The sequence below is a fragment of the Micromonospora sp. CB01531 genome, from assembly GCF_001905095.1.
Taxonomy (GTDB): Bacteria; Actinomycetota; Actinomycetes; order Mycobacteriales; family Micromonosporaceae; genus Micromonospora.
In genome coordinates this window covers 1-56379 of the sequence record NZ_LWLS01000057.1, presented here as the reverse complement: position 1 = coordinate 56379, position 56379 = coordinate 1, and the positions used below count along the sequence as shown (strand labels likewise).

The window sequence follows — 56379 nt, the reverse complement described above, 5'->3', positions numbered from 1 at the left end:
CTGACCCAGGAGTTCGCGCACGTCGTACCGGCCGGCCCGCTCACCGCCACGGTGGTGCTGAACGCCGACACGAACAAGGAGTCGCTGCCCTCGCAGGAGGGCTCCAGCTCTGTCCTCGCGGTGCCGTGGGCGCTGCTCGGCCTGCTGGTGCTGATCCTGGCCGTGGTCGCGTACCGGCTCTGGCTGCGCCGGGCCCGTCGGCTCCTGGCGGCGCCGGTGGACCCGGTCGCACCGGCCCGGGAACCCGAGCGGGCCGCGCGGTGAGCGGGCCCCGGAACGTGGCCCGCGGCGGCCCGGTCGGCGTGCGGCCGGCCGGCGTGGTGGTGACCGCCCTGCTCGCCGTGGCGTTCGCGGTGGCACTCTGGCCGGGGCGCCCGGCCGGGGCGGTCCCGGTCGCCGAGCCGACGCCTGGTGGTCAGGTGTCGATCCGGGTGGGCGTGTCGATCGGCCCGAAGCCCGGCGGCAGCCCGTCCCCGACCGGCAGCCCGTCCCCGACCGGCCAGCCGTCGCCCACCACCGAGCCGTCCCCGTCCGGGGTGACGACGACCACGCCGGCCAGCCCGCCGGCGGGCGGCGGGTCCCTGCCGCGTACCGGCGTGGCGCTGGGCGGGCTGCTCCTCGTCGGCGGTGCGCTGGTCGCCGGCGGTGTGGCGTTGCGCTGGTCGGCCCGGCGGCGGGCCACCGCCGAGGCCTGGTTGAGCCGGACGGGCGGCTGACCCCTCCCGGCCGGCCAGTCGTGGCCGCTCAGCGGGTTCGCGTACCCTCGTAGGGTCATGAGCGAGCAGCGGAGCGGTTTCCCCCGGCGGGACGCGGAGGGGCGCATTCTCACCCTGGGCGACCTGCTCGGGGTGAGCCTGGCCGGTCTGGTGATCGGGGTGCTGGCGCTGGTGCTCTTCGAATGGGCGTTCGCCACGATGGGCGCGGGCGGGTTCGGCCGGACCAACGGCTGGCTGGCGGTGATCCTGCCGGTCTGGCTCTTCTGGGACGACTTCCGGGCCTGGGAGTTCGGCGCGGCCCGGGTGATGGCGGCGCTGGGCGGCCTCGCCGTCGGGGTGGTCGCCGGGCTGCTCGCGGCCGGCCTGGCCACCGGGCTGCCGCCACTGCTCTCCGGCGCGCTGGCCGCGGCGGTGTTCACCGTGGTCTACGCGGTGATCTGGTTTCAGGGCGTGCACTGGTTGGCCCGGCGAACGGGTTGAGGCCGCCCCACCGGTGATGGAGAACGGAGTGCGAACGTGAGCGCGGCGGTCAAGTACACGCTGGGCCGGATCGGGCTGTTCGTCGGCGTGCTGGCGGCCCTCTGGTTCGTCGACATGAACCCGTTCCTGCGGCTGATGCTGGCGCTGGTCTTCTCGGCCGCGCTGTCGTTCTTCCTGCTCCGTGGCTGGCGGGACGAGATGGCCGGGGAGATGGCCGAGGCGTCGGACCGGCGCCGGGCCGAGAAGGAGCGGCTGCGCTCGGCGCTCGCCGGCGAGGACCAGCCCGCGCCGGCCGAGCCGCGCCGCGAGGAGTAGGCCGGCGGTCGTCCGCCCGCCGCGTCGGCGGCCGGGTCGCGACCGCCGCCCCGGTCACCGGCCGGGCCGTGCGGCGCGGGAAACGGGGCAGCAGGATGGCGGCGGCGCCGCTAAGGTCGGCCGCTGTGAGTTTGCTGAACACGATCAATGGGTGGCGGACCAAGGCCTTCGTCTGGATCGGTCTGCCGGTCATCGCCGCCATCGGACTGATGATGGGCGCCACCGACCTCGCCCCGACCTGGCAGGCGAAGAACGGTGGCGGAACGCCGGGCACGTTCACCGCGGTGAACGAGGAGTGCGGCCGGCGCAACTGCGAGTGGCGCGGAGACTTCGTCGCCACGGAGGGCGGCGCCCGGCGCAGCGACGTGATCCTCTACGACGCGCCGGACGGGCTGACCGCCGGCGCCACCGCCCCGGCCCGCGACACGGGCGCCCGCGCGGGCGTCTTCTCCACCACCGGCGGGTCGACCTACCTGCTGGTCACCGGGCTCACCCTGGGCGGCGTGATCGCCCTGGTGGTGTGGGTGGTGATCATCGTGCGGGCGATCCGTCGCCGCCGCGAGGCGGCCCGGCCGTCGGCCCCGCCCGCCTCGTTCGCGCCGTCCGCGTAGCGCCGGGCGCCCCCAGGACCGTACCGACGGGCCCGGCACCGTCCCGAGCGGGACGATGCCGGGCCCGTCCCGTCACCAGTTGGTCGAGCCCGGCACGACCGGCCAGGCCCGGTCCGTCGGCTTGATCAGGTAGGCGATGCCGCCCGAGCCGCCGGCCACCGTGCCGTTCGCCCGGTACCGCTTGGTGCGCAGCCAGATCTGCTCGAACTGCGTCCGCTTGTAGACGTTGCGCACCGCGTCGTTCGAGGACGACGCGGGGTCGTTGACGATCACGTCACCGTCGGCGGTGAAGCCGACGATCACGAACAGGTGCCCGGAGGTGCCGTAGTTCGATCCGTCCAGCTCGTCGCCGAGGAAGGACTGCGAGGTGATGACCGGGATGCCGGCCTTGATGAAGCGCTCCACCTCGTCCAGCGAGTGCAGCCGGGTGACCTTGGCGTCGATGCCCGGGAAGCTGGCTGCGTACGCGGTGTTGAACGGCCAGTTGCCCGCGCCCTCGTACTCGAAGTCCCAGGTCATGCGGGCGGCGTAGGCGACCTGCGGGTCGGTGTAGCCGGGGGTGATCCAGGACATGTCCGCAGCCGAGGGCCGCTTGCCGTAGTACTCCAGCACCATCGTGGTCGACGTCGGGCTGCACCAGACCTGGCCTCCGCCGCCCCACTCCGGGTAGTTGCCCCGGTGGATCATCTGGGAACGGGCGGGCACCGGCAGCTCGGTGCCCCAGGCGATCCCGCCCTTGCTCGGCGTGACGGTGAACCGGTCCGGCACGTTGGAGCTCATCGCGCCCAGCATCCAGACCCGCGGCGAGGCGGCCTGCCCCGGCGCCCGGTGGAGGGTCAGCCGGAGCTGGTACGACCGGAGCAGCACCCCCTTCTTGGCGTCGTCGATGGAGAAGGTGTCGGTCCAGATGGTCGACCAGGGGTCGCCCTGGCCGTCCAGCGTGGTCCGCTTGATGTCCTGGTCCCCGGAGGCCCAGCGGCCCATCACGTACCAGGGGGTCTGCTGGCCGGTGTTGTACGTGCCGTGCAGCTCGACCTGGATCCAGGTGCCGGCCGGGGTCTCCGCGTTCCACGATGCGACCAGCTCGGTGGCGTCGAAGCCGATCTGCCGCTCCGGTGAGGTCCAGGTGGCGTACTCCCAGGTGCTGGTGGCACCGGTGTGCTTGTCGGTGTACGGGCGGGTGCCGACCGGCTCGCCCATGGTGATCCCGGTCCGGTGGCCGGGGATGGCGTACGTGCCCTCGTGGGTGCCGGTGCGCCAGTCCGGGTACTTCGACCAGTCCTGGAAGGTGATCTGCTCGTCGTGGGCGACCACGGGAAGGTTGTTGTCCGCGTGGGCGGGCACGGCGGTGCCGAGGAGGCCGAGCGCGGCGACGCCGGCGAGGGCGACCGCCGCGCGTAGGGCGGGTCTGATCATGTCATCTCCATGGGTGGGTAGGGGAAATCACCAGTTGGTGGAACCGGCCACCGAGGGCCAGGCCACGGTGGTCGGCTTGATCAGGTAGACGATGCCGCCCGAGCCGGTGCCGGTGCCGCCGTTGGCGGTGGTCCGCTTGGTCCGGAGCCAGATCTGCTCGAACTGGTCCCGCCGGTAGATGTGGCGGACGGCGTCGTCGCTGGGCGAGGCCGGGTCGTTGGCGATGACGTCGCCGGTGGCGGTGAAGCCGATCACCACCATGAGGTGCCCGGCGGTGCCGTAGCCCGCCCCGTCCAGCTCGCCGGCGAGGAAGGACTGGCTGGTCACCACGGGGATGCCGGCGGCGATGAAGTGCTCGATCTCGTCGAGCGAGTGCAGCCGGGTCACCTTCGCCTCCAGCCCGGGGAAGGTGGCCGCGTACGCGGTGTTGAACGGCCAGTTGCCGGTGCCGCCGTACTGGGCGTCGTAGGTCATCCGGGCGGCGTGGTCGACGGTGGGGTCGGCGTAGCTCGGGTCCACCCAGGACGTGTCGGCCGGGGACGGCCGGCGTCCCCAGTACTCGACCACCATCTCCATGGAGGTGGGCGAGCACCAGGCTTCACCGCCGCCGCCGTACTGCGGGTACTGGCCGGCGTGGATGTTCTGCGAGTAGCGCGGCACGGCCAGTTCGGTGCCCCACGCGATGTGGCCGGGGCTCGGGGCGACCGTGAACCGGTCCGGCACGGTCGAGCTCATCGCGCCCACCGACCGGACCACGGGTGAGGCGGTCCCGGCCGGGTCCCGGTAGAGCGTCAGCCGGAGCTGGTAAGCCCGCAGCAGCACCCCGGCGCCGGGGTTGTTGATGGCGAAGGTGTCCGTCCAGATGCTGGAGGTCCGATCGCCCTGCCGGTCGACGCTGGTCCGCGTCATGTCGGCGTCGCCCGAGGCCCAGCGACTCATGACGTACCAGGGGGTGCGGACGCCGGTGGTGTAGGTGCCCTGGAGTTCGACCTGGAGCCAGGTGCCGGCGGGGGTGTCCGCGTTCCAGGAGGCGACCAGCTCGGTGGCCCCGAAGCCGACCTCGGTCAGCGGCGACGTCCAGGTCCCGTACGCCCAGCTGCGCCGGACGCTGCGGTGCGGGTCCTTGTACTGGACGGTGCCGATCGGGGTGCCCAGGGTGAGGCCGGCGGCGGTGACCGCGGTGCCGGCGGCGGCGCCGGCCGACCAGGCCGCGCCCGACCAGCCCTGCCAGGTGATCTGTTCGTCGTGGGCGGACGTGGTGGTCCCGGTGGCCGGCTTCGCGGCCCCGGCGGGGCTGGTGGTGCCGAGGATGGCGAGCGCGGTGACACCGGCGACGGCGGCCGCGCGCAGCGGTCTCATGGCCATGGCAGCTCCACAGGGAAAGGGCATCGTTGCCGTTCACTGTCGCGCCTGGAGGGAACTTTCGCCAGAGGTCAAAGGATGGAAAATCATTGCCGGAGTGAGGATCCGGTCGGGATGGGGCTGATGCAACGACGAATATTGATATGACCATGTAACTCCTGCTGCAGTGTGCGGACGCGGGATCTCCGTACCCCGAGGAGGTTGTCCATGGCGTTCCGCACGCCCCTGTTCCGCCGCCGGCTGGCTCTCGCCGCCGCCGTCGGCCTGGCCCTCGTCACCGTCACCGTCACCACCGGTCCGGCCGCCGCCCGGCCCACCCCGGACCGGTCCAGCGAGCCGGCTGCCGTCGGCTACCGCGTGCTCGGTCCGCGTACGCTCGCCGACCGGAACGCCGTCGCGCGCACCGGCGCGGCGATCGACTACTCCGAACACGGCGTCCTGCACGTCACCGCGACCAGCGCGGAAGCCGCCGCGATCACCCGGCTCGGCTTCCGGCTCGACAAGGACGTCGTCCCGGCCCCGGCGGGCGACATCGGCATCTACGGCTTCCCGTCCGCCGATTCCAACTACCACGACTACGCCGAGTTGACCGCTGTGGTGAACAAGGTGGTCGCCGACCATCCGGCCATCGCCCGCAAGCTCAGCATCGGCACCTCGTATCAGGGCCGGGACCTGATGGCGGTGAAGATCTCCGACAACGTCGGCACGGACGAGAACGAGCCGGAGATCCTCTTCAACGCCCAGCAGCACGCCCGCGAGCACCTGACCGTCGAGATGGCGATCTACCTGCTCGACCTCTTCACCGACAACTACGGCACCGATTCCCGGATCACCAACATCGTCAACTCCCGGGAGATCTGGATCGTCCCGACGCTGAACCCCGATGGCAGTGAGTACGACATCGCCACCGGCTCGTACCGGTCCTGGCGGAAGAACCGGCAGCCCAACAGCGGCTCGTCGTACGTTGGCACCGACCTGAACCGGAACTGGTCGTACCAGTGGGGATGCTGCGGCGGCTCCTCCGGCTCCACCTCGTCGGAGACCTACCGCGGCCCGTCCGCCTTCTCCGCACCGGAGACGCAGGCGCTGCGCAACTTCGTCAACAGCCGGGTGGTCGGCGGGGTGCAGCAGCTCAAAGCCAACATCGACTTCCACACCTACTCGCAGTTGGTGCTCTGGCCCTTCGGCTACACCACCGCGAACACCCCCAGCGGGATGACCGCCGACCAGTACAACACCTTCGCCACCATCGGCCGGCAGCTGGCCTCCAGCAACGGCTACACGCCGGAGCAGTCCAGCGATCTGTACATCGCCGACGGCACCAGCATCGACTGGATGTGGGGTGCGCACCGAATCTGGGCGTACACCTTCGAGATGTATCCGGGATCGGCCTCCGGCGGCGGCTTCTACCCGCCGGACGAGGTGATCCCCGCGCAGACCTCCCGTAACCGGGAGGCCGTGCTGCTGCTCTCCGAGTACGCCGACTGCCCGTACCGGGCGATCGGCAAGCAGACCCAGTACTGCTGACGTGACTCGCGGGTGGGGGCTCCGAGGCACCCCCGGCGGAGCCCCCACCCACCCCTCCCGTCCGGACGATCTCCGCTGGTCATGCGCTACCGTGGCACCGACCAACCCGCAGCGAAGCCGGTGCGAAACCGGCGCTGTCCCGCAACTGTGATGCCCCGCACGCGGCGTCGGCCACCGGCCGGCGCTGACGACTGCGGGGACGAGCCAGGTCGCCTGCGGCACGGTCGCGACACGCGCTCTCGAGGAAGGGCGCCTCGCGGACGGGCGAGCCCAGGCGGTCCTGTCGGCGAAGCACCAGCTCCTCGACCGACAGGAGGACCGATGTCCAGACGTACCCCCCGGCTCTTCGCCACCGCCCTCGCGGTCGGCGCGCTCCTCCTCGGCGGCTGCGCCGAGAAGACCTCGACCGACACCCCGGCCGCCGGCGGCAGCTCCGCGGCTGCCGCGTTCCCGGCCACCGTCGGCAAGCTGACTCTGGAGAAGCGCCCGGAGAAGATCGTCTCGCTCTCGCCGAGCGCGACCGAGATGCTCTTCGCCATCGGGGCCGGCAAGCAGGTCGTCGCCGTCGACGACCAGTCGAACTACCCGCCGGAGGCGCCGAAGAGCGACCTGTCCGGCTTCCAGCCGAACGCCGAGGCGATCGCCGGCAAGAACCCCGACCTGGTGGTGCTCTCCAACGACATCAACAAGATCGTCGACCAGCTCACCACGCTGAAGGTCCCGGTGCTGCTCACCCCGGCCGCCGCCACGCTCGACGACACGTACCAGCAGATCACCGACCTGGGTACGCTGACCGGCCACGCCTCCGAGGCGGCGGACGTCACCAAGAAGATGAAGGACGACATCGCCGCGCTCACCAAGGACCTGCCGCAGCGGGCAGAGAAGCTCACCTACTACCACGAACTGGGCCCGGAGCTGTACACCGCGACCAGCAAGACCTTCATCGGCTCGATCTACGCCCTCGCCGGCCTGGAGAACATCGCCGACCCGTCGGACGCCGACGGCGCCAAGGGCGGCTACCCGCAGCTGTCCCAGGAGGTCATCGTCAAGGCGAACCCCGACTTCGTCTTCCTGTCCGACACCAAGTGCTGCCAGCAGTCCCCGGAGACCGTCAAGGCCCGCAGCGGCTGGGCCGGGGTGACCGCGGTGAAGAACAACCAGATCGTCGCCCTTGACGACGACATCGCCTCGCGCTGGGGCCCGCGCGTGGTCGACCTGGTCCGGGCGATCGTCGACGCCACCGCCAAGGTTCCGGCGTGACCCACCGGTGACCGTGCGACCAGCGGATTCCGCCGGCCCGACGGCCGGGACGCCCGACGCGTCCCGGCCGTCCGGCGGGCCCCCGACCGACTCAGCGACCGCGCCGGCCACCCGCACTGGCCCCGGGCGGGCCGGCGGGGCGCTGCCCGGTCGTCGGCGCGCCGCAGCCGGGCCGGGTGCCCCGGTCCGGCCGGCCGGGCTGCGGAAACGCTGGCTGTTCGCTGGCCTCGGGGCGGTGCTGGTCGCGCTGGTGGCCGGGGTGTCGCTGGGCCCGGTCAGCCTGCCGCCCGGCAGCGTCGCCGCCGAACTGCTCAACCTGCTGCCCGGGGTGCACCTGGACAGCGGGCTCACCGAGCGGGAGATCGCCATCGTCACCGAGCTGCGGCTGCCGCGGGCCGTGCTCGGCCTGCTGGTCGGCGCGCTGCTGGCCCTGGCCGGCGGCTGCTACCAGGGCGTCTTCCGCAACCCGCTGGCCGACCCGTACCTGCTGGGCGTCGCGGCCGGCGCCGGGCTCGCGGTGACCACGGTGATCGCGCTCGGCGTCGGGGCGGGCGGGGCGCTGAGCGGCATGCCGCTGACCATCCCGCTCGCCGCGTTCGTCGGCTCGCTCGGCGCGGTGGCCATGACGTACCTGCTCGGCGCGGCCGGCGGGCGCGACCGGTCGCCCGCCACGCTGATCCTGGCCGGGGTGGCGGTGTCCGCGTTCCTCGCCGCCGGGCAGACCTACCTGCTGCAACGCCACGCCGAGAGCATCCAGCAGGTCTACTCGTGGCTGCTCGGACGGCTGGCCACCGCCGGCTGGCAGGACGTCCGACTGGTGCTGCCGTACTTCGTGCTCACCGCGGTGGTGGTGCTGCTGCACCGGCGGGAGCTGGACGTGCTCTCCGTCGGCGACGACGAGGCCACCAGCCTGGGGCTGCACCCGCAGCGCTCGCGCTACCTGCTGATCGCCGCCGCGTCGCTGGGCACCGCCGCCGCGGTCTCCGCCTCCGGGCTGATCGGCTTCGTCGGCATCATCGTGCCGCACACCGTACGTCTGCTGGCCGGGTCCAGCTACCGGGTGATCCTGCCGCTGTCGATGCTCTTCGGCGGGGCCTTCCTGGCGCTGACCGACGTGGCCGCCCGGACCGTCGCCGCCCCCGCCGAGCTGCCGATCGGCGTGGTCACCGCGCTGCTCGGCGGCCCGTTCTTCGTCCTGGTCCTGCGCACCTCCCGCCGGGTGTTCACATGAGCGCGCGGAGCGCCACGACGACCAGCGCCGTCGAGGTGCGCGACCTGCACGTCGACCTGGGCGGGACGTCGATTCTGACGGGCGTGGACCTGACCGTCGCGGCGGGCGAGTGGGTCACCGTCATCGGCCCGAACGGCGCCGGCAAGTCGACCCTGCTGCGCGCCGTCGGCGGCCTGCTGCCCGCGCCGGGCACGGTCTCCCTGTTCGGTACGCCGATCCAGTCCCTCCGCCGCCGGGACCGGGCCCGGGTCGTCGCCACGGTGGCGCAGTCCCCGGTGGTGCCGGCCGGCATGTCGGTGTTCGACTACGTGCTGCTCGGGCGAACCCCGTACATCCCGCCGCTGGGCCGGGAGTCGACCGCCGACCTGGCCGCCGTGCACGAGGTGCTGGACGGGCTCGACCTCGGCGCGTTCGGGCACCGGGAGCTGGCCACCCTCTCCGGCGGCGAGCGGCAGCGGGTCTTCCTGGCCCGCGCCCTGGCGCAGGGCGCCACCCTGCTGCTGCTGGACGAGCCGACCAGCGCGCTGGACATCGGCCACCAGCAGGAGGTGCTCGAGCTGGTCGACCAGCTCCGCCGCGAGCACGGCCTGACCGTGCTCGCCACCATGCACGACCTCTCCGTGGCCGGCGAGTACGCCGACCGGCTGGTCCTGCTCGCCGACGGCCGGGTGGCCGCGGCCGGCCCACCTCGGGAGGTGCTCACCGAGGACCTGCTCGCCACCCACTACCGCGCCCACGTCCGCGTCATCCAGGGCGACCACGGCCCGCTCGTCGTCCCGGTCCGTCCCCGCCCCCTGCCAGGTTGATCAGAAGTTGTTGCCGCAGCCCGCCGGGGTCGCGCACGACATGATCAACCAGTGCGGCCCGGACGCAGGGTGAGGACGGAGAAGAGGGCGCCCTCGGGGTCGCGGAGGGCGGCGAGGCGGCCCCGCGGGGTGTCCCGGGGCGGGACCAGGACCGTGCCGCCCAGCTCGGCGGCACGGGCGGCGGTGGCCTCGGCGTCCGCCACCGCGAACCACACCGACCAGTACGCGGGCAGGTCGGCCGGCAGCTCCTCCAGCGGTGGCGTCATGCCCGCGACGATCCGGGCACCACACCGCCAGCCCGTGTAGGGGGCGGGCTGCGTCGGCTGCTCCTCCGCGTGCCAGCCGAAGACCAGCGCGTAGAAGTCCCGCGCACCCTCCGGGTCGGGGGTGACCAGCTCGTTCCAGCACATCGCCCCAGGGGCGTTGAACAGCTCCGCGCCGCGCATCGCCATCGGCTGCCAGACGCTGAACACCGCACCCGCCGGGTCGGAGAGGACCGCCATCCGGCCCTGGTCGAAGACGTCGAACGGGGCGACCACCACCTGGCCGCCGGCCGCCTCCACCCTGGTGGCCACGAGATCGGCGTCGTCGGTCGCCACGTACGTCGACCAGATCGGCACCTGGTCCGGGGCGGCCGGCGGGCCCGCCGCGGCGACCGCCCGCCCATCCTTGAGGAAGACCGTGTAGCCGCCGGCCGCCGGCTCCGGGGAGACGCGGCCGGTCCAGCCGAACAGCTCCGGGTAGAACCGCTTCGCGTCCTCCAGCCCAGGCGTGGCCAGGTCGGTCCAGCAGGGCGTGCCGGGCTCGACGCCGCTCACGCTGACCCCTCTCGCCGGGGGCGGCCCCGCTGGCACGCCCTGCCGGCATCGTGGCACCGTCCCGTCGCCCGCCGGGCCGGAATCGGACAAGAGGTCAGGTGAAGCGCCGTCCCTCGTCCCGCCGGTACGCCCATCCGGCGACCCCGGCCAGCAGCACGATCCAGACGCCGAGCATGGCCAGGGAGACCAGGTTCGGCCGCCAGTCGGTGACCGCCGCCCACATCAGCTCCACCGCGCCCCGGGTGGGCAGGTAGGGGGCGATCGCCTTGATGAAGCTGGGTGCGTCGTCCGGGCCGGAGAGCAGGCCGCCGCCGAAGGCGAGGGGGAAGAAGATGAGCTGGGCGACCACGATCGCCGCCTTGCTCGGCAGCGAGTAGCCGATGGCCAGTCCGAGCAGGGTGAACGGCACCGAGATCACCGCGACCCCGGCGGCACCGAGCAGGAACTGCGCCGGGGTGACCCGGGCCGCGGTGGCCGCCGCCGCGATCACCACCACCGGGAGCATGGACAGGAAGGTGAGCGCCAGGCCGGCCAGGATCCGGCCGGCGAGGCGTGGCCCCGGACCGGCCGGCAGCGTCCGGGTGTACGGGTTCCACGGCTGGTCGCGGTCCTCGGCGACGCCGATCCCGTACTGGAAGATGTTGGCGCTCATCACCGCGAAGGTGACCATGGCACAGGTGGCGTAGGTGGCCCCGGTCGGGTCGTCACCGGCGAACGGCACCACGAAGAAGAGCATCGCGGCAGCCGGGAAGAACGCGCTGCCGAAGATGGCGACCGGGATCCGGACGGTCTCGAGAAGCTGGTAACGGGCGTGGACCAGGGCTAGCGGCACGAGATCTTCTCCTCAGACGGGCGCGGGCGCGGGCCGGTCGCCGGTGGTGATGGCGAGGAACGCCTCCTCCAAGGAGGTGGGCCGCACCTCCAGGTCGCGGAACGCCACCCCGGCGGCGACCAGGTCGCGGACGAGCTGGTCGGCGTCCGTGGTGAGCAGGTGGGTACGCCCGTCGGTGTGCTCGGTGGCGACCACCCCGGGCAGCGGCGGCAGCTCGTCGGCGACCAGGCTGACCCGGCGTACGCCGACGATGCCCCGGATCGCCTCGACCGTGTCGTCCGCGAGCACCCGGCCCTGGCCGATCACCACCACCCGCTGGGCGAGGGCCTCCACCTCCTCCAGGTAGTGGCTGCTGAGCAGCACGGTGCCGCCGTCGGCGTGGAAGCCGCGGATCGCCTCCCAGAGCGTGTGCCGCGCCTCGACGTCCAGCCCGGTGGTCGGCTCGTCGAGGACGACCAGCCGGGGGCGGCCGACGAACGCGAGGGCCACGGCGAGCCGGCGGCGCTGCCCGCCGGAGAGTCCGCCGGTCTGCCGTTTCACCTGGTCGGCGAGGCCGAACCGGTCGAGCAGTTCGCCCCGGGGGATCGGGTCGGGGAAGTGCGCGGAGACGAAGTCGACCACCTCGCCGACCCGCAACGTGCCGGGCAGGCCGGTCTCCTGCGGGGTCACCCCGAGCTGCCGCCGGCTCGCCGGGTCGCGCGGGTCGCCGCCGAACAGCTCCACCCGGCCGGACGTGGGCCGGCGCAGCCCCACCAGCAGGTTGATCAGGGTGCTCTTGCCGGCGCCGTTCGGGCCGAGCAGGCCGACCAGCTCACCGGCGTGGACGGTCAGGTCGACCCGGTCCAGGGCCAGCACCTCGCCGTATCGGCGGCTGACCTGGTCGGCGCGGGCCAGGATCATCGAGAACTCCTCGGGGTGCGGGCGACAGTTGTGCCGCCCCATGTGTAGCGTGCCGGCGCCAGTCCCCGCCGCCGTGGGACGGGGCGACGACGGATCCGGCCCATCGCCTACTGTGGTAAACCCGTCGGCCGCTTCGCGCCACGGCGACGACGGACGCGTGCCGACTGGACACTGGGGAGAATCCGTGACGAGTCCGAGCAAGAACCTGGACGTCCAACCGGAGGCGCTGAAGGCCTTCGCCGCAGCCAGCCGGGGCCGGGCGACCCGGTTCAACGAGTTGGCCCGGGTCTTCCGCGACGGGCACGTGCCCCGGCACGCCTTCGGGATCATGCCGGCGTCCTTCAGCCTCGCGGCCGCGTACGCCGAGCAGTTCGAGGCGTGCCTGCAGGGGTTGGAGGAGGGCGCGGAGACGATGGCCGACATCGCCGAGGGGATGAGCGACACGGCCGACGCGTACACCGGCACCGATGTGGCGACCAACGACATGTTCGTGCCGGGCGCCTGAGGGGGACGCATGAGCGAGCGTAGCGAGCGAATCATCAGGCGCAGTGCCGTGGAGCCTCATGCGGTCGTCGAGCGGAGCGAGGTGGGCGCATGAGCACCGAGGCGTTGCAGCGCAACAAGACCTACTTCGAGCAGATCGTGTCGGGCACGCCCGACCCGTTCAAGCCGCTCTCCCAGGCCGTGCTCTGGCCGTTCGAGCAGCTGCTGGAACTGGTCGCCGGTGAGCCGGACGACCTGATGCAGGCGGCCCAGCTCGCCCTGACCACCGGCGAGGCGGTGCGCCAGATCGCCGGTGACCAGATCGCCGACCGGGCCCGGCTGCGCGGCGCCTGGGACGGTGACGCGGCGGAGAAGTTCCACGCCTCGATGGAGTCCGTCGAGGCGGCGATCGAGGAGCTGGCCCAGGGGCTGGACGGCACGAAGGAGGTGCTGGTCGACGCGGCGAACGCGGCGGTCGAGGCGTTCAACCTCCTGGTCGAGCTGATCCTGGAGTTCCTGCTCTGGTTCCTGACCGAGGTCATCATCGCCGCGGTGGCCGCATTCCTCAGCGCCGGCGTGACGCTGGCCGCCACGGTGGTCCGGGTGCTGGCCCGGCTGGCCACCACGGTCGGCCGGATGTGCAAGATCATCGCGCGGTTCGCCGAGATCCTCACCAAGCTGGTGACCAAGCTGGAGAAGGTCGCCGAGCTGCTCACCCGGTACCGCAAGCTCGTGATGGAGCTGCGCAAGGCCAAGAAGGCGTACCGGGCGTGGAACAAGTCCGGATACACCAAGGAGGCGTTCGCGTTCAAGATGAAACGTGCCGCCATCCTGTTCCCCGGCAAGTTCGCCATCAACCAGGCGTCCCCGGTGAACATCCCCGGCATCGGCAGCACCCTGCTGGACACCGGTGTCGGCCTGCACGACGTCTCCGATGGGCACAAGGACCGCAACTACCTGGTGGACGGCACCTACAAGGAGGACCTGGGCCCGTACACCAAGGGCGTGCAGAACGTCTTCGACTCGATCGTCAACTGAGAGGCAGCCATGACCTTCCCCGCCCTGGACCGGATCGAGGCGCTGGCCCGCAACCTCGACGGCTGGCAGCGCCAGCTCGGCGCGCGGATGGCCGAGCTGGAGCAGAGCAACGCCGAGGGGGTGAGTGACTCCGGCCTGGTCACGGTCACCGCGGCCGCCGACGGCAAGATCCTCTCCACCGAGATCAACGCCCGGGCCATGCGGTTCGACTCCTACACCCTCGCCGAGGAGTTCACCGCCGCCGCGAACCGCGCCCAGGAGGCCGCCGCCGCCCGGGTCCGCGAGATCGTCGGCGATGTGATGGGCAACGCCCCGGCCGCGGAGCGTCCGGCCGCCGACGACTACGGCTACGACCGGTACTGAGCTGATGGAGGAGACCAGGTACCGCGACCGGATCGGTCAGCTCGCCGATCCGGGCGAGCGGGTGCTGGCGTCCGCGAAGGCCGAGGTCGCCAACGGCGCGACGCCACCGCCGCCGCCCGAACCGGCGGCACCCGAGACCGCTGGCCGGGCCACGGTCGGCTCGGTGCTGCTCAACGTGCTCGCCCCGTTGGCCACCTGGGACCGCGGCGACCGGCTGGTGGACGTGATCGCCTGGGGCATCGCCGGCCGCGGCGCCCCCGGCTCGGCCGCCTCCCGGCTGCACCGGGCGGTTAACCCGCTCCGGCCGGACGGGCGGCTCCGGCACACCCTGCTCGCCGTCACCGACCGGCGGCTGCTGGTCTGCCTCACCGGGCCGGTGAAGCTGCTGGCCAACCAGGCGGACGAGGAACGGTCCCTGGCCGAGACCGGGGTGGCCTGGTCGGCGTCCCGGGCCGACGTCGCTTCGGCCCGGGTGGGCTGGCACCGGCTCAACCCGAAGCGGCTACGCATCGACTTCACGGACGGCTCGTGGCTCGCCTTCACCGTGCCGATCGCCGAATCCGGCCGCCCGCTCCGCGCCCTCGCCGCCGCCCTCTCGGGCTGAGCCGCCGTCGCCGCCCCCAAGCTCGCGCTCCAACCTGGACAGGGTGGCCTACCGGGGTCCGGGAGGCCCCTACATCCCGGATACAGGTGCTCTTGCTTGCGGTCGGCGACGGTCCAGTCGCCGTCAGCCGGCCAGGGGAACGGGCAGCGGGTCCCGGTGCAGCACCGCCAGCCGGGAGACCGCCCGGGTCAGCACCACGTAGAGGCGGTGCAGGCCCCGCGGCTCGGCCGCCACGATCGCGGCCGGCTCGACCACCACGACGTGGTCGTACTCCAGTCCCTTGACCAGGGTCGCCGGGACCACGGTGACGCGCGCCGCGGTCTCCACGTCGTCGGCGGTCGCGGTCTCGACGCCCGCGCCGGACAGCGCCGCGCGGAGCCGGTCCACCGTGTCGTCGGCGGCGATCACGCCGACCGAGCCGTCGTGCGCGAGCGCCGCGTGCACCTCGGCCACCGTCGCCGCTGTCAGGTCCTCGACCGTACGCACGTCCAGCGTCCCGTCGCGGCGCAGCGACTCGGCTGCGGGTACGTCGACCGCGAGCGCCGGCAGCAGCCGGTTGGCGAACGCGACAACCGCCGCCGGCACCCGGAAGCCGACGCTGAGCGGCACCACGGTGGCGTCCGGCTTGCCCAGGTGGGTCAGGGACTCCCGCCAGTCGGTGGCGGCCCAGGGCGCGGTGCCCTGGGCCAGGTCGCCGAGCAGCGTGATCGAGCCGTGCTCGCTTCGGCGGGCGATGGCCCGGCACTGCATCGGGGACAGGTCCTGCGCCTCGTCGACCACCACGTGCCCGAAGCCGGCCGGCCGTTCGATCAGCCCGGCCGCCTCGTCGATCAGGACCGCGTCGGCGGCGGTCCACTTCGTCGCCTTCGGGGTACGGCCCAGCTTTGTCCCGGTGGCCGCCGACCCGCGCCGCCGGTCGGTGCCCGCGCGCTGCGGCCCGCCCGCACTGGCACCGCCTGTCTCGGCGTCCTCCGGGCCCGGTCGCCCGCCGGGGCCTGCGTGCCCGAGCAGCAGGGCCTGCTCCTCGGCGTCGAGCAGGCCGCCGGCCGCCGTGGCGAGGACGTCGGCGTCGGACCAGAGCCGGTGCAGCAGCCCGTCCGGGGTGAGCGCCGGCCAGACCGTGTCGAGGAAGGCGGTGACCGGCTTGGCCTTGCCCATCCGGCGCAGCCAGGCGTCGCTGGGCGACTCCGCCCGGCGGGCCTCGGCCTGGCGTTGCAGCAGCCCCACCACCCGGGCCCGGACGCGCTCCCGGCCGGTCGCGTACGGCAGCCCCTCCCGGCGGGTCTCGTCCACCACCCGGTGCAGCGGGTCGAGGCCGATCCGCCAGCGGAACGAGCCGTCCGACACCATGATCGGCTCGGCGGGCGTACCGATGTGGGCGTCGACCGCGCGGCGGAGCACCTCGGCCATCCGGGCGTCGTGCTTGACGGTGGCGACGGCGGGGTCGTCGACCGCGCGTACCGGCACCCGGGCGACCAGGTCCTCCACCGTGGCCTGCTCGACCTCGACCTCGCCGAGCGCCGGCAGCACCGCGGCGATGTACGACAGGAACGCCCGGTTGGGCCCGACGATCAGTATTCCGGACCGGCGTAGCCGCTCCCGGTGCAGGTAGAGCAGGTACGCGGCGCGGTGCAGCCCGACCGCCGTCTTTCCGGTGCCGGGCGCGCCCTGCACGCAGATCGAGTCGGCCAGGTCGGCCCGGACCAGCTCGTCCTGCTCGGGCTGGATGGTGGCGACGATGTCCCGCATCGGGCCGACGCGGGGACGCTCGATCTCGGCGGTCAGGATCCGGCTGGCCGTGCCCAGTTCCTCCCCCCGGTCCAGGTGCTCGTCCTCGAAGCTGGTCAGCAGGCCGGAGCTGAACCCGAAGCGGCGCCGGGTGGCGACGCCCTGCGGGTCACGGGCGCTGGCCCGGTAGAACGACCGGGAGACCGGGGCTCGCCAGTCCAGCACCAGCGGCTCGCCGAGGTCGTCGGTCACGTGCCGGCGCCCGACGTGATACACCCCGACGATGTCGTCGGGCTCGGCGTCGCCGCTGTGCCGGCTGTCGGCGGTTCCGCCGCTGTGCCGCCCGTCGGCGGTTCCGCCGAAGTCGAGCCGGCCGAAGAAGAGCGGCGTGGTGGGGTCGTCGGCCAGTTCCTTGACCCGCCGGGCCATGTGGCGGCCCAACTGCTCGGCGGTGTACGCGTCCCCGGCGACTTTGTCGCCGGTGGCGAAGAGGGCCTCGGCGCGCTCCCGCATCCGGCGTAGTGCCGCCCGGGAGGTCTCCAGGTGGGCGCGTTCGGCGGCGAGTTCGAGGTCCAGGGTCTGTTCGGGGGCGTGCAGGGTCATCCACGTACTCCTCGTCACGGGGAAAAACGCTGCCGCTCGCGTTTCCGACCACAGGTCGGCGCGGGGACGTCCGCTGCGGTGCTACTCACCTCGGCCGTCGGGCGGGACAGAGCAGCCTACCCCGACCGGGGTGGCGGGCAACCGAATTTCGTCCGGCCGTTCCCGGCGCGGGATCATGGGGGCATGACCGAGGAGCGCCCCGAACAGCGCCGGGTGACGATCAGCGACCCGCAGGTGATGCGGGCCCTCGCCCACCCCGCCCGTATGGCGATCATGGAACATCTCAGCACGGTGGAGGGCGGTGCGACCGCCACCGAGTGCGCCCAGATCGCCGGCCTCTCTCCGAGCGCGACCAGTTACCACCTGCGGGAGCTGGCGAAGTACGGACTGATCGAGGAGGCCCCCAGCCGTGGTGACGCCCGGGAGCGGGTCTGGCAGGCGTTCAGCCCTTCGTACTACATCGAGTCGGGCCCGGACGCCGACTCGGAGGCCCGCGCCGCCGAGGCGGCCCTGGTGGAGGCCCACATGGCCCGGGACAGCCAGCGCGTCCGGGACTGGATCCAGCGCGCCCCTGACGAGCCGCGGGAATGGTACGAGGCGGCCTGGTTCAGCGACAGCCTGCTGCTGCTCACCGCAGAGGAACTGACCGGACTCAACAAGGCGATCCAGGAGTTGATCGAGCCGTACCGGCGGCGGCTGCGGGCCAACCCGCCGGCCGGATCCCGAAGTGTCGCCGTGCAGTACCGGGCGTTGCCCCTCGACTGACATCGGGGGTTGCGTCGACCAGTTGTGAAGGATTATTTTCGAAGTATGTCCTTCGCATATGGCCGTTCGCGCTGGTCCGACGTCTGGCTGGTCACCGGCTCCCGCGCCGTCTCCACCTGCGGGGACTTCCTCGCCGCCACCGCCCTGACCCTGGCGCTCCAGTCCGCCGGCGCGGGCGGGCTCGCGGTGTCCGGGCTGATGCTCGCCGCCACCGCGCCGCTGGTGGCGCTCGCTCCGCTGACCGGCCGGCTCGCGGACCGGGTGGACAGCAGGCTGCTGCTGGTGGTCGCCGGGCTCGGCCAGGCCGCCGCCTGTCTCGCCCTCGCCTACGCCAGTCACCCGGCCCTGGTCATCGCGCTGGTGGCGCTGCTCGCGTCCGGCCTCGCGGTCACCCAGCCGGTGCTCTCCGCGCTGGTGCCGGCCATGGTCCGGGCCGAGGACCTGCCCCGGGCCGCCGCGCTGAACCAGACCGCCGGAACGCTCGGCGCGCTGGCCGGCCCGGCCCTGGCCGGAGTGCTGGTCGGCGGCTTCGGCACCCGGCTGCCGCTGCTCCTCGACGCCGCCAGCTACCTCGCGCTCGTGGCGGCCGCACTGCTCATCCGGACCCGCCGGGGTGGCAGCCGGCGACCGGCCCCGGCGACGGCACCCGGCACGTCCGCCGCGCCCGCGGTCGCCTGGCGGCTGCGCAGCGACCCGATGCTGGTCGCGATGATCGTCACCATCGCCGGCGTGATTGCCGCCGTCGGAGCGATCAACGTGGTCGAGGTCTTCTTCATCCGCGAGACCCTGCACAGCTCCACCACCATGTACGGCCTGGTCACCGGCTCGTGGACGCTCGGCATCCTGGTCGGGGCATGGCTCTTCGCCCGGCTGGCCCGGCGGTTGGTCGACGACCGCCGGCTGCTCGTCGGCTACCTCGTCCTGCTCGCCGGATGCTGCCTGATGATCCTGCTCTCCGCAGCGGTGCCCTCCGCACTGCTGCTGGTGCCGGTCTGGCTGCTCGGTGGCGTGGGCAACGGCGGGGCGAACGTCTTCGACAACGTGCTGCTGGCCCGGCGGGTGCCCGAGGCGAACCGCGGCCGGGCGTACGCCGCGCTCGGCGGGTCCGTCCAGGGTGCTTCCATGGTCGGCTTCCTGCTCGGCGGTCTCCTGCTCGAGGCGGCCGCGCCCCGATCCCTGGTCGCCGGCTGCGGTGTCGCCGGGCTGCTGGTGATCGCGCTGGTCGTGCCCTCGGTCACCCGGGCTGTCCGGGCCGCGCGGGCGCCGGTCCGCGTACCCGCGGCCGGGCCCGCCGAAGCACCGGCGCTCCGGCCCGGCAGCATGGCCGAAGGCGGACCGGTCGATCCGGCGGCGTCCGGGCCGCGGCAGGTGGCCGCCGGTGCGGAGTTGGCCACTCACCTGCCCTCCCCGTGAGCCGGCGAGGCGGCGCGGCGATAACGTCGGGTCATGGCCGACCGCATCGCCCGCCCCCGGGTGGGACACATCCAGTTCCTCAACTGCCTGCCGATCTACTGGGGGCTGATGCGGTCCGGCGCGCTGATCGACGTCGACCTGCACAAGGACTCGCCGGACCGGCTGAACGCCGCACTGGTCGCCGGTGACCTCGACATCGGGCCGATCTCGCACGTGGAGTACCTGCGGCACGCCGACGAGCTGCTGCTCCTGCCGGATCTGGCGGTCGGCAGCGACGGCCCGGTGCTCTCGGTCAACGTGGTCTCCACCAAGCCCCTCGCCGAGCTGGACGGTGCCCGCGTCGCGCTCGGCTCGACCTCCCGTACCGGGGTGCTCCTGGCCCAGCTGCTGCTCGCCGAGCGGTACGGCGTACGTCCGGAGTACTTCCGCTGCCCGCCGGAGCTGACCCAGATGCTCCTGGAGGCCGACGCCGGTGTGCTGATCGGCGACGTGGCGCTGCGCGCGCTCTACGAGGCGCCCCGCAAGGGCCTCCAGGTGACCGACCTCGGGCAGGCCTGGCGGGAGTGGACCGGGCTGCCGATGGTGTTCGCCGTCTGGGCGGTCCGCCGCGACTTCGCCGCCGCCCACCCCGGCGTGGTGAAGGAGGTGCACGAGGCGTTCCTGCGCTCGCGCGACCTCTGCCTGGCCGAGCTGGACCAGGTGGCCGAGGCGGCGGCCCGCTGGGAGCCGTTCGACGCGGCGACCCTGGCCACCTACTTCCGTACCCTCGATTTCTCGCTGGGCGAGCGGCAGGTGACCGGGCTGCGTGAGTTTGCCCGCCGGGCGGCCGCGATGGGTGAGGCCCCCGCCCTCCCGGCCGGCGGGCCCGAGTTCTTCCTGGGCTGACCCGGAAACGGCGATGTGGCGGTCTCCCGGGAGCCGGGACACCGCCACATCGGCGAGCTGGAGAACGGGCGGTTACGTGGCCGGGCGGAGCAACGCCTCGGTGATCTTCTGGCAGTTCTTCATGCCGTAGTCGTAGCCCATGCCGATCGGGTAGCGGACCATCACGCCCATCGTCCAGGTGTCGCCGATGGCCAGGCAGTTGATGTGCATCTCCTGCTCCTTGGTCCGGTCGATCCAGCCGTTCTTGATGGCGATGGTCTTCTGCACCTTGGCGGGGAAAGCCTTGCGGATGCCGAAGTCGCCGGCACCACGGACCAGCCGCATCTCGTTGAGCAGCCACTTGGTCCACTTCGGTCCGGCCGCCCGGCCGTCGTCGATGCACAGACCGAGCCGGGCGGTGTCCCGTGGGGACAGGTTGGTCCGGCTCCAGCCGCCGTCACTGGCGACCTTGCTGTCGGTCAGCCCGCACATCGAGATCAGGCGCTTGATCGAGGCGGACCGGCCGACACTGTTGTAGAACTGCTCGGCGCGGGTGTTGTCGCTGTCCCGGATGATCTTCGTGGCGTCGGCCAGCTTCGCGTCGCTCGGGGTTTGCCCGTTCTCGGCCGCCCGCCGCAGGTAGTCGGCCACGATCCAGGACTTGATCATCGACGCGGTGGTGCTGGTCTCGGCCATGTTCTCCGAACCGATGATCTTCCCGGTCCGCTTGTCCAGGACACTCCACGCGTACCAGCCCTTGATCCCGAGGTCGTCGAGGTCCTGCGCGGCGAACGGCAGCGGCTCGAGGGACGGGGAGGGCGAGGGAGACGGGGCGGGACGGGTGTTGCGGTCGGTCGGCGTACCCGCGGACCGGCCGCCCGCCGCGGCCGGCTGCGAGGCGACGGCGGGGCGCAGCGGCGAGCCGGGCACCAGCCGGAGCGCCACGAGCGACAGGCCGACCAGGATGGCGGCGACGGCGGCGAGGGCCAGTGGGCGGTGATTGCTGCCCGGGCGGCGCCGGGTGCCTGCCATCAGAGCTTCCCGAGCGGCTGCTGCGGCACCTTCAGGGCGGCGCCGGGCTGTGGGGTCACCAGCTGGGTGGCGACGCTGGCGCAGACCTTCGCGCCGTACTCCAGGCCGGCCTTCTGCGGGTAGCGCATCATCACGGTCAGGGTCCAGTCGTCGGTGATCGCGAGGCAGTTGACGTGCCACTGGACGTCGGCCCAGAGCATGGTGAAGCCGTTCTTGATGCTGACCGGCTGCTGGGACGTGATCGAGTCGGGTAGGCCGTCGATGATGCCCCACCGACCACCCTGAACGGTCGTGCTCTTCTGGTCCTCGACGCCACCGCGGACCTTCGTCATCTCGCTGAGGACGAACTTGGTCCACTTCTTTCCGGCGGCGGTGCCGTCACCGATACAGTCGCCCATCCGCACCGCGTCGCGCGGCGACATCTTGGTGTAGGCCCACTTCGCCCGGGTGGGCTCGATCGTCGTGTCGGTCAGCTTGCACATCTTGATCAGCCGCTCCAGCACCGGCCGCCGTCCTCCGGCGTTGTACAGCGCTTCGGCGGCCACGTCGTTGCTGTCCCGGATGGCGGTGACAACCTGTTGCTTCCGTTGCGCGGTGAGCGGCTTGCTGCCGAGCTGGCGCAGATAGTCCGAGACGATCCACGCCTTGATCATCGACTCGGTCGAATTCGTTTCGGTCATGTTCTTCGCGCCGCTGATCTCCCCGGTCTTGCGGTCCATCAGGGCCCAGGAGAAGAACTCGCCCGTGAAGTTCACCGAGACCGGCGCGGCGGCCAGGGTCGGCGGGGCTGGCGCGGTGGGCTCGGGCGCGGGGACCTTCTCGCCGCCACCGATGCCGCCGAGGCTGGCGATGGCGTCGCCGCCACTGAGGCGGGCGTACGCGGCGGGCACCAGCATGACGCCACCGAGGAGGACCGTCACGATGGCGAGCACCATGATCACGCGATGTCGCATGAGTGGGTGAACTCCAGATGTCTGGCCGGGGGGACCGGCTTTTCCGAATGTGTTCGGCTTGATCGCCGGGGCCGGGGGAGTGGCCTGGAGCCGGTGGCGATCGTCAGCAGCCGATCGGTGTGCCGGGGGAAGTCTACTTCCGGACAGGCCCGATGCCAGAACTCGCCTGGTGGCAACTCGCCGTGAAGGCGGGGTAATTCGCCGTTGTGCCGCGCTTGCGAGGATTCACCTTCTGGACGTGGTCGACATCACAGCATGGCGGCAGATCGGGGTCACTGACCGTAAGCGGTCATCGGGTGACGGAAGGTGTGTCCGGAAACCTGTTACACCCTCTGGTGTCATCGGTCGCGAGCTGTAACACTGGCCTCATGTATGGCAACGACTTCGCCCCGCCCGAGGAGGGTCCGGGCGGTGGCCTGCTCGGCGAGGTGGAGGCGGCGGAAGCAGCGCTGAGGGAGGCCGCGGCGCGGGCCCGACGCGGTGGTCCGGCGCCCGACGAGGACCTCGAGGCGTACTTCGCGGACGTGATCGACGCCGATCAGAAGATCGAGCCGCGGGACTGGATGCCGGAGGCGTACCGGAAGACGCTGATCCGGCAGATCGCCCAGCACGCGCACTCCGAGATCATCGGCATGCAGCCGGAGGGCAACTGGATCAGTCGCGCCCCCTCGCTCAAGCGCAAGGCGATCCTGCTGGCCAAGGTGCAGGACGAGGCCGGCCACGGCCTCTACCTCTATGCGGCGGCCGAGACGCTGGGCGTGAGCCGGGACGAGCTGGTGGAGCTGTTGATCGAGGGCCGGCAGAAGTACAGCTCGATCTTCAACTACCCGACCCTGACCTGGGCTGACGTGGGTGCGATCGGCTGGCTGGTGGACGGCGCGGCGATCGTCAACCAGGTGCCGCTGTGCCGCTGCTCCTACGGCCCGTACGCGCGAGCGATGATCCGGGTCTGCAAGGAGGAGTCGTTCCACCAGCGCCAGGGGTACGAGATCCTGCACACCCTGGCCCACGGCACGCCCGAGCAGAAGGCGATGGCCCAGGACGCGGTGGACCGCTGGTGGTACCCGTCCCTGGCGATGTTCGGCCCGCCGGACGGTGACTCGACACACAGCGCACAGTCGATGGCCTGGAAGATCAAGCGGTTCTCCAACGACGAGCTGCGCCAGCGCTTCGTCGACATGTGCGTGCAGCAGGCGGAGATCCTCGGGCTCACCATCCCCGATCCCGGCCTGCGGTGGAACGAGGAGCGGCAGGCGTACGACTACACCCAGCCCGACTACGACGAACTGACGCGGGTGATCAAGGGCGACGGGCCGTGCAACCGGCAGCGGATGGCGCACCGGCGCGGTGCCCACGAGGAGGGCGCCTGGGTACGCGAGGCCGCCGCGGCGCACGCCGCCAAGCGGGCGGAGAAGAATAAGGAGAAGGTGGCGGCGTGAGTAAGGAACAGACCCCGCTCTGGGAGGTGTTCGTGCGGGCCCGGCGCGGGCTGTCGCACACCCATGTGGGCAGCCTGCACGCCCCCGACGCGGAGCTGGCCCTGCGCAACGCGCGGGACCTCTACACCCGCCGGCAGGAGGGCGTCTCCATCTGGGTGGTGCCGGCGAGCGCGATCACCGCGTCCAGCCCGGACGAGAAGGACGCCTTCTTCGACCCGGCCGCCGACAAGGTCTACCGCCACCCGACCTTCTACGAGGTGCCGGACGGGGTGGCCCACCTGTGAGCGAGCGAACCATTCGGCTCAGCAGTGTGGTGCGAAGCGCCGCCGCCGGGCGAAGCGAGGTGGCGGCGTGAGTGCCCCGTTCGACTTCACTCTCGCCCTCGGCGACGACGCGCTGATCGCGGCGCAGCGGCTCGGCGAGTGGACCTCCCGCGCGCCGGAGATGGAGGAAGACGTCGCTCTGGCGAACATCGCCCTCGACCAGCTCGGTGCGGCCCGCCTCCTGCTCACGTACGCGGGCGAGCTGGAGGGCGCGGGGCGGGACGAGGACGCCCTGGCCTACCTTCGCGGCGACCGGGAGTTCCGCAACTGCCTCTTGGTCGAGCTGCCCAACGGCGACTTCGCGGTCACCATGGCGAAGCTGTTCTTCCTGGCCGCGTACCAGCTCCCGCTCTACAGCGCGCTGGCCGGGTGCGGCGACGAGCGGCTGGCCGCGATCGGCGCGAAGGCCCGCAAGGAGTCCGCGTACCACCTGGACCACGCCTCGCTCTGGGTGCGGCGGCTCGGCGACGGCACCGAGGAGTCGCACCGCCGGATGCAGGCCGCGGTCGACCAGGTGTGGCCGTACGTCCACGAGCTCTTCACGGCGGCCCCCGGGGCGCCGGTCGACCCGGCCACCCTGCGGGCCGACTTCGACGCCCACGTCTCCGCCGTGCTGGCCGAGGCGACGCTGACCCGCCCGGCGGACGGCTGGGCCCCGGGCGGTGGCCGGGACGGCGTCCACAACGAACACCTCTCGTACCTGCTGGCCGAGATGCAGGTGCTGCACCGCGCCCATCCCGGAGCGAAGTGGTGAGTGACCCCAGGGCGGCCGTGGCGGCGGTGGTGGACCCGGAGATCCGGGTCGTCACCATCGACGAGCTGGGCATCCTGCGGTCGGTCGACGAGGACCCGGCCACCGGCCGGCTCGTCGTCACCATCACCCCCACCTACACCGGCTGCCCGGCGATGGACGTGATCCGGGCGGACATCCGCCGGGCGCTCGCCGCCGCCGGCCATCCCGACGCCGAGATCCGCACCGTGTACTCCCCGGCGTGGAGCACCGACTGGATCTCGGCGAGGGGCCGCGAGAAGCTGGCCGCCGCCGGCATCGCCCCGCCCGCGCCAGCCCGCGCCGGCACCGTCGTGCCGCTGACCCTCGCCGTACGCTGCCCGCGCTGCGGCTCCCCGGAGACCGAGCAGGTCAGCCGCTTCGGTTCCACCGCGTGCAAGGCCCTCTGGCGCTGCCGCTCCTGCTCCGAACCCTTCGACCACCTGAAGGCGCTGTGACTGTCACGATCACCCGACCGGTCCGTCGCCGGCCGGTCTTCCACCCGCTGCCCGTCGCCGCCGTCGACCGGCTCACCGCCGACGCCGTGGCGATCGCCTTCGCCGTACCCGAGGAGCTGCGGGAGATCTTCGCGTTCTCCGCCGGGCAGCACCTCACCGTCCGGCTTCCCGCCGGCGGCGGGCTGACCGGCTCGGCCGTCGAGGGCGGGGACGACGTGCGGCGGTCGTACTCGATCTGCTCGACGCCGGATGAGTTGGCGCGGCACGGCCGGCTGCGGATCGGGGTGCGGGAGATTCCCGGCGGCGCCTTCTCCGCGTACGCCTGCGGCGCCCTGCGCGGCGGCGACACCGTCGAGGTGCTGCCCCCACTCGGGCACTTCACCACGGCGTTCGCGCCGGACCGGGTCCGCCGGTACGGCGCGGTGGTGGCCGGCTCCGGCATCACCCCGGTGCTCTCGCTGGTCGCGACCGCGCTGGCCGTCGAGCCGGCCAGCACCTTCACCCTGGTGTACGGCAACCGCACGGCGAACTCGGTGATGTTCGCCGAGGAGTTGGCCGACCTGAAGGATCGGTGGCCCACCCGACTGCACCTGGTGCACGTGCTCTCCCGGGAGCTGGGCGAGTCGCCGCTGCTGTCCGGGCGGATCGACGCCGACCGGCTCACTCGGCTGCTCGACACGATCGTCCCCGGCGACGCCATCGACGAGTGGTTCCTCTGCGGCCCGTACGGGATGGTGGTGGACGCCAAGGCGGTGCTGGCTGCCCGCGGCCTGCCGGATTCGGCGGTGCACACCGAGCTGTTCCACGTCGACGCCCCGCCGGAGCCGGTTCGCCGCCCGACCGACGAGCCCGGCGCCGGCGCCGAGGTGACGATCGTGCTGGACGGGCGCTCGTCGCGGTTCACCATGGGCCGGGACGAGCGGGTGCTGGACGCGGCGCTGAAGGTCCGCGGCGAGCTGCCGTACGCCTGCAAGGGCGGGGTCTGCTCGACATGCAAGGCCAAGGTGGTCGAGGGCGAGGTGACCATGGCCCGCAACTACGCGTTGGAGCCCGACGAGGTGGCGGCTGGCTACGTCCTTACCTGCCAGTCCAGCCCGGTGACCGACAAGCTCACCATCGACTACGACGCGTGACATGTAGAACGTCTCGTTCTACACTTGTCGGGTGGAGCAGATCGCGGTCCGGGAGCTGAATCAGCACACGAGCAGGGTGTTGGCGCGGGTCCGCGCCGGCGAGACGGTCGAGGTGACCGACCGGGGCGAGCCGATCGCTCGCCTGGTGCCGATCCTGGCTGGCGACGCGCTTCTCGGCCGGCTGGTGTCCGAGGGGCGGGCCACGGCCCCGACCTCGGCCGGACCCTTGCCGATTCCGCCGGTGCTCGGTGACCCCACGGTCGACGTCGCGGCCGTCCTCGCCGAATCCCGGGACGAGGAGCGCTGGTGATCTACCTCGACTCCGCGGCGGTCATCAAGCTTCTTCGCCGGGAGCAGGGGACCCCGGAGTTGGTCGGCTGGCTCAACGAGCGCGCCGGGACATCTCTGGTGTCCTCGGCTCTGGTCGAGGTGGAGGTGCCCCGGGCCCTCCGGCGTGCCGCACCGCAGGCGCTGGTCGGCGTTCCGTCGGTGCTGGGGCGGCTCTACCGCGTCGAGATCGACGCCGCTGTCCGGGCCGCCGCTGGCGCCTACGCCGAACCGCTGCTGCGCAGCCTGGACGCGGTCCACCTCGCGACCGCGGAGATCCTGGCCCGCCAGGCAGGCGCAGACTTCGCGGCGTTCGTCACCTACGACCAGCGGCTGCTGGACGCGGCGAAGACGGTGGGCCTCCCGGTGGCGAGCCCCGGGATGAGCTGATTCACCGTCCAGCGGGGACCCGTTCGACTACGACGCCGGAAGCCACGCCGCGTGCCGGTCCGTCCGTGATCCGGGACCGGCACGCAGCGGGCAGCGGCCAGGAATGAACTGTCACCCGTTCTGGCCGAGGCACAGCAGGAGCTTCCGCGAGTTCTGCTCTTCGGTGTAGCTCGCGACCGTGCCCGGGAACTGCTCGCACTTCGCATCGTCGGTGGTGTCCTCGACCTTGCCGAGGATGACGTACGCGGCTGCCGGGTCGCCGCAGTCGACGACGGTGACATCCGGGTTCGTGCTGGTGCCCTCGGCGCTGACGCACGCGCCGACTTCGGCGTAGGCCGGGTCACTGGAAATGGCCCAGCCGACAGCGAAGGCGATGGCCACGGGCGCGACGAGGCCGAACGCTGCGGCCCGCCGCAACACGGGCTTGCCTGGCACCGCGGGTATGCCCGGCGCGCCGGGCATCGGCTCGCCGAGGCGACCGAGCCGGACCCGGGTGATGAGGTTCCCGATCAGGATGAGCGGGGTGATGATCATGGAGAGGAAGCCCCACCAGCCTTGCCAGAGGGTCTTCGCGCTCATGTCGCGGCAGGTGGCGATGCCGCACTCCCGGCAGTACGGGCCGTGCTGGGTGAGCACGCGCATGAAGATGAGGAAGCCCTGGTGCCCGTGCAGCGTCGCCTTGATCGCCGGGATCGATCCACAGCAGCGGCAGGTGAGGGGGGTGGTGCCGGGCGCGGCCACCGGCTGCGGCGCGGGCGGGACCTGAGGCGGGTTCGGGAACGGTGCGGTCATGACTTTTCCTTGTCAGAGGCCGGAGAACCACCGCACGATAGGCGAAGATCACCTTCTTCGTTGTCCCGCTGAGCACGTCACATCGCGGAACACCCCGACGAGGCGTGGCCTCTGGCGGGCGTAGGCTCGGTGCTGTGACGGTGAGCCGGGAGATCGACGACATCCTGCAACGCGGCGCGGACGGCGGGCGGATCACGCCCGAGGAGGCCCTGCTGCTCTACACCGAGGCGCCCTTCCACGCGCTGGGCGAGGCGGCGGACGCGGTGCGCCGTCGGCGCTACCCGGACAACATCGTCACCTACCTGATCGACCGCAACATCAACTACACGAACGTCTGCGTGACGGCGTGCAAGTTCTGCGCGTTCTACCGGGCGCCGAAGCACAAGGAGGGGTGGACCCACCCCACCGAGGAGATCCTGCGCCGCTGCGGCGAGGCGGTCGAGCTGGGCGCCACCCAGGTCATGCTCCAGGGCGGCCACCACCCGGACTACGGCGTGGAGTACTACGAGGAGCTCTTCTCCGCGGTCAAGAAGGCGTACCCCCAGCTCGCCATCCACTCGATCGGCCCAAGCGAGATCCTGCACATGGCCAAGGTCTCCGGGGTGAGCCTGGACGAGGCCATCGCCCGGATCAAGACGGCCGGGCTGGACTCCATCGCGGGCGCCGGCGCCGAGATGCTGCCGGACCGGCCACGCAAGGCAATCGCCCCGCTGAAGGAGTCGGGCGCGCGCTGGCTGGAGGTCATGGAGCTGGCGCACCGGCAGGGCCTCGAGTCGACCGCGACCATGATGATGGGCACCGGCGAGACCAACGCCGAGCGGATCGAGCACCTGCGGATGATCCGCGACGTGCAGGATCGCACCGGTGGGTTCCGGGCATTCATCCCGTGGACCTACCAGCCGGAGAACAATCACCTCAAGGGCCGCACCCAGGCCACCACCATGGAGTATCTGCGGCTGGTCGCGGTGGCCCGGCTCTTCTTCGAGACGGTGCCGCACCTGCAGGCGTCCTGGCTGACCACCGGCAAGGACGTCGGGCAGCTCGCCCTGCACATGGGGGTGGATGACCTCGGCTCGATCATGCTGGAGGAGAACGTCATCTCCTCGGCCGGCGCCCGGCACCGGTCCAATCTGCACGAGCTGATCGGCATGATCCGCAGCGCCGACCGGATCCCCGCGCAGCGGGACACCCTCTACCACCGGCTCGCGGTGCACCGGACGCCGGCCGACGACCCGAGCGACGACCGGGTGGTCTCGCACTTCTCCTCGATCGCCCTGCCGGGTGGCGGGGCCGGGAAGTCACTGCCGCTCGTCGAGGTCAACTGAGCCAGTCCCGGCCACCGGTCGCGCCCGCCCAGGCACGGTCGGTGACCACCTCCGGCCGGCAGGCGGTCGGCCGAACGGCCAATGGTTGGCTGTCGATGGGCCTTTCCTGTCAGCCGTTCTACGGAGGCTCGTCCGGGGCCGTCGGTGTCAAGAGCCATCAATTCGGGCAATCCTTAAGTGACTCTTAGCCGCGCAGGTGGTGAAGGTTCGGCGTGTGGGGTGGCGGGGGTGTTGGCGGGCCGCTAACGTGCCCGCTCGTCCCCGTTCATTCACCGATCCCGCGGGGGGATTGATTTCATGATCTTCCGTAACCGGCCGCTGGTGCGGCTCGGCGCTGCCACGCTGCTCGCCTCCGGGGCGATCACCGCCTTCGGCGCGCCCGCCCACGCCGCCGGCACCGAGACCGACCTTGAGCTGAAGGTCGCGGGCACGCGTGTCGCGGCCAACGCCGAGTTCAAGGCCGCCTTCGTCAAGGTCACCAACCTCGGCAAGAACACCCCGAGCGAGCTGACCGTCGAGGTCGACGTCTCCAAGGTGGACTTCGACAAGGTCGCCGCCGTGCCGCTCGCTGGGGAGGACATCTGCGACTTCGACGCCGACGAGGAGAAGCCGCCGACGGCGTTCACCTGCGACGTGCCCAAGGCGGACTTGCCCGGACCGGGCGAGACCGTCGACCTGCCGCTCTTCCTCTTCAAGTCCAGTGTCACGGGCACCTACCAGGCGCCGCTGTCGTTCAAGCTGATCTCGAAGGACGACACCAACGCGGAGAACAACAGCGCGTCCGCCACGCTCGAGCTCTCCGACGAGAGTGGCCCGGACCTCGCGGTCGTCGCCGACGACGTCAAGCAGGCTGCCAAGATCGTCGACGGCAACCCGGTCTACTCGGGTGGCCTGCACCCGGGTGGCCAGTCCGCGCTGACCTACTTCGTCGCCAACCAGGGTGACCAGGCGACCGCGGGTCTCAAGATCACCGTGAAGCTGCCCAAGGGCGTGACCCCGGCCGAGACCGAGCAGGACTGCGAGTACTCCGCCGACAAGTCCACCTTCACCTGCACCTACGCGGACTTCGGCCTGATCCCGCAGGACCAGGACACCGGCGAGGACGACAACCTGTACTCGGCGTACGGCTTCTACCACCTGTTCAACGTCGGGTCCGGCGTGAAGCCGGGTGCCCTGACCGGCGGCCTGGTGTCGGTCGAGCCGGTCGGCGCCGTGCCGTCCATCACCCGCGCGAAGCCCGTCAAGCAGCTGCCGAAGAACGTCGAGGGCATGCAGGCCAAGGATGTCGACGCCAGCGACAACAGCGACGGCTACGCTGTCATCGTCGCCGCCAAGGGCGGCTCCGGTGGCGGCGGTGGTGCCGGCGGTGACGAGGGTGGCCTGCCGGTGACCGGTGCCAAGGCCGGCTTGATCGGCGGTATCGGCGCGGCCGTGCTGCTCGCGGGTGGCGCGATGTTCCTGATCGCCCGTCGGCGTCGGGTGGTCCTGGTGACCCCGGGCGACGAGAAGCCGACCGCCTGACGGTCGTCCTCCATCGGCCCGCGAGGGCCGTTCACATAACGCACGGCAGTGGGGCGGGATGGTTCACCATCCCGCCCCACTGTCTGCTTCCCCTGGGGACGTTTCCCCGATCCCGGTCGGCGTGGCGTCGCTCCGGTGGCCACCGCCCAGCCGCGCTCGGCCGAACATCCGACCTCGGGTCGGCCGGACGGGTCGCACTTGCTGGCCAGCCGGCATCCGACGGTGCCTGGTGGCGCCGATAACCGATATCAATATGGGGCAAACTGGCCTCGTCCGTGATGCGGCCGCTCGGGGTCCCCGTGTGTGGGATGGCGCACGTGTCGATCGGTCGATAGCCTCCCCGGGTCCATCGTCACAGATCGCATTACGGGGGCATCTCGTAGATGAACATGAGGAAGCGGGTCCAACTCAGCATCGGAGCGGCGGCGCTGCTCGCGGCCGGCGTGGTCCCGATGGCGGGCTCTCCGGCTCAGGCCGCCGACACCAAGGCCGACCTGGAGGTCTCGGTCGCCGGCGTCAAGGTGGCCCAGGGCGCGAGCGAGAAGATCGGCTGGCTGAAGGTCAAGAACAACGGGCCGGGCACCCCGAAGGCCCTGACGGTCGGCGTCGACCTGTCCGGCGCCGCCGATGAGCGGATCAGCACCCTCCCCATCGGTGAGAACTGCAAGTCCGACCTCATCTCCGCCATAGTGTGCGAGGTGCCGGCGGACCAGATTCCGGGTCCGGGCGAGACGCTGGAGTTCCCGGTCGTCACGGTCAAGCGCCCGGAGGGCACGCCGAGCGCCTCCTCCTCGACCATCGGCTTCTTCCTCCGGTCGCCGGACGACACCACTCCGGACAACAACCTGAAGGCGGTGGAGCTGAAGTTCGACGGCGAGCCCGGCGTCGACCTCGGCGTGGTGGTGCCGGACGTCAAGACCAAGATCGATATTGACACGCTGGAGCAGGCCGGGCAGGCGCTGTACCCGGGCGACGAGACCGCCGTGATCGGCGAGATCTTCAACCAGGGTGACATGGTCGCCAAGGGCGTCAAGATCACGCTCCGGGCGCCGGCGGGCGTCACCTTCACCGACGAGTACGAGGGTTGCGAGTACACGGCCGACCGGCGCACCGCCAACTGCGCCGACCCCGGCCTCGTGCTGGCGCCGGACGAGCTGCTGACCATCGCCTTCCCGATCAAGGTGGCGACCGGCGTCAAGGCGCCGTCCACCCTGCCGGGCGGCTCGCTGGTGGCGGACGCCCTGGCGGAGGCGCCGGTGGATGCCGGCCTGGTGAAGCAGGCCCGGAAGACCATCTTCGAGCACGCCCGGGTGCGTGCGGCGGCAGCCCAGGTGGCCGATGTGGACAACTCGGACAACACCGACGACTACGCTGTGGTGGTGGCCGCCAAGGGCGGCTCCGGTGGCGGCGGTGGTGCCGGCGGTGACGAGGGTGGCCTGCCGGTGACCGGTGCCAAGGCCGGCTTGATCGGCGGTATCGGCGCGGCCGTGCTGCTCGCGGGTGGCGCGATGTTCCTGATCGCCCGTCGGCGTCGGGTGGTCCTGGTGACCCCGGGCGACGAGAAGCCGACCGCCTGACGGTCGTCCTCCATCGGCCCGCGAGGGCCGTTCACATAACGCACGGCAGTGGGGGCGGGATGGTGAACCATCCCGCCCCCACTGTCTCCGCACTGTCCCGCCCTCGGCGGGTCCGGGGGTGGCACCCGTCGAGGGCGGCCCGCGGCCCGGCTGGCAGAGTGGAGGGGTGAGTCGTACCCCGCAGGGCCAGCGCGCCAACCTGGACAAGCAGCCGCACGAGGTCGCCGCGATGTTCGACGGCGTGGCGGCCCGCTACGACCTGACCAACACCGTCCTCTCCTTCGGGCAGGACCGGTTCTGGCGGCGGGCCACCCGCGAGGCGCTCGGACTGAGCGCGGGGGAGCGGGTGCTCGACGTGGGCGCGGGCACCGGCGTCTCGACCGAGGAACTGGCCCACTCCGGCGCGTACGCGGTGGGCGCCGACCTGTCGCTGGGCATGCTGCACGCCGGCAAGCGCACCCGCCCGGCGGTGCCGCTGCTGGCTGGGGACGCCCTGCGGCTGCCCTTCGCCGACGCCAGCTTCGGCGCGGTCACCATCTCCTTCGCGTTGCGCAACGTCAACGACACCGACGCGGCGTTGCGCGAGCTGGCCCGGGTGACCAGGCCGGGCGGCCGGCTGGTGGTCTGCGAGTTCAGCACGCCGGTCAATCCGGCGTTCCGCACGGTCTACCTGTCGTACCTGATGCGGTCGCTGCCCGCGGTGGCGCGCGCAGTCTCCAGCAACCCCGACGCGTACGTCTACCTCGCCGAGTCGATCCGGGCCTGGCCGGATCAGGCGGCGCTGGCCGCGCGGATCGGCGCGGCCGGGTGGAGCCGGGTGGCCTGGCGCAACCTCACCGGCGGCGTCGTCGCTCTGCACCGGGCAGTCCGGGACTGACGACGGGCCGGCCTGTCGCCAGAGGCAGGGCAAACCACCCTATTTCGTGAATATCCGTTTTTGGTCTACTTAGTTTCGTAGGCTCGGCCCATGACGGGACCCGAGCAGGTGGCCACGGACGATGACGCCGCGGAACTCATCGCGCAGCTCAAGGAGCTGGCCGGCGCGGATCCCGCCGATGTCCGTCAGGTGGTCGCGGAGGTGCTGGCCGCGCTCGACCGGGCGGCCGGCGGCGCGCTGCGCGAGCACCTGCCGGAGGCGATCCGCCTCGACGCCGGCCTCGGGCCGGCCACTTCCGCCCGCCCGTGACGTCGAAATGGACTCCTACCGGCCCGTTTTCGCGAAGTTAGGTACCCCTCACCGCCTCCAGGTGTAACCCCGGTCATAGACTCCAACCCGATCGGCTTGTGAACCATTTCACGAGCATGCGGGAGGAGGCGCAGATGACCGCGGTGGAGAACGACGCCGACGTGATCGTCGTGGGCGCCGGTCCCGGAGGATCGGCGACGGCGTACCACCTGGCGCGGCACGGCGTACGCGTGCTGCTGCTGGAGAAGACCGAGTTTCCCCGGGAGAAAGTCTGCGGCGACGGGCTCACCCCCCGGGCCGTGCGGCAGCTGATCCGGATGGGCGTGGACACCTCGCCCGAGGCCGGCTGGCTGCACAACAAGGGCCTGCGGGTGATCGGCGGCGGGGTACGCCTGGAACTGGACTGGCCGGACCTGGCCAGCTTCCCCAACTACGGCCTGGTCCGGACCCGGCTCGACTTCGACGATCTGCTCGCCCAGCGGGCCGTCGCCGCCGGGGCGAAGCTACGGACCAGCGTGAACGTGACCGGCCCGGTGCTCGACGCCGACGACCGGGTGATCGGCGTGCAGGCCGAGGTGGGCCCGGACAAGGAGCTGGCCACCTTCCACGCCCCGCTGGTGGTCGCCGCGGACGGCGTCTCCGGCCGCTTCCCGCTCGCCCTCGGGCTGGCCAAGCGGGAGGACCGGCCGATCGGCGTGGCGGTCCGCCGCTACTACCGCTCGCCCGCCAAGCACGACGACGACTACCTCGAGTCGTGGCTGGAGCTGCGGGCCAAGGGCAGCGACGCGCTGCTGCCCGGCTACGGCTGGATCTTCGGCCTCGGTGACGGCCGGGTCAACGTCGGCCTGGGCGTGCTCAACTCCTCCGCCGCGTTCGGCAAGACCAACTACCGGCGGCTGCTCACCGACTGGCTGGCCAACACCCCGGAGGACTGGGGGATGACCGACGAGGCGAACGCTGAGGGGCCGATCCTCGGCGCCGCGCTGCCGATGGGCTTCAACCGGGTGCCGCACTACACCCGTGGGGCGATGCTGGTCGGCGACTCCGGCGGCATGGTCAACCCGTTCAACGGCGAGGGCATCGCGTACGCGATGGAGTCCGGCGAGCTGGCCGCCGAGGTGGCGGTGCAGGCGCTCGCCCGGCCGGCCGGCGCCGAGCGGGAACGGGCGCTGATGGCGTACCCGCAGGAGCTGAAGACCCGCTTCGGTGGCTACTACCGGCTCGGCGGGATCTTCGTGAAGCTCATCGGCCGGCCGGAGATCATGCGGCTGGCCACCAAGCACGGCATGCCGCACCCGATGCTGATGCGCTTCGTGCTCAAGCTGCTGGCCAACCTGACCGACCCGCGCGGCGGGGACGCGATGGACCGGGTCATCAACGCGATGACGCGGGTGGCGCCGGCAGTCTGACAACGGCGCCGGCGGCCGATGAGGCCGCGGGCGCCGACAAAGATCGACCCCCGCCGGCCGAGGTCACGAGGGACGTGAATAGTGTGATTTTTGCCAACCACCGAGGTCAGGGAAGGACGAGCAGGAGACAACGATGACGCTCTCTCCTTACGCACCCATCATCGGGCTGTTCGCCCTCGCCGCGGGGTTCGCGCTGTTCTCCGTGGCCGCCGCCCGATTCGCCGGCCCCCGGCGTCTGAACAAGGCCAAGCTCGAGGCGTACGAGTGCGGTATCGAGCCGAGCCCGCAGCCGGTCGGCGGCGGTCGGTTCCCGATCAAGTTCTACCTGACGGCGATGCTCTTCATCGTCTTCGACATCGAGATCATCTTCCTCTACCCCTGGGCGGTCTCCTTCGACGCCCTGCCGATCTTCGGCTTCGTGGAGATGGTCCTGTTCATCGTCGCGGTCTTCGTCGCCTACGCCTATGTCTGGCGGCGCGGCGGCCTGGACTGGGACTGAGGGAGGTACGCAGATGGGCATCGAGGAGAAGCTTCCCTCCGGCGTCCTGCTCACCACCGTCGAGAAGCTGGTCAACTGGTCGCGGAAGTCGTCCGTCTGGGGCGCCACGTTCGGCCTGGCCTGCTGCGCCATCGAGATGATGGCGGCCGGTGGCCCGCACTACGACATGGGTCGCTGGGGCATGGAGGTCTTCCGGGCCTCGCCCCGGCAGGCGGACCTGATGATCGTGGCCGGCCGGGTGAGCCAGAAGATGGCCCCGGTCCTGCGCCAGATCTACGACCAGATGGCCGAGCCCCGCTGGGTGCTCTCGATGGGCGTCTGCGCCAGCAGCGGCGGCATGTTCAACAACTACGCCATCGTGCAGGGCGTCGACCACATCGTCCCGGTCGACATGTACCTCCCGGGCTGCCCGCCCCGGCCCGAGATGCTCATCGACGCGATCCTCAAGCTCCGCGAGAAGATCATGTACGAGCCGCTGGGTCCGAACGGCCGCAAGATGCTGGAGGCCCGCAAGGAGCGCGGTGACGTGCCGGTCGTGCCGTACGGCTCGATGCCGTCGTCGTACCGCAACGACAAGGCCCGGCGCGCCGAGTGGACCAGGGCGGTCCGCGAGGGGCGCGAGGAGCAGTTGCGGATCGAGAACTGGATGAAGGCGCAGAACCACCTCCACGCACACGGGGGCCCGAAGTGACCGCACCAAACGACAGCAACAACAACGGCGGCGTGCCGGTACCGGTGCCGCCGGCCGGCGCCACCAGCGGCGCACCGGCCGAGCTCCCGCCGGCCAGCCCCGCCGGCCGCGGCATGTTCGGCATCCACGGCACCGGCGACGTCTCCGGCTTCGGCGGCCTGGTCCGGCAGCGCACGGCGATCGAGGACAGCCCCCGGCCGTACGGCGGCTACTTCGACGAGGTCCGGGACGCGCTGGAGGAGGCGTACCCCGAGTTCGGCGACGCCATCGAGAAGGTCGTGGTCGACCGGGGCGAGCTGACCCTGCACGTCCGCCCGGAGCGGATCGCCGAGGTCTGCCAGGTGATGCGCGACGACCTGGCGCTCCGCTTCGAGCTCTGCTCCTCGGTGTCCGGCGTGGACTACCTGGGCGCGGAGGAGCGCCGGCTGCACGTCGTCTACCAGCTCACCTCGATGACCTACCGGCGCCGGGTCCGGCTGGAGGCCGCGGTCTCCGCCGAGGAGCCGCACCTGCCGAGCGTCACCAGCGTCTACCCGACCGCCGACTGGCAGGAGCGGGAGACGTACGACATGTTCGGCATCGTCTTCGACGGCCACCCCAACCTGACCCGGATCCTCATGCCGGACGACTGGGAGGGGCACCCGCAGCGCAAGGACTACCCCCTCGGCGGCGTGCCCGTCGAGTACAAGGGCGCGGAGATCCCGCCGCCGGACAAGCGGAGGTCGTACCAGTGACGACGTCGAACTACGCGACCGAGCGCGAGACTACCGAGGGCAAGGTCTTCACCGTCACCGGTGGGGACTGGGACACGGTCGTCTCCGGCACCGACCCGATCAACGACGAGCGGATCGTCGTCAACATGGGTCCGCAGCACCCGTCCACGCACGGCGTGCTCCGGCTGATCCTGGAGCTGGAGGGCGAGACGGTCCGCGAGGCCCGCTCGGTCATCGGCTACCTGCACACCGGCATCGAGAAGAACCTCGAATACCGGAACTGGGTCCAGGGCTCGACCTTCGTGACCCGGATGGACTACCTCGCCCCGCTGTTCAACGAGACGGCGTACGCGCTGGCGGTGGAGAAGCTGCTCGGGATCACCGACGACATCACCGAGCGGGCCAACACCATCCGGGTGCTCATGATGGAGCTCAACCGGATCTCCTCGCACCTGGTCTGGCTGGCCACCACCGGCATGGAGCTGGGCGCGATCTCGATCATGCTGTACGGCTTCCGCGAGCGGGAGTACATCCTCGACATCTTCGAGACCATCACCGGCCTGCGCATGAACCACGCGTACGTGCGGCCGGGCGGGGTGGCGCAGGACGTTCCGGACGACGCGATCGTCAAGATCCGCAACTTCCTGAAGATGATGCCGAAGAAGCTCAAGGAGTACGAGGACCTCCTCTCCGGCCAGCCGATCTGGGTCGAGCGCACCAAGCACGTCGCGGTGCTCGACGTGACCGGCTGCCTGGCGCTCGGCGTCACCGGTCCGGTGCTCCGCTCCGCCGGTCTCGCCTGGGACCTGCGCAAGACCATGCCGTACTGCGGCTACGAGACGTACGAGTTCGACGTCCCGACCCACACCGACGGCGACGTCTGGGGCCGCTACCAGGTCCGGCTCGCCGAGATCCGGGAGTCGCTCAAGCTGGTCGAGCAGGCGGTGGACCGGCTGAGCAAGCCCGGTCCGGTGATGGTGGCCGACAAGAAGATCGCCTGGCCGGCGCAGCTGGCCATCGGCGTCGACGGCATGGGCAACTCGCTGGAGCACGTCGCCAAGATCATGGGTCAGTCGATGGAGTCGCTGATCCATCACTTCAAGCTCGTCACCGAGGGTTTCCGGGTCCCGCCGGGCCAGGTGTACGTCGGCATCGAGTCGCCCCGCGGCGAGCTGGGCGTGCACGCGGTCTCCGACGGTGGCACCCGGCCGTACCGGGTGCACTACCGGGAGCCCAGCTTCATCAACCTGCAGGCCCTCCCGGCGATGGCCGAGGGCGGCCTGATCGCCGACGTGATCGCCGGTGGCGCCTCGCTGGACCCCGTCATGGGGGGTTGTGACCGGTGAGCGCGAGGAGTGAGCTTGCGAGCCGCGCAGTCGCGAACGGAGGGCGGCGCTGATGACTGTGTTTACTGAAGAGACCCGGGCCCGGGCGCGGGAGATCATCGCCCGGTACCCGGCGGACCGGTCCCGCTCGGCCCTGCTGCCGCTGCTGCACCTGGTGCAGTCGGTGGAGGGCTACGTCTCCCCGGCCGGCGTCGAGTTCTGCGCCGAGGTGCTCGGCCTGAACAAGGCCCAGGTCGGTGCGGTGGCCACCTTCTACACCATGTACAAGCGCAAGCCGACCGGCGACTACCTGGTCAGCGTCTGCACCAACACCATGTGCAACGTGCTGGGTGGCCAGGAGGTCTACGACACCCTCGCCGAGCACCTGGGCGTCGGGCACGACGAGACCACCGAGGACGGCCGGATCACCCTGGAGCACGCCGAGTGCTTGGCGGCGTGCGACTACGGCCCGGTGATGACGGTCAACTACGACTTCTTCGACGGGGTCGACCCGCGGACCGCGCTCGGTGTGGTCGAGGAGCTGCGCGCCGGCGGCCGGCCGATGCCGACCCGGGGCGCCCGCCTCTGCAGCCTCAAGGAGATGTCGGTCCAGCTCGCCGGTTTCGCCGACGAGCGGGAGGGCGCGGTCGCCGACGGCGGCCCGGGCGAGCCGACCCTGCGCGGCCTGCGCCTGGCCGAGCAGCACGGCATTTCGGTGCCGGGCTTCGACCCGAACACTCCGATCCGCAGCAAGGCCGAGGCCGACAAGGCCGCCGAGCAGGCCAAGGCCGCCCAGGCCGCGGGTGCGGCGGCCAACCCGCCGGCCGCCGACCGCAAGCCGGCCGGCGACGGGGCCGGGGCGCAGCAGCGCAACCTCAAGGAAGCGGAGGCCAAGAAGTGACCACTCCTCGGCCGGAGACGCTGGCCAAGCTGACGCCGGTGCTCACCAAGCGCTGGCTGTCGCCGGACGCCTGGGGGATCGGCACCTACGAGAAGCTGGACGGCTACGCCGCCCTGCGCAAGGCGCTCAGGGCACACCCGGACGACCTGATCCAGCTGATTAAGGACTCCGGGCTGCGTGGCCGGGGTGGCGCGGGCTTCCCGACCGGCCTCAAGTGGGGGTTCATCCCGCAGGGTGACGGCAAGCCGCACTACCTGGTGGTGAACGCCGACGAGGGTGAGCCGGGCACCTGCAAGGACCTGCCGCTGATGACCCACGACCCGCACTCGCTGGTCGAGGGCGTGATCATCGCCTCGTACGCGATCCGGGCCAACCGCGCCTACATCTACATCCGGGGTGAGGCGGTGCACGCCGCCCGCCGGCTGCGCAACGCCGTGCAGGAGGCATACGCCAAGGGCTACCTGGGCCGGAACATTCTCGGCAGCGGCTTCGACCTGGAGCTGGTGGTGCACTCCGGCGCCGGGGCGTACATCTGCGGCGAGGAGACCGCGCTGCTGGACTCGCTGGAGGGCTTCCGGGGCCAGCCCCGGCTGCGCCCGCCGTTCCCGGCGACCCACGGCCTCTACGCGAGCCCGACCGTGGTCAACAACGTCGGCACCATCGCCAGCGTTCCCTACATCGTGCTCGGTGGCGCGGACTGGTGGCGGACCATGGGCACGGAGAAGTCGTCCGGCCCGATGATCTACTCGCTCTCCGGCCGGATCGCCAACCCGGGCCAGTTCGAGTGCTCGATGGGGATCACCCTGCGCGAGCTGATCGAGCTGGCCGGCGGGATGCAGCCCGGGCACAACCTGAAGTTCTGGACCCCGGGCGGCTCGTCAACGCCGCTGCTCACCGCCGAGCACCTGGACGTGCCGCTGGACTTCGAGGGGGTGGCGGCGGCCGGCTCGATCCTGGGCACCACGGCCACGCAGATCTTCTCCGACCAGGACTGCCCGGTGTACGCGACGTACCGGTGGCTGGAGTTCTACCACCACGAGTCGTGCGGCAAGTGCACCCCGTGCCGCGAGGGCAACTACTGGATGGTCCGGGTCTACCGGCGGATCCTCGCCGGTCAGGGCACCCACGAGGACCTGGACACCCTGCTCGACACCTGCGACAACATTCTCGGCCGTTCGTTCTGCGGTCTGGGTGACGGTGCGACCAGCTCGGTGACCTCGTCGCTGCAGTACTTCAAGCAGGACTACCTCGACTACATCGAGGGACGTACCGCGCCGAAGCTCTCCGACAAGCAGTTGGTGGGAGCCCACTGATGACCGACGTAGCCAAGCAGACCGAGACCGTCACCCTGACCATCGACGGCGTCCAGGTCACCGCGCCCAAGGGGGCGCTGCTGATCCGGGTCGCCGAGCAGATGGGCACCGAGATCCCGCGCTTCTGCGACCACCCGCTGCTGGCTCCGGCCGGCGCCTGCCGGCAGTGCCTGGTGGAGGTGGAGGGCCAGCGCAAGCCGGTCGCCTCCTGCACCCAGACCGTCGCCGACGGCATGGTGGTGCGGACCCAGCTCACCTCGCCGGTCGCCAAGAAGGCGCAGGAGGGGGTGATGGAGCTGCTGCTCCTCAACCACCCCCTGGACTGCCCGATGTGTGACAAGGGCGGCGAGTGCCCGCTGCAGAACCAGGCGATGTCCACCGGCCGGACGGACTCCCGGTTCCACGAGCACAAGCGGGAGTACGAGAAGCCGCTGGAGATCAGCACCCAGGTGCTGCTCGACCGCGAGCGGTGCGTGCTCTGCCAGCGCTGCACCCGGTTCTCCGAGGAGATCGCCGGTGACAAGTTCATCGACCTGATGAACCGGTCGTCCGCCGAGGAGATCAACATCTACCGGGACGACGCGTACGGCGAGGACGGCGACGCGGGCGACGTGCCGTTCAACTCGTACTTCTCCGGGAACACGGTGCAGATCTGCCCGGTGGGCGCGCTGACCGGCGCGCAGTACCGGTTCCGGGCCCGCCCGTTCGACCTGGTCTCAACCCCGAGCGTCTGCGAGCACTGCTCGGCCGGCTGCGCCCAGCGCACGGACTGGCGGCGCGGCAAGGTGCTGCGCCGGCTGGCCGGCGACGACCCGGCGGTGAACGAGGAGTGGAACTGCGACAAGGGCCGCTGGGGCTTCCAGTACGCCCGGGCGTTCGACCGGCTCACCACCCCGCTGGTCCGCGACGAGCGGACCGGTGAGCTGCGCGAGGCGTCCTGGAGCGAGGCGCTGACCCGGGCCGCCGAGGGCCTGCGGGCCGCCCGGGACGGCGGGCCGGGCACGGCCGTGCTGACCGGCGGACGGCTGACCGTCGAGGACGCCTACGCCTACGCCAAGTTCGCCCGGGTCGCGCTGCACACCAACGACATCGACTTCCGGGCCCGCCCGGTCTCCCGCGAGGAGGCCGATTTCCTGGCCAGCAGCGTCGCCGGGGTCACCGACGTGACCTACACGGACGTGGAGAACGCGCCCGCGGTGGTGCTGGTCGGCCTGGAGCCGGAGGAGGAGTGCCCGATCCTCTTCCTGCGACTGCGCAAGGCGTACCAGCAGAAGAAGCTCACGGTGTACGCGATCGCGCCGTTCGCGACGCGCGGCCTGGAGAAGCTCGGCGCCAAGCTGGCCCGGGTGGTGCCGGGCGAGGAGGCCAGCGTGCTGGCCGAGCACGCCACGGTGGCCGAGGCGCTGAGCCAGCCGGGCGCGATCCTGATCGTCGGCGAGCGGCTGGGCGCGGTGCCCGGTGGGCTCTCCGCCGCGGCGGACGTCGCCCGGCGCACCGGGGCCAAGCTGGCCTGGGTGCCGCGGCGCGCGGGTGACCGCGGCGCGGTCGACGCGGGCTGCCTGCCCAACCTGCTCCCCGGTGGCCGCCTGGTCACCGAGCCGGCCGCCCGCGCCGAGCTGGGCGAGGCGTGGGACATCGCGGCCGGGGTGATCCCCAGCCAGGCCGGCCGGGACACCGACGGCATCCTCGTCGCGGCGGCCAATGGACAGCTCGGCGCCCTCGTGGTGGCCGGGGTGGACCCGGCCGACGTGGCCGACCCGCGCCTGGCCGAGCAGGCCCTGGACGCGGTGCCGTTCCTGGTCAGCCTGGAACTGCGGATGAGCGCGGTGGCCCGCCGGGCGGACGTGGTCTTCCCGGTCGCCCCGGTGGTCGAGAAGGCCGGCAGCTTCCTGGACTGGGAGGGCCGGCTGCGCACCTTCGAGAAGGTGCTGGACACCGCGGCGATGAGCGACGGGCGGGTGCTCGACGCGCTGGCCGCGCAGCTCGACGTCCGGCTCGGCACCGGCGACGTGACGAGCGTCCGCCGCGAGCTGGCCGCGTTGCCGCCGACCCGGGTGGATGCCCCGGCCGCCCCCAGCGTCGAGCCGGGCGCCGTCCAACAGCCTGGGCCGGGCGAGGCCGTGCTGGCCACCTGGCACCAGCTGATCGACCTGGGCAGCCTCACCGACGGTGACGAGCACCTCGCCGGCACCGCCCGCCCGCCGGTGGTCCGGCTGGGCAAGGGCATCGCCGAGGCGCTCGGCGTCGCCGACGGCGACCCGGTGACCGTGGGCACCGACCGCGGCGCGGTCACCCTGCCGGCGGCGATCACCGAGATGCCGGACGGCGTCGTCTGGCTGCCGACCAACTCACCCGGCTCGACCGTCCGGCGCAGCCTCGGCGCTACGTCCGGCGATGTCGTGCAGGTCACCGCCGCGTCGGTCGACGCTCCGGCCGTACCGGCCGGGCGCGTCGCCGCGGACGCGGACGGCCGCCCGGGTCCGCTCCTCAACACCGGGAGTGTCCAGTGAACCTCTACCTCGCGGCGCAGGACCCGACGCTGGCCGACTTCGGCAAGGACCCGTGGTGGCTGGTCCTTATCAAGATCGTCTTCGCGTTCGTCTTCGGCCTGCTGGCCACGCTGCTCGGCGTCTGGTTCGAGCGTCGGGTCGTCGGCTACATGCAGGTGCGGCCCGGACCCAACCAGGTCGGCCCGTTCGGCCTGCTGCAGACCCTCGCCGACGGTCTGAAGATGGCCTTCAAGGAGGACATCCTCCCGCGGACCGCCGACAAGGTCGTCTACTTCTTCGCCCCGACCATCTCGGTGATCTGCGCGGTCACCGCGCTGTCGGTGGTGCCGTTCGGCCCGAAGGTCAGCATCTTCGGCCACTGGACGCCGCTGCAGGTGACCGACGTGTCGGTGGCGGTGCTGGTGCTGCTGGCCTGCTCCTCGATGGGCATCTACGGCATCGTGCTCGGCGGTTGGGCCTCCGGGTCGACGTACCCGCTGCTCGGTGGTCTCCGGTCCACCGCCCAGATGATCTCGTACGAGGTCGCGATGGGGCTGAGCATCGTGGCGGTGTTCATGACCGCCGGCACGATGTCCACCAGCGGGATCGTCGCCGCCCAGGCGCACGGCACGCAGCTGAACGTCCTCGGCGCGGACATCCAGGCCCCCGGCTGGTACGCGATCCTGCTGCTGCCGAGCTTCATCATCTTCTTCATCGCCACCGTCGGGGAGACCAACCGGGCGCCGTTCGACCTGCCCGAGGCGGAGTCGGAGCTGGTCGCGGGCTTCATGACCGAGTACAGCTCGCTGAAGTTCGCGCTCTTCATGCTCTCCGAGTACGTCTCGATGGTCACCATGTCCGCGGTCACCACCACGCTCTTCCTCGGCGGGTGGCGGGCCCCGGCCCCGATCACCACCTTCTGGGCCGGCGCCAACTCAGGCTGGTGGCCGATGCTCTGGTTCTTCGGCAAGGTGCTGATCCTCGTCTTCGTCTTCGTCTGGCTGCGGGGCACGCTGCCCCGGCTCCGGTACGACCAGTTCATGCGCTTCGGCTGGAAGGTCCTGCTCCCGATCAACCTGATCTGGATCCTGGTCCTGGCCGGGCTCCGCTCGATCGAGGACTGGCAGACCAAGGACCGGCTCGTCGCCACCGGCATCGGCGCCGGCGTCCTGCTGCTGGCCACGCTCTTCTGGCCGAGCCGGAAGAAGGAGCCGAAGCCGTCGCTCCAGGAGCAGGTCAACAGCCGGCCGCACGGCAGTTTCCCGTTGCCGCCGATGGATCTTCAGGTACCACCGAGCCCGCGCACCAGGCGCGTGGTCGCCGAGCGGGAGCCGGCCAACGTCGGCTCGGACTCCAGGGAGGTGTGACGTGGGCGCGATCACCGGAACGTTCAAGGGCTTCGGGGTCACCTTCTCGCACATGTTCAGGAAGGTCGTCACCACCGACTACCCGTTCAAGCCGCCGGTCTCGGCGCCGCGCTACCACGGCCGGCACATCCTCAACCGGCACCCGGACGGCCTGGAGAAGTGCATCGGCTGCGAGCTGTGCGCCTGGGCCTGCCCGGCGGACGCGATCTACGTGGAGGGTGGCGACAACACCGAGGAGCAGCGCTTCTCCCCGGGTGAGCGGTACGCCAGCGTTTACCAGATCAACTACGCCCGGTGCATCTTCTGCGGGCTGTGCATCGAGGCCTGTCCGACCCGTTCGCTCACCATGAGCAACGAGTACGAGCTGGCCCGGGACAACCGGCAGGACCTGATCTTCACGAAGGAGCAGTTGCTCGCGCCGCTGCTGCCCGGCATGGAACAGCCGCCGCACGCGATGCGGCTGGGCGACAGCGAGAAGGACTACTACGTCGGCGGGCTGACCAACCCGGGCACGTCCGCCGGCGCGGAGCACTCGCCGAACGGCCCGGGGCGGTACCGGGTGGACGAGCACCCCGGGGTGACCTTCCCCGGCGCCGAGCAGGCCGCGCAGCGGGCCGAGGCGGGCAAGGGAGCAGGAGCATGACCACTCAGACAGTGCTCGCCGCGGCGGGCCAGGTGTCCGGGGGTGAGGAGGTCACCTTCTGGATCCTCGCCCCGCTGGCGCTGATCGGCGCCATCGGCATGGTCTGGGCGCGGAACGCGGTGCACTCGGCGCTCTGGCTGGTGCTGACCATGCTCTGCCTGGGCGTGTTCTACGTCCTGCAGGCCGGGCCGTTCATCGGCATGGTGCAGATCATCGTCTACACCGGCGCGATCATGATGCTCTTCCTGTTCGTGCTGATGCTGGTCGGCCGGGACGCCTCCGACTCGCTGATCGAGACGCTGCGCGGCCAGCGGGTCGCCGCGGTGGTGCTCGGTGTCGGCTTCGCCGGCCTGGTGGGCAGCGGCCTCTACCGGGCCCTGGAGGGCGTCCAGGCGGTCGGCCTGGACAAGCCGAACGCCGAGGGCAACGTGCAGGGCATCGCCCGGCTGCTCTTCACCAAGTACGTCTTCGCCTTCGAGCTGACCTCCGCGCTGCTGATCACGGCGGCCGTGGGCGCGATGGTGCTGGCGCACGTGGAGCGGCGCAAGGAGGACCGGATGGACCAGATCGCCACCATGAAGGCCCGGTTCCGCCCCGGCAACTACCCCGGGCCGAAGCCCGGACCGGGTGTCTTCGCCACCTCCTCGTCGGTGGCCACCCCGGCCCGCCTGCCCGACGGCCGGCTGTCCGACCGCAGCATCCCGGAGATCCTGCCGGTGCGGGAGCTGACCGCTGAGGAGACCTCGTTGAAGGGGACGGAGAAGTGACCCCGGACTACTACCTGATCCTCGCCGCGGTGCTGTTCACCATCGGTGCCGTCGGCGTGCTGATCCGGCGTAACGCGATCGTGCTGTTCATGTGCGTGGAGCTGATGCTCAACGCCGCCAACCTGACGCTGGTCACCTTCAGCCGGATCAACGGCGACCTGAACGGCCAGATCATGGCGTTCTTCGTGATGGTGGTGGCGGCGGCCGAGGTCGTGGTCGGGCTCGCGATCATCATGTCGATCTTCCGGACTCGACGCTCGGCGAGCGTCGACGACGCCAACCTGCTGAAGTACTGAGGGGCCTGCGGTGGAACAGACTCTGACCTTTGCGTCGGCTGAACCGACCGGGGCCGTTGCTTTCGCGACGGCGGATGGGCTGCTCGGCAGCGTCTGGTTGCTGGTGGCGATCCCGCTGGTCAGCGCGGCGATCCTGCTGCTGCTCGGCCGGCGGGCGGACCGCTGGGGCCACTGGCTGGGGGTGGGCGCGATCGGCGCCGCCTTCGTGCTCGGCCTGACCTACTTCCTCCAGCTCCGTGGTCTGGAGAACAAGCAGGTCCAGCTGAGCCTCTGGCAGTTCATCACGGTCGGCGACCTGAAGGTAGACTTCGGTCTGCTCTTCGACCCGCTGGCCGCGGTGTTCGTCCTGTTGATCACCGGGGTGGGTTTCCTGATCCACCTGTACGCGGTCGAGTACATGGCGCACGACGAGGGCCGGCGACGGTTCTTCGGGTACTTCAACCTCTTCGTCGCCGCCATGCTGCTGCTGGTGCTCGGCAACAACTACGTGATGCTCTACTTCGGCTGGGAGGGCGTCGGTCTGGCGTCGTACCTGCTGATCTCCTTCTGGTACGGCCGGCCGAGCGCGGCCACCGCCGGCAAGAAGGCTTTCCTGATGAACCGGGTCGGCGACGCCGGCCTGGCCATCGGCATCTTCGTGCTGTTCGCCCAGCTCGGCACCACCCAGTACGACGAGGTGTTCAGCGGCGTCGGTGCGCTGAGCCAGACCACGGTGCTGGTGCTCGGCCTGCTGCTGCTGCTCGGCGCGGCCGGCAAGTCCGGCCAGTTCCCGCTGCAGGCGTGGCTGCCGGACGCGATGGAGGGCCCGACCCCGGTCTCCGCGCTCATCCACGCGGCCACCATGGTCACCGCGGGCGTCTACCTGATCGCCCGCTCCAACCCGATCTTCTCGGCCAACGCCACGCTCCAGCTGGTAGTGGTCAGCGTCGGCGCGGTCACCCTGCTGATGGGCTGCCTCATCGGCGCGGCGAAGGACGACATCAAGCGGGTGCTGGCCTGGTCCACGGTGAGCCAGATCGGCTACATGTTCCTCGGCGTCGGCCTGGGCGGCGGGGCGTACGCGCTGGCCATCGTGCACCTGCTGGCGCACGGCTTCTTCAAGGCCAACATGTTCCTCGGTGCCGGCTCGGTCATGCACGGCATGAACGACCAGGTGGACATCCGCCGGTTCGGCAACCTGGCCAAGTACATGAAGGTCACCTGGCTGACCTTCATGATGGGCTGGCTCGCCATCATCGGCATCCCGCCGCTCTCCGGCTACTTCTCGAAGGAGCCGATCATCGCCACGGCGTTCGAGCGCGGGGACTGGACGTCCTGGCTGTTCGGCAGCGCCGCGCTGCTCGGTGCGGGGCTCACCGCCTTCTACATGACGCGGCTCTTCGTGCTCACCTTCCACGGCCCGGCCCGCTGGACCGAGGACATCGAGCACCCGCACGAGTCGCCGAAGCTGATGACCGTCCCGCTGATCCTGCTGGCGATCGGCTCGGTGGGTGCCGGCTTCCTGCTCTCCACGTCCGTGCCGGACTGGCTGACCGCCACCGCCGGCCTCGGCGGCGAGCACGCGGAGCACGAGGCGGTCCTCGCGCACTGGCTGATCACCGCGCTCTCGCTGCTGGTCACCGTGCTCGGCGCCGGACTGGCCTGGTACCTGTTCCGCAACGGCACGGCCACCGCGCCGCAGCCGGCCGGCGTGCTGGTCACCGCCGCGCGCCGGAACCTCTACACGGACGCCTTCAACGAGGCGGTCTTCGAGAAGCCGGGCATCTTCCTCACCCGGGCGTTGGTCTTCCTCGACAACCGGGGCGTGGACGGGCTGGTCAACGGCCTGGCCGCTGCCGTGGGCGGGGGCTCGGGCCGGCTCCGGCGGCTGCAGACCGGTTTCGTGCGGTCGTACGCGACCTCGATCCTGACCGGCGCGCTGCTCGTGGTGGCGGCGTTCCTGGCGGTGCAGGCGGGGTGGCTGGCGTGATCGACCTCAACGCGGCCGCCCCCGCCGGCGGGCCATGCAGTCACGACGGAGGTAAGGCCGAATAATGTCCAACTTCCCGTTCCTCTCGGTGCTGACCGTGGCGCCGCTGGTGGGCGCCCTGGTGGTGGCCCTGCTGCCGCGCCGCAGTCCGGACCTCGCCAAGCTCGTGGCGTTCGCCTGGTCGCTGCTGGTGCTGGTGCTCTCGGTGGCCATGTGGATCGCCTTCCAGGTGGACGGCGACCGCTTCCAGTTCCGCGAGTCGTACGCGTGGATCCCCAACTGGGGGGTCAACTTCACCTTCGCGGCGGACGGCATCGCGCTGGTCATGCTGATGCTGATCGCGATCCTGGTGCCGCTGGTGATCCTGGCCTCCTGGCACGACGCCGAGTCGTCCAAGCGCTCGGTGCCGGTCTACTTCGCGCTGCTGCTCGTCCTCGAGTGCACGATGATCGGCGTCTTCGCCGCCGCCGACGTCTTCCTGTTCTACGTGTTCTTCGAGGTCATGCTGGTGCCGATGTACTTCCTCATCGGCAGCTACGGCGGCCACCAGCGGCAGTACGCGGCGGTCAAGTTCTTCCTCTACTCCCTGGTCGGCGGTCTGTTCATGCTGGCCGCGGTGATCGGCCTCTGGGTGGTCGGCGGGAAGACCTTCGACTGGCAGGCACTGAGCCAGGCCGACCTCCCCACCGACACGGCGCGCTGGCTCTTCCTCGGCTTCTTCCTCGCGTTCGCGATCAAGGCGCCGTTCTTCCCGTTCCACACCTGGCTGCCGGACGCCGGTGGCGCGGCCCCGGCCGGCGCGGCGGCACTGCTGGTCGGCGTGCTGGACAAGGTCGGCACCTTCGGGATCCTGCGGTACTGCCTGCCGCTCTTCCCCGAGGCGTCGAAGTGGTTCGCCCCGTGGGCGCTGGCGCTGGGCCTGATCGGCATCATCTACGCCGCGCTGCTGGCGGTCGGGCAGAACGACCTCAAGCGGCTGGTGTCGTACACGTCGATCGCGCACTTCGGCTTCATCGGGGTCGGCATCTTCGCCTTCACCACCCAGGCCGGCACCGGCGCGGTGCTCTACATGCTCAACCACGGCCTGGCCACCGGCCTGCTCTTCCTGGTGGTGGGCATGCTCATCGCCCGCCGCGGCTCGGCGTTGATCAGCGACTTCGGCGGCGCGGGCAAGCTGGTCCCGGTGCTGGCCGGGGTGCTCTTCTTCGCCGGTCTGGCCTCGCTGGCGCTGCCCGGCACCGCGCCGTTCGTCTCCGAGTTCCTGGTGCTGATCGGCACGTTCACCACCAACAAGCCGGTCGCGGTGATCGCCACGCTGGGCATCATCCTGGCGGCGGCGTACGTGCTGTGGATGGTGCAGCGCACCACCCAGGGCACGCTCAACCCGGCCCTGACCGAGGTCGACGGCATGCGCCGTGACCTGAGCCTGCGCGAGAAGGTCGTGGTCGCCCCACTGATCGCGCTGATCGTGCTGCTCGGCTTCTATCCCAAGCCGGTCACCGATGTCATCAACCCCGCCGTCCGGGCGACCATGCAGGACGTCGGTCGGACCGACCCCGCCCCGACGGTCGGCAGCGTCCAGGAGGCCGCGAAATGACCGAGCTGAAGTTGCCGTCGATCGACTATGCGGCGCTCGCCCCGATCCTGATCATGCTGGGCGCGGCCCTGTTCGGCGTCCTGGTCGAGGCGTTCGTGCCGCGTCGGCTGCGCAACCCGGTGCAGCTGCTGCTCGCCCTCGCGGCGGTGCTCGCGGCGCTGACCATGGTGATCCTCAACGCCGACGACCGGCTGATCACCGCCGGGCACGCCATCGCGGTGGACGGGCCGACGCTCTTTCTCCAGGGCGCGATCCTGATCCTGGCGGCGATGGCGCTGCTGCTCATCGGTGAGCGTGCGGTGGAGCGGGGCGGGGCGTTCGTGGCCCACGCCGCGGTGACCGCCGAGTCGGTCGACGACCGGCGGCAGGCCGCGGGCGCGGGCGGCACCACCGAGGTGTACCCGCTGACCACGTTCGCGATCGGCGGCATGCTGATCTTCGTGGCGGCGAACGACCTGCTGACCATGTTCATCGCGCTCGAGGTCTTCTCGCTGCCGCTCTACCTGCTCTGCGCGCTGGCCCGCCGCCGGCGGCTGCTGAGCCAGGAGGCCGCGCTGAAGTACTTCATGCTCGGCGCGTACGCCTCGGCGTTCTTCCTGTTCGGGGTGGCGCTGGTGTACGGCTTCACGGCCGGTGTGCCGGACCGCGCGGCCGGCGTCGACTTCGCCACCGTGCACGCGGCGGTCGGCGAGTCCTCGTCCAGCCAGGTGCTGCTCTTCGCCGGCATGGCGCTGCTCGCCATCGGCCTGCTCTTCAAGGCCGCCGCCGCGCCGTTCCACGTCTGGACGCCCGACGTCTACCAGGGCGCCCCGACCCCGGTGACCGGCTTCATGGCCGCCTGCACGAAGGTCGCCGCCTTCGGCGCCCTGCTGCGGGTCTTCCACGTCGCCTTCTCCGGGGCCGCCTGGGACTTCACCCCGGTGCTCGGGGCGGTTGCGGTGCTGACCATGCTGGTCGGCGCGGTGCTGGCGGTCACCCAGACCGACATCAAGCGGCTGCTCGCCTACTCGTCGATCGCGAACGCGGGCTACCTGCTGGTGGGCGTGCTCGCGCCGAGCAAGGACGGGCTGTCGGGCACGATGTTCTACCTGGTCGCGTACGGCTTCTCGGTGCTCGCCGCGTTCGCCGTGGTGACCCTGGTCCGGGACGCCGACGGGGAGGCAACCCACCTGTCCCGCTGGGCCGGGCTGGGCCGCCGGTCGCCGTTCTTCGCCGCGATCTTCACCTTCATCCTGCTGGCCTTCGCCGGTATCCCGCTGACCAGCGGATTCACCAGCAAGTTCGCGATCTTCGCCCCGGCGCTGGACGCGAACCAGGCCTGGCTGGTGATCGCCGGTGTGCTGACCAGCATGGTGCTGGCCTTCCCGTACCTGCGGGTCGTGGTGATGATGTGGCTCTCCGAGCCGGGCGACGCCACCCCGACGGTCACCGTGCCGGGTGCCCTCACGTCGGCGGCGCTGGTCATCGGGGTGCTGGCCACCCTGGTCCTGGGGGTCGCCCCGGCACCCCTGCTCGATCTGGCCACCGGTGCCGCCGAATTCGTGCGATGACCGAGGTTCTCCCACCGGGGGCCGGTACGCCTGGCGTACCGGCCCCCGTCGTATCCCCTCTTCGGGCAGGTCGAACGGGTGTGGCATGGTTGAAGGCGTGGTGATTCCGGCTGGCGAGCGTTCAGGTGCCACCGGCTCCGGCGGTCGCCGGGGTCCGGAGAGCACGGGTCAGTTCGGCGCGCTCGGGCTGCACCTCGCCGACCCGCACGTCGAGGCGTCCGTGCTGGGCCTGCTCGAGCGGGTCGAGAGCGAGCTGCGGGCCAGTGTGGCCAGTGCCGACCCGCTCGTCACCGAGGCGGCCCGGCACCTGGTCGAGGCCGGCGGCAAGCGGTTCCGCCCGCTGCTGGTGGCGCTGGGCGCCCAGTTCGGCGATCCGAGCGGTGCCCAGGTCGTACCGGCCGCCGTGGTGATGGAGCTCACCCACCTGGCGACCCTCTACCACGACGACGTCATGGACGAGGCGGCGGTGCGCCGGGGCGCGCCGAGCGCCAACTCGCGCTGGACCAACTCGGTCGCGATCCTGGTCGGCGACTACCTCTTCGCCCGGGCCGCGGACATCGCGGCCGACCTGGGCCCGGAGGCCGTACGGCTGCAGGCGCGGACCTTCGCCCGGCTGGTGCACGGGCAGATCGCCGAGACCGTCGGGCCGCGGGACACCGACCCGGTCGCGCACTACCTGCACGTCATCGCCGAGAAGACCGGCTCACTGATCGCCACCTCGGCCCGCTTCGGCGGCATGTTCGGCGGTGCGTCCGCCGAGCACATCGAGGCCCTCGCCGGGTACGGCGAGATCATCGGCGTGGCCTTCCAGCTCTCCGACGACCTGCTCGACATCGCCTCCGAGTCGGTGCAGTCCGGCAAGACGCCCGGCACCGACCTGCGGGAGGGCGTACCGACCCTGCCGGTGCTCTACGCGCTCGCCGGGGACGATTCCGACGCCGCGAGCGTCCGGCTGCGGGAGATCCTGGCCACCGGTCCGCTGGTCGACGATGCGCTGCACGCCGAGGCGCTCGGCCTGCTCCGCGAGTCCCCGGCGCTCAAGCGGGCCCGGGAGACCGTCCGCAGCTACGCCGAGGACGCGAGGGCGCAGCTCGCCCCCCTCCCCGACGACCCCGCCCGCCGCGCCCTCGAGTCCCTCTGCGACTACATCGCCGACCGCACCAGCTGACTGCCGCTACCCCCCCCGCGTCGATCATGGCGTTGGCGGCGATGTTGATCGCGATGAGTGCCGCCAACCTCATGATCAACGGAACTGGTCAGGGGGTGGGGTGGGTGAGGAGGCGGCTGCCGGTGAGCATGAGGAGGGCGGCCAGCAGCATTGAGGCGGCGGCCGCGGTCCACATGGTGGGGTAGCCGAGCGCGCCGGCCAGGGTGCCCAGGCACAGCGGGCCGAGGCAGCCGCCCGCGTACACGCCGGTCTGGGTGATCGAGGTGGCGGCGGCCGGAGCCTGCGGGTGGAGCCGGACCACCGCGAAGTTCATCAGCCCGGGCCAGGCCCAGCCGAGGCCGAAGCCGAGCAGCACGCCGACGACCAGCGGCACCGGCCCGGCCACCGCGAGCAGGGCCAGCCCGACCGCACCGACCACCAGCATGCCGGCGATCAGCGCGACGTGCCCGGTCTCCCGGCGGTCGGCGAGCCAGCCGGTGCCGACCCGGGCCACCACGCAGACCGCGCTGCCCAGGGTGAGCGTCAGGCCGGCCAGGGCCGGTGACAGCCCCCGGCCGGCGGACGAGTCCACCAGGAAGGTGCCCAGCGCGTTCGCCGCGCCGGAGGCCAGGGTGGCGGCCAGGCCGATCACCACCAGCGCCACCGTGGCCCGGCCCGCCCGCCCGCCGGTGGCCGGTCGCGCCGAGTCGCGCTCCTGCTCGGGTACGGCCGGCAGCGCGGCCAGCGCCGCCCCGGCGGCGGCCACAAACGCCCACCGCCAGCCGGCGGTCAGCGCGATGGTGGGCACCGCCGCACCGGCCAGCAGGGTGGAGACCGGGATGGCGGCCTGCTTCACCCCGAAGGAGAGCCCCTGCCGGTGGGCGGGCACGTGCCGGGCCAGCGCCGCGTTGCTGGCGAGCTGCCCCAGGGCGTTCGCGGCGGCGCTGAGGCCGAGCAGCGCGACCAGCACCGGGTACGACCGGGCCAGTGCCGCCACGGCCAGCAGCGAGCCGGCGGAGAGCACGATGGCGGCGCGGGCCACCACGGCGGAACCGTACCGCTCGACCAGCGCGCCGGAGGGGACCGAGGCGAGCGCGCTGATCCCGAAGTAGACCGCGACGGCCAGCCCCAGCCCGGCGGGGGAGAAGTGCAGCTCGTCGCCCATCTGCACGGCGAGGCCGCCGACCAGGAAGACGGGCAGGACGCAGGCGATGGTGGTGGCGATGGCGCCCGCGCTGGCGCGGACGGTACGGCGGGACGTGGGCGGCGAGGGGTGCAGCACGGTCTCAGTCATGGCCAGGCAAACCTACGCCGGTCACGTTTCGGCGGCCGCCGTCACGTTTTAGCAGCTGATCGTGTCTGTCGGTGCACGGTCTGTGCCCGGTGATCTGGCATCCTCGATCCGAACAGGCATTTCGCGCGCGGCCTGTTTTTCATATGGTGTAAGTCCCCGGCGGCGGAGGTGGTTGTGCGCGACCCCTTGGCGGAACCTTCGGACCTGATCCGAAGTGTCTCCCGCGCGCTTCGAGTGCTCGAGTCGGTCGGCCGTGCGCCGAGGGGACTCACCGTCAAGCAGATCGCCCGCCGCTGCGAGCTGACCGTCGCCACCACGTACCACCTGGTGCGCACCCTGGCGTACGAGGGATACGTGATCCGGCGGGAGGACGGGACGTACATCGTCGGCCTGGAGATAGCCGACCGGTACCGGGAACTGGTGACCGCCTTCAGGGGGCCGCCGGCGGTCGGCGAGTCGCTGCGGCGAGCGGCCGCGGACACCGGCTGGAGCCACTACCTCGGGCGCTTCGTGGGCGGCCAGGTGGCGGTCACGGCGGTCGCCGAGGGGCCCCGCTCGCCCTACCTGGAGGACCTGGTGCCGGGCTTCGACGAGGGCGCGCACGCCACCGCCCTCGGCAAGAGCCTGCTCGCCACGCTCACCCCCGAGCAGCGCTTCCGCTACCTGCGCGAGTACGGCATGCGCCCGTTCACCAGCGCCACCCTCACCAGCCCGGAGGCGTTCGAGGCGGACCTGGCGGCCGGTGACCGGCGCGGCATGCAGCTGGAGCTGGGGCAGTTCCGGCAGGGGGTGGCCTGCGCGGCGGTGCTGGTCACCCCGGACAAGGACATCGAACGCCGGGTGGTGCTGGCATGCGCGCTGCCGGCGAGCGAGATGATGACCTCCGCCCGGGTGGTCCGGGCCAAGCTGCTCGCCGTGGCCCGCGCGGTGGCCGACGGCATCGCCGCCGACACCTGAGTACGCCGAAGGGCCCCTCCCGGCGGGGGAGAGGCCCTTCGGGAGCGGTCCAGCGCCGGACCGCTCGGGATGGGGTCAGCTGCCGATCGGGCCGCCGTCGAGGCGCCAGGTCACCACCACGCCGGGCTTGGCGAAGTCGCCGTCCGGCCAGGTGGAGGCGGGGTTCTCCACCGACGCGCCGGTGATCTCGCCCGGGTGCTGCACCGCGACGAAGACCGAGCGGTTGTCGTTGGTGATGAACGGCCCGCAGGTCTCCGCGCCGTACGGCACGGTGAGGAACTGCTTCAGGTGGCCCCGCTCCGGGCCTTCCAGCGCGGTGGCGAAGAGGCCGTCGTTGCTGCCCAGCGCGTTGCCGTCGGTGGAGATCCAGAGGTTGCCGGTGGCGTCGAACGCCACGTTGTCCGGGCAGGAGATCGGCGAGACCTTGGTCTTGTCGTACCCGGCGAAGTGGGTGGACGCGTCGGCCGGGTCGCCGCAGACGATCGGCAGCGACCAGGCGAAGGACTCGGCGGTGTTGTCGTCGCGGTCCTCGACCAGCTCCAGGATCTGCCCGTGCTTGTTGAGGTTACGCGGGTTCGCCTCGTCGGCGGCGGCCTTGCCGGCCTTGCCCCGGTCGGTGTTGTTGGTCAGCGCCACGTACACCTTGCCGGTGAGCAGGGACGGCTCGACGTCCTCCGGCCGGTCCATCTTGGTCGCGCCGACCTTGTCGGCGGCGAGCCGGGTGAAGGTGAGCACGTCGGCCGCGGTCATCCCGTCGACGTACGAGCGGTTGCCGCTGACCAGCTTGATCCACCGGCCCCGGCCGTCGAAGGCCCCGTCGGCGGGGAGCTTGCCGGTGCCGTCGATCTCGGCGGCGCTGTTGCCCTCGAGGGCGGCCACATAGAGCGTGCCGGACTCCAGCAGGGTCAGGTTGTGCCGGCGGGCCACCGAGGAGCTGCCCGGCATGAACTTCTTGTCCGAGACGAACTTGTAGAGGTAGTCGAACCGCTCGTCGTCGCCCATGTACGCGACCACGCGGCCGTCCTTCGCCACGATGACGTTGGCGCCCTCGTGCTTGAACCGGCCCAGCGCGGTGTGCTTGCGCGGCTTGCTGTCCGGGTCGAACGGGTCGATCTCGACGATCCAGCCGAACCGGTGCGCCTCGTTCGGGTGCTTCGCCAGGTCGAAGCGCTCGTCGGCGCGCTCCCACTTGCGGCTGCCGCTCGGGTAGCGCGAGTCGGTCGGGATGCCGTACCGGGCCAGCTTCGGCTTCAGCTCCGCCGGCGCGCCGTCGCCGCCGACGAAGTACTGGTTGAAGTTCTCCTCGCCGGAGAGCACCGTGCCCCACGGGGTGACCCCGCCGGCGCAGTTGTTCAGCGTGCCGATCACCGTACGGCCCTTCGGGTCCGCAGCGGTGCGCAGCCAGGCCGAGCCGGCGGCCGGACCGGTCAGCTCGAACTTCGTGGCCAGCGCGGTGACCCGCCGGTTGTACCGCCGGCCGTGCTTCACCGGCCGCCACTGTCCGGTGCTCTCCACCCGCTCCAGCTCCACCACGGACATGCCGTGCGCGGCCATCGCCACCCGCAACTGCTCCACCGAGAGCGCGTCCTGGCTGGCGAAGCCGGGGAACATCAGGTCCTCGTTGGTGTACTCGTGGTTGACCACGAGCAGCGCCCGCTTGCGGTCGATGGGCAGCACACCCACGAAGTCGTTGTTGTAGCCGAACTGCTGCGCCTGCGCGGCGGCGGTCTGGCCGTGCAGGTCGAACTCGGGCGCGCCCTGTTCGACCGGGTCGCCCCACTTGATCACGACGGCGTGGTCGTACCCGTTCGGGACGACCAGGGTGTCGAGCCTGTTCGGCGGGATCGGCTTGAAGGTCAGGGCGCCGCTGCCCACCCCGCCCTGCGGCGCGGCGGCCTCGCCCGCGCCGGGGACGGCCGGCGCTGCCGGCGCGGCGGCGGCCGGGGCGGCGCCGGCCAGCGCACCGGCGACGCTGCCACCGAAACCGAGCACCAGGGCGCCGACGGCGCCGGCCCGGACCACGCCGCGCCGGGACACCTCGGCGTCAACCAGGTCCCCGAAGTACGGGTTGGCGCAAGCGTTCGGTACCGGG

The 56379-nt window shown here is 71.5% G+C and carries 55 protein-coding genes, 1 pseudogene and 1 riboswitch (1 of these 57 only partly in view); of the genes and pseudogenes, 45 read left to right on the top strand and 11 right to left on the bottom strand.

The window, feature by feature from the left end; translation table 11 throughout:
- From A6A27_RS09235 to A6A27_RS09215, 5 genes are all read left to right on the top strand, one after another.
- Positions 1-264, top strand: partial view of a WxL protein peptidoglycan domain-containing protein gene (locus tag A6A27_RS09235; protein WP_083672513.1) — the end only. Its footprint begins 843 nt before the window's first position; 264 of the gene's 1107 nt are visible here — the last part of the coding sequence; the start codon falls outside the window, past its left edge; the stop codon is at positions 262-264.
- Entirely contained in the window at positions 261-716 is a 456-nt protein-coding gene (locus A6A27_RS09230; protein ID WP_073834135.1) for a hypothetical protein, read from the top strand. Before A6A27_RS09235 ends, A6A27_RS09230 begins: the two co-directional genes overlap by 4 nt.
- A 57-nt stretch (positions 717-773) precedes the next feature.
- On the top strand, positions 774-1196 hold the full coding sequence (locus tag A6A27_RS09225; RefSeq protein ID WP_073834134.1) for a hypothetical protein: 423 nt from the start codon (positions 774-776) through the stop codon (positions 1194-1196).
- Positions 1197-1232: 36 nt separating this feature from the next.
- The gene (locus tag A6A27_RS09220; protein ID WP_073834133.1) at positions 1233-1511 is read left to right on the top strand and encodes a DUF4229 domain-containing protein; all 279 of its coding nucleotides are present in this window, start codon (positions 1233-1235) and stop codon (positions 1509-1511) included.
- Positions 1512-1636: 125 nt separating this feature from the next.
- A complete protein-coding gene (locus A6A27_RS09215; protein WP_143193951.1) occupies positions 1637-2122 on the top strand; it encodes a hypothetical protein in 486 nt (161 codons plus the stop codon).
- A 72-nt stretch (positions 2123-2194) separates the two neighbouring features.
- On the opposite strand, the gene A6A27_RS09210 is transcribed toward A6A27_RS09215, so the two are convergent.
- Together A6A27_RS09210 and A6A27_RS09205 are read right to left on the bottom strand one after the other, a co-directional pair.
- Positions 2195-3538 (bottom strand): C39 family peptidase, encoded by a 1344-nt coding sequence (locus A6A27_RS09210; protein WP_073834131.1) that lies wholly within the window; start codon positions 3536-3538, stop codon positions 2195-2197.
- 27 nt (positions 3539-3565) lie between these two features.
- Entirely contained in the window at positions 3566-4903 is a 1338-nt protein-coding gene (locus A6A27_RS09205) for a C39 family peptidase (RefSeq protein ID WP_073834130.1), read from the bottom strand.
- Between the two features lie 204 nt (positions 4904-5107).
- On the opposite strand from A6A27_RS09205, the pseudogene A6A27_RS09200 reads away from it, so the two are divergent.
- The 4 genes and pseudogenes from A6A27_RS09200 to A6A27_RS09185 all read left to right on the top strand — a co-directional run.
- Positions 5108-6424: pseudogene (locus A6A27_RS09200) on the top strand (M14 family metallopeptidase); the annotation flags it as partial.
- A 119-nt stretch (positions 6425-6543) separates the two neighbouring features.
- A riboswitch (cobalamin riboswitch) is annotated at positions 6544-6636 on the top strand.
- A 112-nt stretch (positions 6637-6748) separates the two neighbouring features.
- Positions 6749-7687 carry an ABC transporter substrate-binding protein gene (locus tag A6A27_RS09195; RefSeq protein ID WP_073834128.1) on the top strand — a complete coding sequence of 313 codons (939 nt, stop codon included), beginning with the start codon at positions 6749-6751 and terminating at the stop codon, positions 7685-7687.
- Between the two features lie 142 nt (positions 7688-7829).
- Positions 7830-8918, top strand: a complete 1089-nt coding sequence (locus tag A6A27_RS09190) for a FecCD family ABC transporter permease (protein ID WP_073834220.1) — start codon at positions 7830-7832, stop codon at positions 8916-8918.
- On the top strand, positions 8915-9724 hold the full coding sequence (locus A6A27_RS09185; RefSeq protein WP_073834127.1) for an ABC transporter ATP-binding protein: 810 nt from the start codon (positions 8915-8917) through the stop codon (positions 9722-9724). Before A6A27_RS09190 ends, A6A27_RS09185 begins: the two co-directional genes overlap by 4 nt.
- A 44-nt stretch (positions 9725-9768) precedes the next feature.
- On the opposite strand, the gene A6A27_RS09180 is transcribed toward A6A27_RS09185, so the two are convergent.
- From A6A27_RS09180 to A6A27_RS09170, 3 genes are all read right to left on the bottom strand, one after another.
- The gene (locus A6A27_RS09180; RefSeq protein WP_073834126.1) at positions 9769-10542 is read right to left on the bottom strand and encodes a VOC family protein; all 774 of its coding nucleotides are present in this window, start codon (positions 10540-10542) and stop codon (positions 9769-9771) included.
- 94 nt (positions 10543-10636) lie between these two features.
- Entirely contained in the window at positions 10637-11374 is a 738-nt protein-coding gene (locus A6A27_RS09175) for an ABC transporter permease (RefSeq protein WP_073834125.1), read from the bottom strand.
- A 12-nt stretch (positions 11375-11386) separates the two neighbouring features.
- The gene (locus tag A6A27_RS09170) at positions 11387-12274 is read right to left on the bottom strand and encodes an ABC transporter ATP-binding protein (protein WP_073834124.1); all 888 of its coding nucleotides are present in this window, start codon (positions 12272-12274) and stop codon (positions 11387-11389) included.
- A 184-nt stretch (positions 12275-12458) separates the two neighbouring features.
- Here A6A27_RS09170 and A6A27_RS09165 point away from each other — a divergent pair, with 184 nt between their 5' ends.
- From A6A27_RS09165 to A6A27_RS09150, 4 genes are all read left to right on the top strand, one after another.
- A complete protein-coding gene (locus tag A6A27_RS09165) occupies positions 12459-12779 on the top strand; it encodes a type VII secretion target (protein WP_073834123.1) in 321 nt (106 codons plus the stop codon).
- Positions 12780-12868: 89 nt separating this feature from the next.
- Positions 12869-13795 carry a WXG100 family type VII secretion target gene (locus tag A6A27_RS09160; RefSeq protein WP_073834122.1) on the top strand — a complete coding sequence of 309 codons (927 nt, stop codon included), beginning with the start codon at positions 12869-12871 and terminating at the stop codon, positions 13793-13795.
- A 9-nt stretch (positions 13796-13804) separates the two neighbouring features.
- Positions 13805-14158 (top strand): YbaB/EbfC family nucleoid-associated protein, encoded by a 354-nt coding sequence (locus tag A6A27_RS09155; RefSeq protein ID WP_073834121.1) that lies wholly within the window; start codon positions 13805-13807, stop codon positions 14156-14158.
- Between the two features lie 4 nt (positions 14159-14162).
- Positions 14163-14762 (top strand): hypothetical protein, encoded by a 600-nt coding sequence (locus A6A27_RS09150; RefSeq protein WP_073834120.1) that lies wholly within the window; start codon positions 14163-14165, stop codon positions 14760-14762.
- A 123-nt stretch (positions 14763-14885) separates the two neighbouring features.
- On the opposite strand, the gene A6A27_RS09145 is transcribed toward A6A27_RS09150, so the two are convergent.
- Positions 14886-17093, bottom strand: a complete 2208-nt coding sequence (locus A6A27_RS09145) for a HelD family protein (protein ID WP_073834119.1) — start codon at positions 17091-17093, stop codon at positions 14886-14888.
- Positions 17094-17276: 183 nt separating this feature from the next.
- Between A6A27_RS09145 and A6A27_RS09140 the strand changes: the two genes are divergently transcribed.
- The 3 genes from A6A27_RS09140 to A6A27_RS09130 are packed head-to-tail and all read left to right on the top strand — an operon-like array spanning position 17277 to position 20156.
- Positions 17277-17858, top strand: coding sequence for a winged helix-turn-helix domain-containing protein (locus A6A27_RS09140; RefSeq protein ID WP_073834118.1), 582 nt, complete (start codon positions 17277-17279; stop codon positions 17856-17858).
- A 45-nt stretch (positions 17859-17903) separates the two neighbouring features.
- On the top strand, positions 17904-19271 hold the full coding sequence (locus tag A6A27_RS09135) for an MFS transporter (protein ID WP_083672512.1): 1368 nt from the start codon (positions 17904-17906) through the stop codon (positions 19269-19271).
- Between the two features lie 33 nt (positions 19272-19304).
- Entirely contained in the window at positions 19305-20156 is an 852-nt protein-coding gene (locus A6A27_RS09130; protein ID WP_073834117.1) for a menaquinone biosynthetic enzyme MqnA/MqnD family protein, read from the top strand.
- 72 nt (positions 20157-20228) lie between these two features.
- On the opposite strand, the gene A6A27_RS09125 is transcribed toward A6A27_RS09130, so the two are convergent.
- A complete protein-coding gene (locus A6A27_RS09125; RefSeq protein ID WP_073834116.1) occupies positions 20229-21167 on the bottom strand; it encodes a hypothetical protein in 939 nt (312 codons plus the stop codon).
- Entirely contained in the window at positions 21167-22120 is a 954-nt protein-coding gene (locus A6A27_RS09120) for a hypothetical protein (protein ID WP_073834115.1), read from the bottom strand. The genes A6A27_RS09125 and A6A27_RS09120 overlap by 1 nt, the downstream gene beginning before the upstream one ends.
- Before the next feature lie 368 nt (positions 22121-22488).
- Between A6A27_RS09120 and paaA the strand changes: the two genes are divergently transcribed.
- The 7 genes from paaA to A6A27_RS09085 all read left to right on the top strand — a co-directional run bounded on the left by paaA (position 22489) and on the right by A6A27_RS09085 (position 26959).
- Positions 22489-23559: a 1,2-phenylacetyl-CoA epoxidase subunit PaaA gene (gene paaA, locus A6A27_RS09115; RefSeq protein WP_073834114.1), complete on the top strand. Its 1071-nt coding sequence runs from the start codon at positions 22489-22491 to the stop codon at positions 23557-23559.
- On the top strand, positions 23556-23843 hold the full coding sequence (gene paaB / locus A6A27_RS09110) for a 1,2-phenylacetyl-CoA epoxidase subunit PaaB (protein ID WP_073834113.1): 288 nt from the start codon (positions 23556-23558) through the stop codon (positions 23841-23843). The genes paaA and paaB overlap by 4 nt, the downstream gene beginning before the upstream one ends.
- 67 nt (positions 23844-23910) lie before the next feature.
- A complete protein-coding gene (paaC, locus tag A6A27_RS09105; RefSeq protein ID WP_073834112.1) occupies positions 23911-24636 on the top strand; it encodes a 1,2-phenylacetyl-CoA epoxidase subunit PaaC in 726 nt (241 codons plus the stop codon).
- The gene (gene paaD / locus A6A27_RS09100; protein ID WP_073834111.1) at positions 24633-25109 is read left to right on the top strand and encodes a 1,2-phenylacetyl-CoA epoxidase subunit PaaD; all 477 of its coding nucleotides are present in this window, start codon (positions 24633-24635) and stop codon (positions 25107-25109) included. Before paaC ends, paaD begins: the two co-directional genes overlap by 4 nt.
- Positions 25106-26242, top strand: a complete 1137-nt coding sequence (gene paaE / locus A6A27_RS09095) for a 1,2-phenylacetyl-CoA epoxidase subunit PaaE (protein WP_073834110.1) — start codon at positions 25106-25108, stop codon at positions 26240-26242. Before paaD ends, paaE begins: the two co-directional genes overlap by 4 nt.
- Positions 26243-26273: 31 nt before the next feature.
- Positions 26274-26552, top strand: coding sequence for a type II toxin-antitoxin system Phd/YefM family antitoxin (locus A6A27_RS09090; RefSeq protein ID WP_073834109.1), 279 nt, complete (start codon positions 26274-26276; stop codon positions 26550-26552).
- Complete coding sequence (locus A6A27_RS09085; RefSeq protein ID WP_073834108.1) at positions 26549-26959, top strand: type II toxin-antitoxin system VapC family toxin; 411 nt, start codon at positions 26549-26551, stop codon at positions 26957-26959. The genes A6A27_RS09090 and A6A27_RS09085 overlap by 4 nt, the downstream gene beginning before the upstream one ends.
- Positions 26960-27070: 111 nt before the next feature.
- Here the strand turns inward: A6A27_RS09085 and A6A27_RS09080 are convergent, their stop codons facing one another.
- A complete protein-coding gene (locus tag A6A27_RS09080) occupies positions 27071-27751 on the bottom strand; it encodes an LppU/SCO3897 family protein (protein ID WP_073834107.1) in 681 nt (226 codons plus the stop codon).
- A gap of 134 nt (positions 27752-27885) precedes the next feature.
- On the opposite strand from A6A27_RS09080, the gene mqnC reads away from it, so the two are divergent.
- The 21 genes from mqnC to A6A27_RS08975 all read left to right on the top strand — a co-directional run bounded on the left by mqnC (position 27886) and on the right by A6A27_RS08975 (position 52057).
- The gene (gene mqnC, locus A6A27_RS09075) at positions 27886-29076 is read left to right on the top strand and encodes a cyclic dehypoxanthinyl futalosine synthase (RefSeq protein WP_073834106.1); all 1191 of its coding nucleotides are present in this window, start codon (positions 27886-27888) and stop codon (positions 29074-29076) included.
- A 297-nt stretch (positions 29077-29373) separates the two neighbouring features.
- Positions 29374-30597 (top strand): hypothetical protein, encoded by a 1224-nt coding sequence (locus tag A6A27_RS09070; protein ID WP_073834105.1) that lies wholly within the window; start codon positions 29374-29376, stop codon positions 30595-30597.
- A 389-nt stretch (positions 30598-30986) separates the two neighbouring features.
- Positions 30987-32174 carry a hypothetical protein gene (locus tag A6A27_RS09065; protein WP_073834104.1) on the top strand — a complete coding sequence of 396 codons (1188 nt, stop codon included), beginning with the start codon at positions 30987-30989 and terminating at the stop codon, positions 32172-32174.
- Positions 32175-32340: 166 nt separating this feature from the next.
- Positions 32341-33051 (top strand): demethylmenaquinone methyltransferase, encoded by a 711-nt coding sequence (locus A6A27_RS09060; protein WP_073834103.1) that lies wholly within the window; start codon positions 32341-32343, stop codon positions 33049-33051.
- Positions 33052-33141: 90 nt separating this feature from the next.
- Positions 33142-33360, top strand: coding sequence for a hypothetical protein (locus A6A27_RS09055; protein ID WP_073834102.1), 219 nt, complete (start codon positions 33142-33144; stop codon positions 33358-33360).
- 134 nt (positions 33361-33494) lie between these two features.
- Complete coding sequence (locus tag A6A27_RS09050; protein WP_073834219.1) at positions 33495-34769, top strand: geranylgeranyl reductase family protein; 1275 nt, start codon at positions 33495-33497, stop codon at positions 34767-34769.
- Positions 34770-34902: 133 nt separating this feature from the next.
- On the top strand, positions 34903-35268 hold the full coding sequence (locus tag A6A27_RS09045; RefSeq protein ID WP_073834101.1) for an NADH-quinone oxidoreductase subunit A: 366 nt from the start codon (positions 34903-34905) through the stop codon (positions 35266-35268).
- A 13-nt stretch (positions 35269-35281) separates the two neighbouring features.
- On the top strand, positions 35282-35959 hold the full coding sequence (locus tag A6A27_RS09040; protein WP_073834100.1) for a NuoB/complex I 20 kDa subunit family protein: 678 nt from the start codon (positions 35282-35284) through the stop codon (positions 35957-35959).
- Positions 35956-36693, top strand: coding sequence for an NADH-quinone oxidoreductase subunit C (locus A6A27_RS09035; protein WP_073834099.1), 738 nt, complete (start codon positions 35956-35958; stop codon positions 36691-36693). The genes A6A27_RS09040 and A6A27_RS09035 overlap by 4 nt, the downstream gene beginning before the upstream one ends.
- The gene (locus A6A27_RS09030; RefSeq protein ID WP_073834098.1) at positions 36690-38018 is read left to right on the top strand and encodes an NADH-quinone oxidoreductase subunit D; all 1329 of its coding nucleotides are present in this window, start codon (positions 36690-36692) and stop codon (positions 38016-38018) included. The genes A6A27_RS09035 and A6A27_RS09030 overlap by 4 nt, the downstream gene beginning before the upstream one ends.
- 52 nt (positions 38019-38070) lie before the next feature.
- The gene (nuoE, locus tag A6A27_RS09025) at positions 38071-38898 is read left to right on the top strand and encodes an NADH-quinone oxidoreductase subunit NuoE (RefSeq protein ID WP_073834097.1); all 828 of its coding nucleotides are present in this window, start codon (positions 38071-38073) and stop codon (positions 38896-38898) included.
- Positions 38895-40211, top strand: coding sequence for an NADH-quinone oxidoreductase subunit NuoF (gene nuoF, locus A6A27_RS09020; RefSeq protein ID WP_073834096.1), 1317 nt, complete (start codon positions 38895-38897; stop codon positions 40209-40211). Before nuoE ends, nuoF begins: the two co-directional genes overlap by 4 nt.
- Positions 40211-42721, top strand: a complete 2511-nt coding sequence (locus A6A27_RS09015) for an NADH-quinone oxidoreductase subunit G (protein WP_073834095.1) — start codon at positions 40211-40213, stop codon at positions 42719-42721. The genes nuoF and A6A27_RS09015 overlap by 1 nt, the downstream gene beginning before the upstream one ends.
- On the top strand, positions 42718-44067 hold the full coding sequence (nuoH, locus tag A6A27_RS09010) for an NADH-quinone oxidoreductase subunit NuoH (protein WP_073834094.1): 1350 nt from the start codon (positions 42718-42720) through the stop codon (positions 44065-44067). The genes A6A27_RS09015 and nuoH overlap by 4 nt, the downstream gene beginning before the upstream one ends.
- Position 44068: 1 nt before the next feature.
- A complete protein-coding gene (gene nuoI / locus A6A27_RS09005; protein WP_073834093.1) occupies positions 44069-44710 on the top strand; it encodes an NADH-quinone oxidoreductase subunit NuoI in 642 nt (213 codons plus the stop codon).
- Entirely contained in the window at positions 44707-45477 is a 771-nt protein-coding gene (locus A6A27_RS09000; protein WP_073834092.1) for an NADH-quinone oxidoreductase subunit J, read from the top strand. Before nuoI ends, A6A27_RS09000 begins: the two co-directional genes overlap by 4 nt.
- Positions 45474-45773 (top strand): NADH-quinone oxidoreductase subunit NuoK, encoded by a 300-nt coding sequence (gene nuoK, locus A6A27_RS08995; RefSeq protein ID WP_073834091.1) that lies wholly within the window; start codon positions 45474-45476, stop codon positions 45771-45773. The genes A6A27_RS09000 and nuoK overlap by 4 nt, the downstream gene beginning before the upstream one ends.
- Positions 45774-45783: 10 nt before the next feature.
- Positions 45784-47742 carry an NADH-quinone oxidoreductase subunit L gene (nuoL, locus tag A6A27_RS08990; protein WP_073834090.1) on the top strand — a complete coding sequence of 653 codons (1959 nt, stop codon included), beginning with the start codon at positions 45784-45786 and terminating at the stop codon, positions 47740-47742.
- A 64-nt stretch (positions 47743-47806) separates the two neighbouring features.
- The gene (locus A6A27_RS08985) at positions 47807-49339 is read left to right on the top strand and encodes an NADH-quinone oxidoreductase subunit M (protein WP_073834089.1); all 1533 of its coding nucleotides are present in this window, start codon (positions 47807-47809) and stop codon (positions 49337-49339) included.
- Positions 49336-50889 (top strand): NADH-quinone oxidoreductase subunit NuoN, encoded by a 1554-nt coding sequence (gene nuoN, locus A6A27_RS08980; protein ID WP_073834088.1) that lies wholly within the window; start codon positions 49336-49338, stop codon positions 50887-50889. The genes A6A27_RS08985 and nuoN overlap by 4 nt, the downstream gene beginning before the upstream one ends.
- Before the next feature lie 85 nt (positions 50890-50974).
- A complete protein-coding gene (locus tag A6A27_RS08975; protein WP_073834087.1) occupies positions 50975-52057 on the top strand; it encodes a polyprenyl synthetase family protein in 1083 nt (360 codons plus the stop codon).
- Positions 52058-52145: 88 nt separating this feature from the next.
- On the opposite strand, the gene A6A27_RS08970 is transcribed toward A6A27_RS08975, so the two are convergent.
- Positions 52146-53330 (bottom strand): MFS transporter, encoded by a 1185-nt coding sequence (locus A6A27_RS08970; protein ID WP_073834086.1) that lies wholly within the window; start codon positions 53328-53330, stop codon positions 52146-52148.
- 174 nt (positions 53331-53504) lie between these two features.
- Between A6A27_RS08970 and A6A27_RS08965 the strand changes: the two genes are divergently transcribed.
- Positions 53505-54287, top strand: a complete 783-nt coding sequence (locus A6A27_RS08965) for an IclR family transcriptional regulator (RefSeq protein WP_073834085.1) — start codon at positions 53505-53507, stop codon at positions 54285-54287.
- Between the two features lie 75 nt (positions 54288-54362).
- Here A6A27_RS08965 and A6A27_RS08960 read toward each other — a convergent pair.
- Positions 54363-56379 (bottom strand): PhoX family protein (locus A6A27_RS08960; RefSeq protein ID WP_073834084.1); only part of this gene is annotated, 2017 nt, incomplete at its 5' end.

What these genes read in the sequence shown, in the direction of transcription:
- A6A27_RS09080 (WP_073834107.1), bottom strand. Translation starts at nt 27,751, where the DNA reads ATGACCGCACCGTTCCCGAACCCGCCTCAGGTCCCGCCCGCGCCGCAG.
- A6A27_RS09125 (WP_073834116.1), bottom strand. Translation starts at nt 21,167, where the DNA reads ATGGCAGGCACCCGGCGCCGCCCGGGCAGCAATCACCGCCCACTGGCC.
- A6A27_RS09055 (WP_073834102.1), top strand. Translation starts at nt 33,142, where the DNA reads ATGACGGGACCCGAGCAGGTGGCCACGGACGATGACGCCGCGGAACTC.
- A6A27_RS09120 (WP_073834115.1), bottom strand. Translation starts at nt 22,120, where the DNA reads ATGCGACATCGCGTGATCATGGTGCTCGCCATCGTGACGGTCCTCCTC.
- nuoN (WP_073834088.1), top strand. Translation starts at nt 49,336, where the DNA reads ATGACCGAGCTGAAGTTGCCGTCGATCGACTATGCGGCGCTCGCCCCG.
- A6A27_RS09210 (WP_073834131.1), bottom strand. Translation starts at nt 3,538, where the DNA reads ATGATCAGACCCGCCCTACGCGCGGCGGTCGCCCTCGCCGGCGTCGCC.
- A6A27_RS09185 (WP_073834127.1), top strand. Translation starts at nt 8,915, where the DNA reads ATGAGCGCGCGGAGCGCCACGACGACCAGCGCCGTCGAGGTGCGCGAC.
- A6A27_RS08975 (WP_073834087.1), top strand. Translation starts at nt 50,975, where the DNA reads ATGGTTGAAGGCGTGGTGATTCCGGCTGGCGAGCGTTCAGGTGCCACC.
- A6A27_RS09150 (WP_073834120.1), top strand. Translation starts at nt 14,163, where the DNA reads ATGGAGGAGACCAGGTACCGCGACCGGATCGGTCAGCTCGCCGATCCG.
- A6A27_RS09000 (WP_073834092.1), top strand. Translation starts at nt 44,707, where the DNA reads ATGACCACTCAGACAGTGCTCGCCGCGGCGGGCCAGGTGTCCGGGGGT.
- A6A27_RS09065 (WP_073834104.1), top strand. Translation starts at nt 30,987, where the DNA reads ATGAGGAAGCGGGTCCAACTCAGCATCGGAGCGGCGGCGCTGCTCGCG.
- A6A27_RS09155 (WP_073834121.1), top strand. Translation starts at nt 13,805, where the DNA reads ATGACCTTCCCCGCCCTGGACCGGATCGAGGCGCTGGCCCGCAACCTC.
- paaA (WP_073834114.1), top strand. Translation starts at nt 22,489, where the DNA reads ATGTATGGCAACGACTTCGCCCCGCCCGAGGAGGGTCCGGGCGGTGGC.
- A6A27_RS09135 (WP_083672512.1), top strand. Translation starts at nt 17,904, where the DNA reads ATGTCCTTCGCATATGGCCGTTCGCGCTGGTCCGACGTCTGGCTGGTC.
- A6A27_RS09205 (WP_073834130.1), bottom strand. Translation starts at nt 4,903, where the DNA reads ATGGCCATGAGACCGCTGCGCGCGGCCGCCGTCGCCGGTGTCACCGCG.
- A6A27_RS09140 (WP_073834118.1), top strand. Translation starts at nt 17,277, where the DNA reads ATGACCGAGGAGCGCCCCGAACAGCGCCGGGTGACGATCAGCGACCCG.
- nuoE (WP_073834097.1), top strand. Translation starts at nt 38,071, where the DNA reads ATGACTGTGTTTACTGAAGAGACCCGGGCCCGGGCGCGGGAGATCATC.
- A6A27_RS09225 (WP_073834134.1), top strand. Translation starts at nt 774, where the DNA reads ATGAGCGAGCAGCGGAGCGGTTTCCCCCGGCGGGACGCGGAGGGGCGC.
- A6A27_RS09050 (WP_073834219.1), top strand. Translation starts at nt 33,495, where the DNA reads ATGACCGCGGTGGAGAACGACGCCGACGTGATCGTCGTGGGCGCCGGT.
- A6A27_RS09195 (WP_073834128.1), top strand. Translation starts at nt 6,749, where the DNA reads ATGTCCAGACGTACCCCCCGGCTCTTCGCCACCGCCCTCGCGGTCGGC.
- A6A27_RS09045 (WP_073834101.1), top strand. Translation starts at nt 34,903, where the DNA reads ATGACGCTCTCTCCTTACGCACCCATCATCGGGCTGTTCGCCCTCGCC.
- A6A27_RS09040 (WP_073834100.1), top strand. Translation starts at nt 35,282, where the DNA reads ATGGGCATCGAGGAGAAGCTTCCCTCCGGCGTCCTGCTCACCACCGTC.
- A6A27_RS09070 (WP_073834105.1), top strand. Translation starts at nt 29,374, where the DNA reads ATGATCTTCCGTAACCGGCCGCTGGTGCGGCTCGGCGCTGCCACGCTG.
- A6A27_RS08970 (WP_073834086.1), bottom strand. Translation starts at nt 53,330, where the DNA reads ATGACTGAGACCGTGCTGCACCCCTCGCCGCCCACGTCCCGCCGTACC.
- A6A27_RS09170 (WP_073834124.1), bottom strand. Translation starts at nt 12,274, where the DNA reads ATGATCCTGGCCCGCGCCGACCAGGTCAGCCGCCGATACGGCGAGGTG.
- A6A27_RS09160 (WP_073834122.1), top strand. Translation starts at nt 12,869, where the DNA reads ATGAGCACCGAGGCGTTGCAGCGCAACAAGACCTACTTCGAGCAGATC.
- A6A27_RS09015 (WP_073834095.1), top strand. Translation starts at nt 40,211, where the DNA reads ATGACCGACGTAGCCAAGCAGACCGAGACCGTCACCCTGACCATCGAC.
- A6A27_RS08985 (WP_073834089.1), top strand. Translation starts at nt 47,807, where the DNA reads ATGTCCAACTTCCCGTTCCTCTCGGTGCTGACCGTGGCGCCGCTGGTG.
- A6A27_RS09130 (WP_073834117.1), top strand. Translation starts at nt 19,305, where the DNA reads ATGGCCGACCGCATCGCCCGCCCCCGGGTGGGACACATCCAGTTCCTC.
- A6A27_RS09145 (WP_073834119.1), bottom strand. Translation starts at nt 17,093, where the DNA reads ATGACCCTGCACGCCCCCGAACAGACCCTGGACCTCGAACTCGCCGCC.